Origin of the sequence: Lacticaseibacillus mingshuiensis, from assembly GCF_016861785.1 — a bacterium.
In the GTDB taxonomy this organism is placed as follows: domain Bacteria; phylum Bacillota; class Bacilli; order Lactobacillales; family Lactobacillaceae; genus Lacticaseibacillus; species Lacticaseibacillus mingshuiensis.
This window is the reverse complement of the sequence record NZ_BOLS01000019.1, coordinates 1-47213: the sequence shown is the minus strand read 5'-3', so window position 1 is coordinate 47213 and position 47213 is coordinate 1. Positions and strand designations below refer to the sequence as shown.

Genomic DNA, 47213 nt, shown 5'->3' with positions numbered 1-47213 from the left:
AATACTGGAATGAAGCCATTTAGAAACAGACAAAATTTTATATTATTTCATCTGTCAACTTGACAGGGCCGACCGCATTCGAGGTTGGCTTTTTTGTTTGCAAATTTTCAATGCAGATGATCCGGGCGAAGGCACATCGAACAGAGATTGATGTAGGCAACGAAACGGGCGTTACCGAATGCCTTTGTGTTGTGGCTAAAGACTAGCATCAAAAGCACGCTCATTGGGAAAGAATCACGAGCGCCCATTGAGACACACGTTGCAGTTGTGGCGCAAAGAGTCCTGTTGTCTCCAAGACGGAAACATACCAAATAAAAAGTGCCCTGAATGCTGATAAATCAACATTCGGGGCACTCATGGGGAAATTTCTGCTGCCGGCTAAAGGACTCGAACCTTCGACCCTCGGTTTACGATACCGATGCTCTACCAACTGAGCTAAGCCGGCATTTCGTTGTCGCAACAACAAGAATGATTATACAGGAATCTCAAAATGCTGTAAAGGCCTTTTTGAGGGCGTTTTGCGCGTGTGGGTCAGGCTTTTTGGTTCCATGAGAAAAGCGCCGTTGCCGTGCGAGTGCGCGGGGCTTTTCAGTTGATTTCATTATTAGAAAAGCCCGGTAATACATGGCCGAGTGTCGACGTTGTGATACTATAAAAACGGAAGCCGCCACCTTTTCAGAAACACATCATGAATGCCACAACCTCTGTTGAGGGACGGTGTGCGTGCAAAGCGGTGTGGACCGCATGCGCGTTTTTCGTACGTAGCCGGTCAACCGGTTAAAGAAGCGCCAGTTGAAACGCATTTTTGGCGCAGCCTGCGTAATCTATCAAGCACAGTAGAAAAGCCCAAGGCCAACCTGGGCAGACAAACACGACGCCTGATGTAGGACGTCGTTTCTGGGGGAGAGATCATGGCAAAACGGGGTAAACGGCGGCAGAATTCCATACTTGGGCTGGCAGTTGTCATTATCATGGCACTGGTCGGCGGCGGGGCGCACCTTCTGAATTCGGGTGGGTCGCAAAATGCCGCACCGGCCGGGACAACTGCGACAGTCGGCCAAACGCAAACGCGAAGTGAGAAAGAGGAATACGCCTATCTCGCCAGGCTAGATTATCAAAATAATAGTGAGCCGGTGCTTGAGCTTGCGAAAAACAAAAGTGGCCTTGACGCTGCCACGTGGAATGGCCCCCGCATTGTCTATGGTGATCTGGATCAGTTGAACCGGACGACCACGAATATTGGCTATCTTAACCGCCAGACGCTGATCAAGTCGGCGGGGCGGCCTAGACAGGACTGGCAGCCAACAGGATGGCATAATCGGACCAGTTATGTCGATGGCAAACAGGTCAATCGCCAAAACCGCGGGCATCTGATCGCCTATACGCTATCGGGCAATTTGAACAACGACGGCCAATATGCGCAGGGAAACCTCGGCTCCAGCGATAATCCTAAAAATCTTGCCAGTCAGACCGAATACGCGAACCAGGTCCTGATGCAGCCATTTGAGCAGCAGGCGCGCGACGCGATCGCCAGTGGGGAGAAGCTGATCTATAAGGTCACGACGGTTTTTCGCGGCAGCGAGCTCATGCCGCGTGGGTACTGGCTACGTGCGTTGACCACAGATGGTGACCTGGATTTCAATGTGTATATTTTCAATGTGCAAAATGGTATCCGGTATGACTATGCAACGGGTCGAAGCGTGGTAGACAATAAGGTCGTTGTCAAAGAGGAAGAATAAGCCGGCAGTGGCTGTCAGTGTGATGGCTAGCTACGTGGTGACGGCTTGCACCAATAAAGAATCCAAGTCGTCGCAACACGCAATAAGGACGATTACGCGGCCACCCGCCCAGACGAGCCGGCTTGGTCAAAGCCCGTCTGCCTCATCTAGAAGGTTGCTCCCGTCACCATCCGGGAGCTTTTTTCATTTCCGTGGCCGCCAAAAAAGCGCGCCAGTTGCCTCGACTGGACGCGCGCATCGTCACTTTCGCGTTAGTTTTTGAACCGCAACTTTGGCAGATCGACATGCGGCACATCCTTGAGATGCTGCCAAAAGATCAAGTCGATACTGTGGTCGGGGTAGGTGTAATAGTCGACTTTCATTTCAGTCAGGTCTTTTTGCATCACCGCGAAATACAATGGGCGCGGGGCGTCCTCGAGTCCTGCGGTGATCACGAAGATGTATTTGACCATCTGTTCAAAAAGCGGCTGTGTGAGCCCGACTTCCTGAACGAAAGCCATGTCGACGTAACTGATCTCATCGGTGTCGCGGACGAGCCCGATGTGTGAAACGGGGAAGCCGCCATAATTCCCTTGACGATCGATGTACCACACCAAGTGTTTGACTTGGCGGATGTCAAAGGCGGGTTTATGAAACATGAGGTGCCAAAGCGCCAAAACGAGGTCATCTCCTTTGGTGTATAATCGACTTCATATGAGCGGAGGGATCAAATGCAACAAATAAAACGCGCCGCGCTGGTGCTGACCCTGATCTTAGGATTGGGCGCCTGTAGCGCAAACACGACTCAGCAGTCGGCAGACAGCAGTTCCAGTAGCAGTTCGACGAAGGTGGTCGTCACTAAGAAAAAGTATACCAGAAATGAGCTCGAGCAGCGCTTCGACTCGACGGCGCAAGCGGTGATCGATCCGATCTCCGCGGCGGCAGATGGCAAAGGCGGCCAGCAGGTCAATGACTTGGCGAAAAAAAGCCAGCAGACACTGGCCACGACGCAGGCGCAGCTTGAAGGCAATCAGACTGAGCCTGCGTTGACCAAGACATTGACCGAATATGTCAAACTCAGCAACGACGCCCTGACCAAAATGCAGGGGAAAAGTCAAAGCGCGTATGACAAGGCAATCAAAAAGTTTGTCGATCAGACAAGCGCGATTGCCAAAAAGAATTTCAATAATCGGCTGCCGCAAGCCTTCAAAGATTATTATAAGCAACGCAACGGCAAGTAGCCTCAGAGCCAGCTGGCAGATCACGATGATCACCGGCTGGCTTTTTTGATGAAAAATGAAAAAACGTTTGGTTGAGATTAGAGTTCTCTTTTGATAGCGGTTGTTAAATGGCAATAAAGCTCATGCAAATTGCGGTGCCCGTGAAATGCGGCTATAATTTTAACATGTGTTTTTTAACGAAAATCAGGTGCGACAGCATCTTGGAATGGAGCTTCTCATGTCTAAACAACCGCCAAAAACGTTTATGGGCCATCCACGCGGCCTCTTGACCTTGTCGTTGACTGAATTCTGGGAACGATTCAGTTACTACGGCATGCGTACCATCTTGATCTATTACATCTACTACGCCGTCAGTGAAGGGGGCCTCGGGTTTGATAAGCCGACCGCCCTGTCGATTATGTCGATCTACGGCTCGCTCGTCTACCTGGCCAGCACGATCGGCGGGTTTGTCTCCGACCGTCTGCTTGGCCCGCGCAAGACGGTCTTTTGGGGCGGCGTGCTGATCATGTTCGGCCACATCGTGCTGGCTTTGCCGCTTGCCGCAACCGGCCTGTTCGTGTCCATCGCGCTGATTGTTCTGGGCACCGGGCTGCTCAAGCCGAACGTCTCGGAAATGGTGGGCGACCTTTACGCGCCGGAAGATATTCGCCGCGATTCGGGCTTTTCCATTTTCGTCATGGGCATCAACTTCGGCTCGCTGTTGGCCCCGCTGATCGTGGCCTGGGTGCAGGACAAGGTCAACTTTCACGCCGGTTTTTCGCTTGCGGCGATCGGCATGTTTATCGGCCTGATCTATTACGTCTGGTCTGGGAAAAAGACGATCAATCCGATCGACAATTTGGCGCCCGACCCGTTGCGGCCAGAAGAGCTGCGGCCACTACTGAAAAAAGTCGGCCTGGGCCTGGCCGCGCTGGTGATCGTCTTAGCGGCGATGGCCGGGCTTCACGGGTTGACCATCGAAAATGTGATTCTGCTGATCACGATCATCGCCGTGGCCGTCCCGGTTGTTTATTTTGTGATGATGCTGACCAGTCCCAAGGTGACAAAAATCGAGCGGTCGCGGGTGTGGGCCTATGTCCCGCTATTCATCGCGGCGGTGATCTTCTGGGCGATCGAAGAGCAGGGCTCGGCGGTCCTCGCCACGTTTGCGAATACCCAGGTGCGCCTGAACATCGGCAGTTTCCACATCTTGCCGGGATGGTTCCAAATGCTCAACCCATTTTTCATTCTGGTGTATGGCCCGCTGTTTGCGCTGCTATGGGTGCGCCTTGGCAAGCGCCAGCCCAGTTCACCGAAGAAATTCGTGTACGGACTGATTTTCACCGCCTTGTCCTATCTGGTGATGGTTGCGCCCGTCGCGCTATTTGGTCCTTATGAAAAAGTCTCCCCACTGTGGCTGGTGCTGTCTTGGGCGATCGTCGAGGTCGCTGAAATGCTGATCTCGCCAGTTGGCCTGTCCGTCACCACGAAGCTCGCGCCTAAAGCCTTTTCCTCGCAAATGATGAGCATGTGGTTCCTCGCCGATGCGGCTGGGCAGGCGGTGAACGCGCAGATCGTACGCTGGTACACGCCGCAAACGGAGATCGCGTATTTTGCCGTGATCGCCATTGTGACGGCCGTCTTCGCCGTTGTGCTGTGGCTCTTGTCGCCGCGCATTGAAAAATTGATGGCCGGCGTCAATTAACATCGCTGGTCGCCGTGCCGCCGCCGTGTTAGAATGACGGTACTTTCAGCAAGGAGGCGGCAGCCATGCGCATTGCGATCAGTGTCGATGATCATCTCGATATCAACAAAGTCGACGAGTCCGAGCTGATTCCGCGCCAGGCGGAACTGCTGGTCAAACAAGGGGTTGACCTGTATCTCAACGCAGGGGATACCTACAACGATTTTGGCAAGACGCTGGCCTATTTTCGCCGGCTACAAGAAGCCCTTGGCACCGCCGCGCAAGTCCGGTTTATCGCGGGCAATCACGACCTGGTGAACGGCATTTCATATGAAGAGGCGCAATCCGCCGCCGATCCGCTGTATCTCCATGAAAAGTCGCTCAGCTTGCCGGGCAGCGAGACCGTCGTGATCGGCAACAATGGGTGGTATGATTATTCCCTTGCCGAACCCCCGCAGCGCAGCGATGCCGCCTATGCCACCTGGAAGCGTGCCTACTGGATCGATGGTCAGATTCCCCAGCCAGTGAGCGACTGCGAGCGCATGGCGCGGGTGCTGTCCACGACTGAGCAGGCGCTGATCGCCGCCCACGGGAAAAAAGTGCTGTATCTCACGCATTTTGTCCCGCACCCCGCGTATATCTATTTCACGGGGCATCGCATGTGGCAAATGGCGACCGCGTTGATGGGGTCCGCCCAGCTTGGGGCCTTGCTTGCCAAATATGGCGTGTGGGCGGCGGCGTTTGGCCATTTGCACAAGCGCGACACGCCTTGGCAGCTCGACGGTGTGACTTATTATCATCAACCGGTCGGCTATGGCATGCGGCGCCGCTTTGAGTGGCAAAGCCATGACTTCTTCACGGAATGGGAAAAGACGCTGGTGATATTGGATGTGTAAGGCGGGTGGTTTGCCGCACAGTCTCTGCGATCTCTATTGATTCTTTCGTGAAATCCCTGTACACTGATTAACGTTGACTTAGGTCACGTTTTGGAGGATTAGCGAAGAGGCTAAACGCGACGGACTGTAAATCCGTTCCTTCGGGTTCCTAGGTTCGAATCCTAGATCCTCCATCGTAGCGAATGCATCTGCATTCGCTTTTTTAATGGTTGAATGTAGTGGGTAGAGTTATCAAAATCGGCGTGTCTCAATATATGCCGCCGAAACTTTACAAGCTTGTTAGAAGATTATGGGTGACTTATAATCTATACATATAACAATTAGAATTGGTGGTGTATTTTTTGGAGATAGTGACTAAGACTAGTGACTTTGACAATCTCGCAACCAATCGTGTGATTATCAACGGCGAAAACAACGTACAGATGACTAATTCATCAATTCAATTCGAAGGATCGGGAAATCGGCTTTTTCTCGATAACAACGCGCGGCTGAACAAAACTCGTTTAAAATTTCATGGGAATAACTCTTGCATCTGCGTTCGAGCAACAAAAAATGGTAAAGTCAGTATCAGTGCAGGTATCTATTCGAACTCAATCTTGTTTTTTGGTGAGGATTGTACATTTAATGGTGTGCTGAATCTTGTGCTCTCTGAACATCACAACGTTGTTATTGGTGCGGATTGTATGTTTTCTTTTAATTGCTGGATTCGAAATGCTGATGCTCACCTCATCTATAACGTAGAGGACCTGGAACGCTCGAATGTAAGCAAGGACATCTTGCTTGGCGATCACGTTTGGATTGGCCAGAATTGCACAATCTTAAAAGGGGCCTACGTCGGCTCAGGGGCAATTCTCGGCCTAGGTTCTATTGTGGCTGGTCGAGTTCCATCAAACACGATACTTGCGGGTAACCCTGGTAAGGTTGTGCGAAGCGGGGTGTTCTGGACGCGTACCCCTACGCACGGATTTGATGTAGAGGCCTCCGATGCTTCAATGGTGTATCAAGGAGACCCCTCAAAGTACTTATTTTCTGGCAATCCCAATGTAGGTCTATTTCAACAGGAACTGGCACAATACTCAGCTTCAGCTCCGCAGTATCAGGAAAACGCACCGGTTGAAAGAATTCTGAAGCGGCTGATTGCTATTGGCCCATTGGTCGTGACAGTAGGCCAGAGACTTTCAAAGATTCACAAGCCACATCGCTTCTTTTGGCAGGGGGCTAGGGCGTAAGGACAAAAGAGCTCTATTCTGCCAAAAACCAGCGATGCATCAAAACTATCGGCTAAAGGTTAAGGGGCACCCTTTGGTCACATACCCTATGGAATACCTGTTGTTGGGTTGCAGTATCTTAATAGCAATCTTCGAAACATTGACCTTCTATCGGGGATGCTATAGAGCTGGTGATTGTCAAGCACTTTACTGGAGGGTAAAAATATGCAAAAAGTTCAACATCACACCAATCCCTTTTGGGGAATGAGCGCTGTTCTTATTTTCTTTCTGATACTGGCATTTGTAACACCCTTAGGAGGAGATGATTGGACGTGGGCTTCTGCACGGGGACTGTTACGTCTTAAAAACCATTTTCAGGGATATAATGGCCGGCTCTTGAGCAATACGATTGAGCTTCTTATCACTCGGAGCACGATCGCCAGAGTTCTAGTAATTGGAGTTACTAATGCGGGGTTGGTCTACCTTACCACCCGATTTGCGGTCGGAAAATCAATTCACTTGTCAGGCTTTTTTCTGTTGACCACTGGCCTGTTCGTGACCATCTCCACCGAAGTATACGCCCAGACCTTTGGGTGGTTTGCCGGGACGGTCAACTATATCTTTAGTTTGCTGCCAGTCTTGGTATATCTTATTTGGGTTAAGGAGGGCAAGGACAACCCGAAGGTTGGTTGGCGATTAACACTCGCATTATTGGCTCTTGGTGTCGTGTCCGCGTTGAACGTCGAAAATATTACATTCTATGGTGTGCTCTTAGCCATTGCCGTTTGTTGGTTTCTCCGACATCGCTCTCTTCGGCGTCGTGCTGGCGCCATTGGCTATTTGGTGGGTATGGGTATCGGCGCCTTTGCTATGTTTGACAACCAAGCCTATATACAGATCTTCACGGGTAATTATGCTGTACGTCAGACCACGCTTGGAGGACACCTGATTTCTGATGCGATAATGTTGTATACTACACAGATGTATAAGTACATATTCCAGCAAAATGGGGTTATTCTTAGCGTACTTGCTGTCAGTCTCGTCTGGTTGATGGCTGCGGATAAGACAGGCCCGGCAATTATACGTTGGGGGTGCTCGCTTGTCTTGGTAGGGTACGCATTCTTTGCGCTGGCGGTCCGGAACCTTTTTCCCAGTACAAATTTCGATACATCGCGTATCGCAGTCGCAGAGAGCCTGATGGCAGTGTTGTTTCTTGTGGCAGTGATTGTCGCAATCTCTGTTAGCATTGCTGATTCAACCGTCCGAAACACGATCTGGTTCTGCATAGTATCAGCCGTCCTTGTGACTGCGCCATTTGTTGCCATTAAGCCATACGGACCCCGTTCTGCATTTTCTACTATCACATTCATATTGATTGCAGCGTTAGTGGCACTTAATTGTGTATTCAAGACAATGCCGAATCTTCCGTTTGCCGTTCTACCTAGTTTTGGAGTGATTACCATGGTATTTATGGTGATTGTAATGAGCGCAAATGGAATAGTCGACCATTCGCGAACTGCGGCTATTCAAAATCAATTAAGCAACTCGCCTGAAACTGTGTATGTGCGGAAATTACCGTTTGAACAATATAATTGGGACACTTCCCCAGCTGTCTATCGCTTTCAGTATTCAATGTATAAGTCGCGGATGGCGATTCCAACAAAGACCAAGCTTGTTTTTGTTCCGTTCTCAAAATGGTATTTGTATGCCAAATTTGCCAAGTAATATGGCCTTGCATTGTCTATCAACGATTGATTTGTACAGGTGTCACAGGTTCTTTTCACCAATAACTTTCTGAGATTTTTTAATGGAAAGCAAATGTCTCTATAGGGGAATCACCCCGACCATTCTGATAGCCTAGGACGGTAATAAAAGGCAATTTCGTGAATCGATTTTGCCAGGCTGAAGAGGTGGTATGCGATGCGGCAACGAAGAACACAGTATTTGTCCAGACACAAACGATTGAGAAGGAGAGGCGTGATACTAGCGGGCCTTCTTGTGGCAATCAACGCCATGGGTATTGTGAAGTTTAGCAGCTCATCCCAAAGACCTTTTGATACGAGAACGTCTGGGCAACGACCAACAATACAAAACTCATCTTTGAGTCAGCCAGAGAATGCTGTTCAGCGGGATCTATCAGAACGACTAACTGGCAGTCATTTCAATGGCTCTGCAGTGATCGTCAAAAACGGCCAGGTCATTGCAAGCTTTGCCCATGGCATCGCCGATGCTAGCACAGATCGACGTATCGATCAGAACTCAACTTTTGAGATTGATTCCGTTCAAAAAAGCTTGACGGCGGTGTTGGTAATGCACCAGATTCGTGCGGGGCAGTTGACTCTCGAAAGTAAACTCGCCCAGTTCTTTCCCGCTATTCCTGGAAGTGGTGAGATCTCAATCAAAAACTTGCTGTCCATGACGAGTGGGCTCAGAATCTCGAAAGCTTATCATCCGACAGCATATATTAACGATGTGGATGAGGGTAATCAATTGGTGCCGTTTTTCAGCTACGATCCGGCAGTAAGGGGGCAATGGCATTACGACGGGTTTAATTATGCGCTCCTTGCGGCAATCATCTCTCAGGTGTCCGGCAAACAATATCCCGAGCTGCTAAGATCAGATATCATGCAGCCATTAGGTATCACAAACTACGCTTTTGCTTATGATGCTGGGAACGGCACGAAGACGACGGGCTATATGCGCGGCCAAGATTATACCATACAGGACTTTTCTCGGCCTGTAGCGGTATCGGCAGCAAAGGCACATTCTGAGCTTGGTACGGGACAATTATTATTGACTGCGCATGATCTCGCTGAAATCGAATGCGCGATCGCGGACGGCCGGCTGCTGTCTCATTCTGAAAAGGGATTACTCTATCAATCACTTGTAACGAGCAAAGTTGCCTATGGTGGGGGCTTGTACCTGTCTGGAAACTTCCGGCGAGCACAAGGCTACGGGGATGGCTATTGTGCCTTTTTGCGAGTTAGTCCAGATGGGCAGGAGGCGGTAGCCCTACTCACAAATATTCAACCTGCCAGTAATCCATGGTTGAAAGTTGCAGATGAGCTAGCCTCACGGTATGTCTACAGCTGATCATCATTTCGTTTAAAGGTCTATTCATCTAAAAGAGGCCATCGCAATCTCGCACACGAATATCGTGGCGATAGCGATGGCCTCTCTTTTTCTATGATTTATTAATCCGCGATCGAGCGTGGTTATTTTTCCGTCGGTGGTGTCTGGCGCAGGCGATCGGCCAACGCCAAAATATAAGCCCGCAACTCGTCTTTGACTTCCGGATGCGTCAGGCCATATTCGATGTTGGTCTCAACATAGCCGGCCTTGTTGCCGACATCAAAGCGCTCGCCTTTGAATACATGGGCAAAAACACGCTGCGTCTGGTTGAGAGTGTCGATGGCATCAGTGAGCTGAATCTCATTGCCTTTGCCCGGTTTGGTGTGTTCCAGTACGTCAAAGATCTCAGGCGTCAGCAGGTACCGCCCAATGATCGCCAGGTCGCTTGGGGCATCCTTGACCGCTGGCTTTTCGACAAACTTGCGCACGTTGTAAAGATCTGGGGCGACTTCACTGCCGGGGTCGATGACACCATAGGAAGACACATCCTTGTGCGGCACCTTTTTGACCGCGAGAATTGAGGCGTGGGTCTTATCGTATTCGTTGATCAACTGCTGGGTCAACGGGACCTCATCGTTCATCAGGTCGTCGCCGAGCATCACGACAAATGGCTCGCCGGCGATGAATGATTTTGCCAGGCGCACCGCGTCGCCTAACCCACGTGGGTAAGGCTGGCGCACGAAAAACATGTTCACACCGATGTCGGTGGTCTCGTGAACGAGTTTGAGCAGGTCAGTTTTCCCTTTGCTTTCAAGATTGGCTTCGAGTTCAGGAGCCGAGTCGAAATGATCCTCGATCGAGCGCTTGGATTTGCCCTCGATGATGAGAATATCCTCGATTCCACTAGCCTTGGCTTCTTCGACGATGAATTGAATCGTTGGCTTGTCAACGATCGGCAGCATTTCCTTCGCGAGCGCTTTGGTGGCGGGCAAGAAACGGGTCCCGAGGCCAGCTGCCGGGATGACGGCTTTCCTAACTTTCATGTGCTCCATCCTTTCTTGATCCTCTTAAGTATACGGTATCATCGGCCGAGATGATAGGCAGACGCATGATTGACACGCCACTGGCCAAAAGATACGCTAACTATAGATTATTCAGGAGGCGATATCGATGAACGTACAAGCAGACGATATCTTCAAAATCAAGACGTTGAGCCAGCCGCAGGGCGACGGGCGGACGATTTTTTATCAAGAGAATTGGATCGATGAGGCGGACAATGCCTATTACTCGCGGCTGCGGAAGCTGGATCGTGCCACGCGCCGTCAAGTGCCATTTGGTCACGACCAGCAACATGACCATGCGCCAAAACTTGATCATGCCCAGACGACGCTTGGGTTCCTCAGCCAGGATAAAGATGGCCAGCCTCAAGTGTTCGTCCAGGCGACTGATGGCGGTTCAGCCCGCCAGTTGACCCATGAAAAAGATGGTGTCGGCGATTTTCTGTGGGCGGCCGATGATGCCTCTATTTTTTACCAGACCCAGACAACGCCGGCAAAGCCAGACCCAAAGCGGCCGGCGGTGAAAACAGTGACCAAGGCGCAGTACAAGCTCAACGGGGCCGGCGTGTTGCCAGAAGGGCTGACGAGTTCACTGAAGCAACAGACCTTGGCAAATAAAACGGGGCAGACGCTGTACACCAACCCAGACGGCTTCGGCTTGGCCGCAGTCTCTCCGGCAGGCGACACGATCGCCTTGGCGCTTGGCCGTGATGAAAAGGATGACAAGAATTTTGGCTCGCAGGTGGGGCTGTTTGATTTGGCCACAGGCAAGGTGACACTGCTGGCGCTTGAGGCCCCGCAAAGCGCGCTGGAGGCATTGACGTTCAGTCCGGATGGCACCCAGCTCCTGTTGTTTGGTAATGAAGGCCGACTGCCGAATGTGCAGCAAAATCATCTCTGGCACGCCGACCTGTCGACTGGCGAGCTGACGGATACGACCGCGGACCTCGATCTGGACATCACCGGGATGATCACCGGCGATAGCCAGCGCGGGCTGTCCGGTCGCGGCGCCGCCTTTGCGACTAGCGATTATTATGTGACGACCGGCTTTGACCATGGCCGCGCGAGCCTTTATGTCGGCGGGCCGGATGAGCCGCTTCACGTGCTTTTGGGCGGCGACCGGCACATCACGGATTGGGCGCTGACCCCGGATGGACACGGCCTAATTTTCACCTGCAGCGACCCCGTTGTCCCAAGCCAATTGCGCTATTTTGACTTGATCACCGAAGACGAGATGCTACTGGTCGACCCGAACACGCGCTATGAAAATTCGCATACGCTGGTGGCCCCTGAGGAGTTCAACTTTGATCGCGGTGAGTTCAACATCGAGGGCTGGTACTATGCACCGGCCACGGCCAGCGCTGAAAAGCATCCCGCGATTCTGTATGTTCATGGCGGCCCGCAGGTGGGGTACGGCGACACGTTCTTTCATGAGATGCAGTTTCTCGCAGGCAAGGGCTACGGTGTGATCTGCCTCAATCCGCGCGGTGGGGCAGGCTATGGGCAGGCGTTCACGGCGGCTGTCATTCAGCATTACGGCGAGGATGATTATCAAGATCTGATGACCGGGGTGGATGAGGCGCTGCGGCTGGATCCGCAGATCGATGCGACTCATGTTTATGTCACCGGCGGCTCCTATGGCGGCTTCATGACGAACTGGATCGTGACGCACACAGACCGGTTCAAGGCGGCGGCGACCCAGCGCTCGATCTCAGACTGGATCAGTTTTTATGGGACCTCAGACATCGGCTATTACTTCACGCCGTGGGAATTGCAGGGCACCTGGTCCGGCGACACGGAAGACGTTCAGACCCTGTGGAACTTTTCCCCGCTGAAGTACATTGCAAACGTCAAGACGCCGACCTTGGTGCTGCACGGCGAAGAGGATCAGCGCTGTCCGATCGGGCAAGGCGAAGAGTTCTACACGGGCTTAAAAATGCATGGCGTTGACACGAAATTCATGCGCTTCCCTGGCTCAAATCACGAGTTATCGCGGTCCGGTATGCCGCATTTGCGCATCGCCCGCCTGAATGCGATCGCGGATTGGTTTGAGGCCCATCGCTAATTTTTTGGCGCATCGCCGTCCCAATCGTGGCCGGTTGCGCGATCTGACAGTGATCAACGGAGGAAAACAATATGAAACTTGGCTTTATCGGCGTGGGCAATATGGCTCAGGCCATCATCGAAGGCTTGCTCAAGGCGCAGGCCCTGACGCCAGGTACCATCCTAGTTCATGGCGGACACGCTGCGCATTTTCAGCCATACGCCGAGGCACATGGGCTGCAGGTCGCGCCGGATAACGCGACGGTGGCTGCCAGCTGTGAGGTCGTGATTCTCGCAGTCAAGCCGACGCTGGCCGCATCGGTCTGTGCCGAGATCGCGGAAGGGGTGCAAGCACATCGCCCACTGGTCGTCTCTCTGATGGCAGGGGTCTCCCTGGAAAAACTCGCCACGCTGTTGGGCGATGCCGCCTTGCCGCTGGTGCGCCTGATGCCAAACCTCAACGTCGCGATCAACGCGGGGATGACGGCCTATGCGCTCAACCAGGTCGCGGCGGCGCAGGCCCAGCAGGTGATCGATCTCTTTTCCCCACTCGGCGGGCTGACCGAGTTGCCAGAAGCGGATTTTGCCACATTTGGCGCGCTGGCAGGCAGTGCCCCGGCCTTCGTCTATCTGTTTATCGACGCGTTGGCCCGCGCCGGCGTCAAGCATGGGTTGACCAAGCAAGCAGCCACCGAGATCGTGGCTCAAATGCTGGCTGGAAGCGGGCAAATGGTGCTGGCAAGCGATGAAAGCCCGTTCGACTTGATCGACAAAGTCTCCAGCCCCGGTGGCACAACGGTGGAAGGAATTTTGGCGATGGAGGCGCATGGTTTTTCCACAGCGACTGTGGCTGGGGTCGATGCGACGATCGCCAAAGACCAGGCGGGTGCTTGAGTGAGTCACAACGGTGCTTGTTTTGTTGGTCTATACCATTTATACTGGACAGGTAATCAGCAGAGCAAGTAGGAAAGGACGAGCGCAGTGGAATCTCCAGTCTATATTCAGATTCATAATCAGATCCGGCAGGACATCGAGGCAGGTAAGTGGCAGATCGGTGATCGTATCCCCTCTGAGCGCGACCTCGCCCAGTCGTTCAGCGTTTCGCGAATGACGCTGCGGCAGGCGATTCAGACCCTGGTGGATGAAGGCATTCTCGAGCGTCGCATCGGCGCTGGGACCTATGTCGCCAACCAGAAGGTGCAAGAGCGGGTGTCCGGGGTCACAAGTTTTACCGACCTCATGCTCGCACAGGGCAAAGTCCCTTCGAGCAAAACGATCTCGTATCATGTCGCCAAGCCGTCTTTGTCCGAAAGTGAGAAGTTGAAGTTGAACGACGGCGATCAGATCTTGCGGATGGAGCGGATTCGCTTTGCCGATGAGGTGCCGATCTGTTTTGAGGTCGCCACGGTGCCGTATGATCTCGTCAAGGATTTCAGTAAAAGTGAAGTGACCAAGTCCTTTTACCACGCCTTGGAGAAAAAAGGCGGCTTCCACATCGGCGGCGCGTCGCAGACCGTTTCCGCCATGCTGGCCAGTGAGCGCATTGCAGAATACCTCGACATCAAACGCGGTGAGGCGATCTTACGCTTGCGCCAGATCTCACTGCTGCAGGATGGCCGGCCGTTTGAATATGTCCGCACCCAGTATGTGGGCGAACGGTTTGAATTTTTCCTGGAACGCTAAAATAATCGACGGTGTCACGACTCACAATTCGGTGAGCCGTGGCACCGTTTTTGCATCCCGATTGGGCGGCGCAGTAAAGTATTCCTAACGCCTTGCAGAAAAGGTGAGCTTGCCCGCTGAATTTGGTATAATATTTCACAAATAGCCCCGTGCGTGGCGGGCGACCAAGGTGGGTGAGGGTGTGAAAAAGATCGAGGTGCTTGGCGTGACGTTTGACGCCGGCACAAAGCAGGCGGTGCTGGCTCAGCTCGCGGGCAGATTGGCGGCGCGGCAAGGGACATTCGTCGTCACCGCCAATCCCGAGATCGTGATGAAGGCGCGGCGTGATTCCGATTTTGCCGCGCTGGTCAAGCAGGCGGATCTGGTCACCGCAGATGGCATCGGGGTCGTGCAAGGCGCCGCGATGCTGGGTCGGCCGCTGCCGGAACGCGTGACCGGCTACGACCTGCTCGTGGACTTGCTGGGGCTGGCCAATGAGAAGCACCTTCGCGTTTTCCTCATCGGCGCCAAGTCCGAGGTGATCGCCCAGACCGCGGCCAAGGTGCAAGCCACGTATCCGCAACTGGTCCTGGCCGGGGCCCGCGATGGGTATTTCGACCTGACCGATACCAGCGTCATTGACGCCGTGGCCTCTGCGCGCCCGGACATGGTCTTTGCCGCGCTGGGGGCGCCAAAACAGGAACAATTTTTGACCCAATTGCGCGCGCAGCTGCCGCATGCCTTGTTGATGGGGGTCGGCGGGAGCTTTGATGTGCTGGCCGGCGTCGCCAAGCGCGCGCCAGGGTGGATGCAGCACGCGCATCTTGAATGGTTGTATCGGCTCATCAAACAACCCAGTCGACTCGGCCGGATGATGGTCCTGCCGCAATTTGTTTTTGCTGTCAGAAAGCAGCGGCGCGCTGAACGCCAAGCTCACAAGTAGCCTAAGGAGAATGATCATGACGACTTATCCAGACGATGGATTAGCGCTTCATACCGATTTTTATGAACTGAATATGATGTGGACTTACTGGAAGCAAGGCATTGCGGAAAAAAATGCCGTGTTTGAATGCTATTTTCGCGATCTTCCATTTGGCAGTGGCTTCGCTGTTTTTGCGGGTTTGGAGCACGTGGTCGATTACCTGACCCACTTGCAATTTTCCGAATCCGATCTGGCTTATTTGCAAACGACCACGACGTATCCGCCGGAATTCATTCAATACCTGCGCGACCTGCGCTTCACGGCCTCGGTGCGCTCGGCGGTGGAAGGTGACCTTGTCTTCAACAATGAGCCGATTTTCCAAGTCGAAGGCCCGCTGGCGCAATGCCAACTGGTCGAAACGGCGATTCTGAACATGATCAATTATCAAACATTGGTGGCCACCAAGGCGGCGCGGATTCGCGCAGTCGTTGGGGATGACGCGCTGATGGAATTTGGCACGCGCCGCGCCCAGGAAACTGAGGCCGCGATGTGGGGCACGCGGGCAGCCTACATTGGCGGCTTCAACGCGACCTCAAACGTCCGCGCTGGCAAAGTCTTCGGGATTCCGATCTCTGGTACCCATGCGCATGCCTTGGTGCAGGCGTATCGCGATGACTACACCGCGTTCAAGGCCTATGCCGAAGCGAACCGCGATGTCACGTTCCTTGTCGATACTTATGACACCTTGCGTTCGGGCGTGCCGGCCGCGATTCGTGTGGCACGCGAAATGGGCGACAAGATCAATTTTCAAGGGGTGCGCATCGATTCGGGCGATATGGCCTATATCTCCAAGCGCGTTCGCCAGCAGCTCGACGAAGCCGGGTTCCCCGATGTGAAGATCATCGCCTCAAACGACCTGGATGAAAACACCATTCAGAACCTCAAGATGCAAGGTGCCAAGATCGATACCTGGGGCGTGGGCACCAAGGTCATCACCGCGTATGATCACCCAGCCCTGGGTGCGGTCTACAAGCTGGTCGCGATCGAGGATGAAAATGGTGAGATGGTGGACACCATCAAGCTGTCCAGCAACGCTGAAAAGGTCTCGACCCCAGGCAAGAAACAAGTCTGGCGCATCACCCGCCACAGCAATGGCAAGTCAGAAGGCGACTGGATCGCCTTGGCGGATGAAGATCCGCGCGAACTCGACTCCCTGTACATGTTCCATCCCAATTATCCCTACATCAACAAGACCGTGACGGATTTTGACGCGCGGCCGGTGCTTCAGCCGATCTTTGATCACGGCAAGCTGGTCTATCAGTTGCCGGCGCTGACCGACATCCGCGAATTTGGGATGCACAGTGTGGATTCGTTGTGGGATGAATACACCCGTGTGCTCAATCCACAAGATTACCCAGTCGATCTATCGCAAAAAGCATGGGACAACAAGATGAATCTGATCAATCAGATTCGTGCGAAGGTCAACAAGCACCGTGCATAAGTGCGGCGTCGCTCATCAATGGAGGCATTTTTTATGAGAGAAAAACAAGCAGAGATCATCGCGGCCTTGCAGGTGCAGCCGACGATCGATCCGCAAACGGAGATTCGTCGCAGTGTCGATTTTCTGAAGGCCTATTTGCGCCGCTATCCTGGATTGAAGACTTATGTGCTGGGCATCTCCGGCGGTCAGGATTCCAGTTTGGCCGGGGCCTTAGCGGAACGTGCGGTGACCGAATTGCGCGCGGAAACGGGCCAGCCGGATCTTCGCTTCATCGCGGTTCGCCTACCATATGGGGAACAGGCGGATGAGGCAGATGCCATGGCGGCCATCGACTTCATGAAGGCCGATGAGACGATGCGCGTCAACATCAAGGCCAGCGTGGATGCGATGACAGCTGCCGTGACGGCCAATGATCTGCAGATCTCCGACTTCAATAAGGGCAACATCAAGGCGCGCGCTCGGATGATCGCCCAGTATGCAATCGCTGGGGCAACCAATGGTGTTGTGATCGGGACAGATCATGCCGCAGAAGCTGTGACGGGTTTTTACACCAAGTTCGGCGATGGCGGCGCGGATGTGACGCCACTGAGTCGGTTGGACAAACGACAAGGCGCCGCGATGTTGCAGGCGCTTGGCGCCCCGGCCCATCTCTATGAAAAAGCGCCGACTGCGGATCTTGAAGAGGATCGGCCGGCGCTTCCTGACGAGGTCGCATTGGGAGTCACGTACCGCCAGATCGATGACTATCTGGAAGGCAAAGACATCGATGTGAAGGCGGCCGAGACAATCGAAGGCTGGTATCAGCGCACGCAGCACAAACGCCACCTGCCGATCACAGTGTTTGATGATTTCTGGAAATAAGCATTTTTGGTTGATGCTTGCTTGGTGTCATTCATCGGATGAGGAGGATCACTTTGGTCAAGCAGAATCTGGACGCTTATACAACCGCGGATGGCTTGCTGGTCATTAAGGCGACAACACCGCTCCCCAACATTCGCGTTATTGGAAAAAAGACAGCCAAGACTGTCTCATTCACTGACTGTGGGGCTAATCGCTACCAACTGACGGCGGCCGAGTTAGATGGCGTGCTTGAGGTGGGAATCAAAGATCGCGCGGATATTCTCTTCGGAGAAGCCGAGCCTGTTTCAACGGATGATTTTACATTTTGCTTGGACGCGCATCCGAACGCTTTGGCGGTGAAAGTGGGCGATGACCTTGTCTCCCTTTACGTTGCGTTTGATGGTAAGTTACGTCTGATTCACAGCCTGTTGCCAAGCATCAAGACCTATCTGACTAGCTGGCAAGCCACGACTTTAGGTGGGGATTCAGATGGCCTACGAATTGGGGTCGAAGTCACGCCACGCTATTTGGCGCTATCATCCGTTCAGTTGCAAGTTCGGGTCCGCGACACAGACCGGGTCTACGAGTCAACAGCCTTTCCGTTGAGCGAGTTGACGGCAAGTGGAAACCAGACGGCGGAGATCTGCTTTTCACCAGAAAGTCTTTTTTCAACGCTGTTTGACAAGCCTGACCAACTCGACAACACCTATGACACCTCGCTGTATGACGTCTTTATCCGTTTCTCGAAAGAAGGCGTTGCGCTTGCTCGGCCCTGGTTGAGGTTATCTGCTCAAGAGGCTGCATTGCCAACTGAGACAACGATCGTCCCTTACAAACCCGGCTTCTCGGCGTCGTTTTATTGGTACCTCACACTGTACGGCAACCTTTCTTTCAGAGAGACTGTCATTCCAGAGGAGGCTGTCAGTTACCTCCAGCAAATGCCCCAAGAAACGGCGGCCTCACAGCGACCCATTGTCCTAGTCTGCGAATATCCTGAAAAAGCGCAAGACAATGGCCTCGCTTTCTTTAAGTATTTACAGAAGCACGAACAGAAGAATTTTGAGAGCTATTACCTGATCAGTCGGGATTCGCCCGATCTCAAGAACTTAGCGGACTATCGGGCCAATGTGGTCTTTTATCGCTCAAAAGAGCATTTCAGCCTTTTCCGCAGAGCCCAATTCCTGTGTCACAGTCACTCTTCAATTTTTGCGCTCCCGATGTGGAGAAATGACTTTTTGACCGAAAAAACTCAGATGCACAAGATCTTTCTTCAGCATGGAATAACGGCCGCCAAGAATGTTAGTTGGGTTTATGGGAAAACTGCCGATCCGAATTTTACTGATATGTTTCTTGTTTGTTCCGAGCGTGAACGGCAACTGGTCATAGACGAAATGGGCTATTTACCAAATGAAGTGGCAATTACAGGGTTTGCGCGTTTTGATAAACTTCTTCGCCACAGAGGTCGCTTATCGGCTTTCCGCTATCGCAACTCGCTACTGGTCATGCCAACATGGCGTCAGAAATTGGTGAAGCTGTCAGATACAGACTTTATGCAAACGGACTTCTATCAGCAGCTTTCACACTTTTTGGCGTCAAAGGAACTGGCGGCGCTCGATTTTACCGTGGACCTGTATCTCCATCACAACTTCCAAAAGTTTTCGCACCTCTTTCACGCGCCTAACGTCAGGGTGATCTCTGAGGACGAGGCTGATGTTCAGCAGCTGTTGCTCACGCATGGCACACTCGTCACTGATTACTCGAGCGTCGGCATCGATTTTGCGCTGCTAGGACGCCCCGTTGTCTACTATCAATTTGCCCCTGAGAATGATCATCTAAAAACAGGGGAGTTATATCTTCCAGGTCCTGCCTATGCCGAGGAAAGTCAGGTCATTGATTATCTGGCGACTAAGCGCCGGCGCAATGTGCTGGACGACCAGTATCGAACCATTGTCGAAAAAAGTTTGTACGAATTCCGGGATACAAAAGCTTGCAAGAGAATCGTCGATGTGATGAAAGCGTTTTGATCTGAGGCGAGACAAAACGGCTCTTGGGTCTCTTGTGCATCCCGTGTCAGTCCGTTATAATGTCCATAACGCATAAGGGAGTAACTAGCGGTCTAACCGCGGCAACGCCACCAACTAGAGAGTTAATCTGGTGTTGTCTTAATTAGTGAGACTTATGTCTGCATGTGCAGGCATGAGTCTCTTTTTTTACCGCTAGGCGGCCCTGATGGCTAGAAAGAACGGTGGCGCAATCAAGTGACCACCCAGAGGAGGAGTTCAATTGACCGATCAACCTGTTTATGCCCAGACCCCAGAGGCCGTGGTGGCGGATGTGTCATCTGACATTGCCCGCGGCCTGACGAAAGGCGAGGCCCAAACGCGCCTGACGACCAACGGCCCTAACCGCTTGGCCCAGGGTAAACGAAAGACCCTCGCCCAGCGCTTTTTGGACCAGTTCAAGGATTTCATGATCATTGTGCTGCTGGCGGCCGCGCTGATCGCGGGGCTGGTGGTGCATGAATGGGCCGATGCCGGTATTATTTTGGCCGTGGTCATCATCAATGCGATCTTCGGTGTTTTCCAGGAAAGCAAAGCTGAAGAGGCAATCGATGCCTTGCAGAAAATGGCGACGCCGAATGCCCACGTGCTGCGAGATGGCGAGGTGCTCACGATTCCGTCCAACGAATTGGTTGTCGGGGATATCGTGTTGCTCGAAGCCGGTGATGTGGTGCCGGCGGATCTGCGCTTGATCGAAAGCGCGAACCTTAAGATCGAGGAGTCCGCTTTGACCGGCGAATCCGTGCCAGTTGAAAAAGACACCGCAGTTATCTCGAAAACTGAGGTCGGCATCGGCGATCGCACCAACATGGCGTTCATGAATTCGAACATCACCTATGGCCGCGGCACCGGCGTCGTTGTGGCGACAGGGATGCAGACCGAGGTCGGCCGCATCGCCGGCATGATCAACTCGGCCAAAGAGACCAGCACCCCGCTCCAGGAAAACCTCAGCCAGTTGGGCAAACAGCTGACGGTGATGATCTTGATCATCGCGGCGATCGTTTTTGCCGTTGGGATGTGGCGCCAGGCGGCCAGCTTGCCGGAAATGTTTTTGACCGCGATCTCCTTGGCGGTGGCTGCGATTCCGGAAGGGCTGCCAGCCATCGTCACGATCATCTTGGCGCTTGGCACGCAGAAAATGGCGAAACGGAACGCCCTGGTTCGTAAGCTGCCGGCGGTCGAGACGCTGGGCTCCACCGATATCATTGCCTCGGATAAAACCGGTACTTTGACCCAAAACAAGATGACGGTTGAAAAGACCTGGTATGATGGCGGGCTGCATGACGCGAAGGCCGGTGTTGAAAGCACCAATCCGCTGATGCAGATCATGAATTTTGCCAACGACACCAAGATTCAAGAAAATGGCAAAATGCTTGGTGACCCGACCGAAACGGCGCTGGTCGCATTTGGCAAGGCGCATGCCTATAACATCGATGCCGAACTGGCTAACATGCCGCGTGTGGCGGAAGTGCCATTCGACTCTGAACGCAAATTGATGTCAACGGTGCATGACCTCGGCGACGGAACCTTCTTCGTGGCCACGAAAGGCGCGCCGGATCAGCTGCTCAAGCGCACCACCCAGATCGTCGACGATACCGCCGTCACCGCACTGACTGAGGACCGTAAGCAGGCGCTGCTGACCGCCAACACCGGCATGGCCAAACAGGCGCTGCGGGTTCTGGGGATGGCTTACAAGATCATCGATGCCATTCCGGACCCGGTGAACTCGGACACCATCGAGCAGGATCTGATCTTCGCCGGCTTGGTCGGCATGATCGATCCGGAACGTCCAGAAGCTGCCCAAGCGGTCGCGGAAGCGAAGGCCGCTGGGATTCGCCCGATGATGATCACAGGCGACCATCAGGATACTGCTGAGGCGATCGCCGGGCGGCTTGGCATCATTGAACCTGGCGATGACGCTGCGGTGATCACCGGAGCCGAACTCGACCAGCAAAGCGATGCCGAATTTGAAAAAAATGTCGTGAAGTATTCCGTGTATGCGCGGGTGGCGCCTGAGCATAAGGTCCGCATCGTCAATGCCTGGCAAAAACGCGGCAAGGTCGTTGCGATGACCGGCGATGGCGTCAACGATGCGCCAGCCCTGAAAGCCGCCGACATCGGCATCGGCATGGGCATCACCGGGACGGAAGTGTCCAAAGGGGCGTCAGACATGGTGCTGGCTGACGATAACTTCAGTACCATTGTGGTCGCGGTGGAGGAAGGGCGCAAAGTCTTTTCCAACATTCAAAAGGCCATTCAGTACCTGTTGTCGGCCAACCTTGGGGAAGTCTTGACGCTGTTCATGATGACGATGCTGGGCTGGGATATCTTGGCACCGGTCCACATTCTTTGGATCAATCTGGTGACCGACACCATTCCGGCGATCGCGCTGGGCGTTGAACCGACCGAACCCGGAATCATGAAGCAAAAACCGCGTGGCCGCGCCTCGAATTTCTTCTCCGGTGGCGTCGGGCCAGCCGTGATCTGGCAGGGGATGCTGGAAGGACTCCTGACCCTGGGTGTCTATTTTGTCGGCATCACATGGCCCGTTCACACGGGCAACGCCGCGATTCACGCAGACGCCTTGACCATGGCGTACGCGACGCTGGGGCTGATCCAGCTGTTCCACGCCTTTAACGTCAAATCTATTCACCAAAGCCTGTTCACAGTCGGCGCCTTCCACAACAAGGCCTTCAACTGGGCGATTCTCGTGTCATTCTTGCTGCTTGCCGTGACCATCCTCGTGCCAGGCTTCAACTCGCTGTTCCATGTGACGAGCCTGGATGGCTTCCAGTGGGCGCTGGTGCTGGGTGCAGGCCTGCTGATGATCATTATTGTCGAGCTGGTCAAATTGGTGGAGCGCCACGTCAAAAAGGCGTAAACTTTTGGCTGGAGGTTTTGTCATGAATAAAAATCAGCTCAAAATGATGCACTATGGCACCACGATCGACAAAGTGATGAAGGACACCGAAGCCCAGCAAGAGGTGCTCAGCCCATTGTTTGAGGCGCTGCGCAGCGCAATCGATGCAGGCACCGAACAGGCTTTTGATGCCGAGACTTACACCGAGACCAAGACAGCCTTCACAGCCGGCACGGCGGTGTATGCGTCGCTCAGCGACAAACTGGCCGCCTTAGCTGCCCCGGCACGCCTGATGGGCAACCATGTGCTGCTGAAAAACACTTACGCGGATTTTGTGGCGGGCTGTCAGGCAATGACGGCCAGCCTCGGGGATGCCCCGGCGGACTTGGATGTCGCGGCCTTCAACAGTGCCGAGGCGGCGCAGGATGAGGCCACCGACAAGCTGATGAAGTACCTGCAGCGCATCTCTGCGTTAGTCTAACGTCTTTGCAGATCCAATCGCTCCGGCCGACCCTGTCACGCGCAGTTTGCGTAGCGCCAGGGTCGGCCGGAGCTTTTTGTAGCGGGGTGGCCGCTTCCGACTTTTTTATGAAAGCGGGGAAGCGGGTCAGCCGTCTTTCGGTTAAGTTTTCGCTAAAGTCTGCGGAAGCAGTAGCGCTGACGGCCGCATTGGGCAAAGATAGGTTAGTTTCATGAAAAGCGCAGAAAGCTGGGAACTGGATGTCACCATTGAAAGTCCTTCTGGCCACGACCGTGAAGGAAAGCTATTTGGGTGTGATGCGCCTGCTGCCGCCGAGCCGGCGTAAGCAAGCGACAATCGTCTATTATATGACGTTTGCGGATAATGATGCGGGGCTGATTCAGAATCTGGCCGGCCAGTTCGGTCAGGACTTTGTGGTGTTTGCCACCCCGAAGGCTGAACCACAAGCCAGCGCGCTGGCGGCAAGCGGTGTTCATGTCGTCTTGCTTGGGCGTTCAAAACTGTTGCTGCAAAACGCGATCAGTTACCTCAAACAAGCGACCGTCGTCATCACCGATGATTATTTTCCCGAATTGGTCCTCGCCAAAAAGGCCCGCGGTGTGATTCTGCTGTGGCATGCCAATGGTGCGATCAAACGCTTCGGCTGGCAGGACCCCGCCAATCGCGAGCGGCCGGCCGGTGATCAGCGCCGCTTCAAGCAGGTCTACAGCCGCTACACAGACATTTTAACGGGTTCGGATACCATGGGGCAGATCTTCCAACAGAGCTTTGCGGTGCCTGCTTCGGTGATTCGGCCAATCGGGTTTCTGCGCTCGGACACGTTGGTCAATGCAAAACCCAGCGATGGGGCACCGATCGATTTTCTCTACGCACCGACGTATCGGGACGCGCCGGGGGAGATGCAGCGTGTACTGCAAATGGCGCTCCATGTTTTTGAACGTGTGAAGCAGCATCATTTTGTCATTAAGCTTCACCCCTCAGTACCTCACGATATTTTGCTTCGCCTGCCGGACAATGTTCAGGTCAGTCAAGAAAGCTTGAACCTGCTATTGGATCGCAGTCGGGTGCTGATCACCGACTATTCCTCAACGTTATTTGACTATCTGCTTGTCCGCCCCCATCCACAGACCATCTTGTTTTGTCCGGATCTGTTGTCCTACCAACAAAAACCTGGCTTGCAGGCGTCGTTTGAGGACGGTCAGATGGGGCCGCTCGTCGTTGACGGGGCGCAGTTGTATGATACAATTGTACGGAGCCGTTTTGGGTCAGATGATACACTGACGGACGCACTCGCCGCTCGATGGAATCAGTACAATGATGGCCATGTTAAAGCACGTGTTACGGCATTAATTCAGCAGTATTTAACAATCAATGAAAAATAGACAGGAGAAGTGGATATCATGAAACGCATTATTACATACGGGACTTTTGACCTTTTGCATTACGGGCATATTGAACTGCTCAAACGCGCAAAGGCGCTCGGCGATTACCTGATTGTTGCCCTTTCGACGGATGAATTCAACTGGGATGACAAGCAAAAGAAGGCTTATTTCCCATACGAAAAGCGGAAGCAATTGCTTGAAGCGATTCGCTACGTCGACCTTGTGATACCAGAAAGCTCCTGGGATCAAAAAGTCAAAGACATGGGCCTTTACCAGGTCGATACCTTTGTCATGGGCGATGACTGGAAAGGCAAGTTTGATTTCTTGCATGAGCAAACTGGCGTCGATGTGATCTATTTGCCGCGGACCCCAGAGATCTCCACGACCAAGATCAAACACGACTTGAATATCCAGTAATGGCTTTGTAGCACGACTTTAGTAGTAATGAAGGGAAACAAAAGACTTGGATGATACAGTTAAGATTCGCGCGCGCTTGATCACAAAAGAGTACGACATGTACAAAACACGCGCGGACAAAGTCAAAGCAATGCTCAGCGTTCATAAGGGCAAAGCCCCAGATTTCTGGGCGTTAAAGGGTGTCTCACTTGAGGTGCACTCCGGTGAAGCGTTGGGTATTATTGGAATCAACGGATCTGGTAAATCGACTTTTTCAAACATTATCAGTGGCATTATCCCGCCAACATCCGGTGATCTTGAGATTCACGGGGATGTCTCGATCATTGCCATTGGGGCTGGCCTGAAAGGTGAATTGACAGGCCTTCAGAACATCCGAGTCAAGGCGCTGATGTCCGGGATGACCAATCAAGAGATCGATGAGATCATCCAGCCCGTCATTGATTTCGCTGATATTGGGGCGTTCATCGATCAGCCGGTCAAAAGCTATTCAAGCGGGATGCGTTCCCGTCTTGGGTTCGCAATCGCTGTTCATCAGCATCCTGATATTCTTGTGGTCGATGAGGCACTGTCTGTCGGCGATTCCACTTTCTATGAAAAGTGTATGGAAAAGATGGATGAGTTTAAGAGCGAAGGCAAGACGATCATCTTTATTAGTCATGCACTGGCTCAGGTCGAACAGTTCTGTGATAAAGTGCTGTGGATGCATTATGGCGATGTTCGTGAATATGGGGACACTGAAGAAGTGCTGACTCATTATCGGACGTTTACCGGCCGCTTCAACAATTTGTCGAAGAAGGAAAAGCGGGCCTATCAAAATGAGGCCAAGCACAAGCAAGCTGTTTTCACGCTCGACGATCTCTATGCGCGGGAGAAGGCGGAATCCTCATTGCCGCGCCCTGTCTCCGACGCCGAACTAAAGCAGCTCTGTGCCCGTAACTCGATTGGGGACCCCATGTCGAAAACAACATGGTTCTTCTTGATCGCGATGATCTTGGCCGCTTTGGCACTGGGAACTGAGATGGTTCGCTCGCCAAAGCCGCTCAAGTCGGCACTCCCTGCACCGACAGCTGTTGTACAAACAATTGCGACGGAAACCCCGTCTAGACCATGGAAGATTTGAGGAAAGTGCTTTGAAATCTGTTTGGATCGTTTTAAAAGAGCAATTTGGCAATCTTGGCATGATCTTTCGTATCTCTCGGTACGATGAACATGCCGAGTATCAGAGCCACTATCTCGGCCTTGCCTGGGAAATTCTGAACCCGATCATTCAAGTTGGGGTTTATTACTTGGTCTTTGGCATGGGACTGCGCGGCAATCGTAGCGTGAACGGGGTGCCGTTCATCGCCTGGATGCTGATCGGGATGTCCGCATGGCTGTTCATGAATACTTCCATGAATCGCAGCTCAAAGAGTATCACGGGCAAGCTCTACGTGATCTCGAAGATGCAATTTCCAGTCAGCACATTGCCGAGTGTCACGATCGTCTCGAATTTAACTGCCTATTGGGCCATGCTCGCCGTCGCAGTTTTCAGTGTGCTGGTCTCGGGCGTACCGATCACGATCTATTGGTTGCAGTTCTTCTACTACTTTATTTGTATGATCGCATTTACTTTTGCCATGGCGATCTTCTCTGCGACCATGACTGTCCTAGTCCGCGACTATCAGTTCATTCTGCAATCGATCTTGCGTGTGATGCTGTATCTCTCTGGTGCGATCTGGAACTTAACGGGTTCTGGCTTACCACCGAAGCTGGTCAAATTTCTGCAATTGAACCCCATTTATTATGTGATCAACGGGTACCGCTCGGCCTTTCTCTCAGATGGCCTCATTTGGGAGAACAAGAAGGCGACATTGCTTTTTTGGCTGATAACCAGTATCATTTTGGTGATCGGATGCCATCTGCATGTGAAATTCCGCGCGCGTTTTGTTGATCTAGCGTAAGACATTCAATGTACGCGGCCGCGAAGGCGGTCGCGTCTTTTGTTATATAATGGGGGAAATCTTTTGAAGAAGGCCATTAAGCAGCTTCTCAGTTATATCTATCGTTTTATCTTTAATGGGATGGCATTGATTCTGCCTGTCAGGCCTCATACCGTGGTATTCGAGAGCTTTGATGGCAAGTTGCCCAGTGACAGCCCATTGGCGATCTATGACCAACTGAAAGCGACGCATCCTGATTGGAACGTGTTTTGGAGCGTCAAGCCAGGGACTTTGGCGGAAGCACAGCAGCTGCATCCAACCGTCCAGTTCGTCAAGCGTTTTTCTGTGCGGTGGCTCTTTCTTTTGCCGCGCGCGCAGTTTTGGGTCGCAAATGCGCGTATGCCATTTTGGCTCCATAAGAATCGCGGGACGACGTACATTCAGACCTGGCATGGGACACCTTTGAAACGGCTTGGGCTCGACATCAGCGACGTGGCGATGCCTGGCACGGACACAAAAAAGTACCACAAGGCGTTCATTACTGAGAGCCATCGCTGGGATTATCTAATCGCCCCAAATCAGTATTCTGAAGATATCTTCAAACACGCATTTGACTTTTCAAACCATTTTCTAGAGACCGGCTACCCCCGCAATGATGTTTTGGTCAATCACCGTTCTGACGACGAATTGATCGCTTCGTTGAAACAGAAGATCGTCGGGCACGCAACGGGTCGTGTGATCGTCTATGCGCCGACTTGGCGTGATGATTACTATGTTGAAGTCGGCAAATATCGCATGAACCTGCCATTTGATCTGGATACGGTGGTCAAGTTGCTGGGCCCAGAGGACACCTTCATCATTCGCCCGCATTACTTGGTCGCGGATAGTCTCACGATCAGAGATTATGAGGGGCGAGTCAAGATCTTGCCTGACACGGATATCAACGAGTTGTACCTGATCGCAGATCTTTTGATCACGGATTATTCCTCGGTGATGTTTGACTATGCGATTCTGGCTCGGCCGATGTTGTTCTATCCTTATGACAGGGCGCATTATCAGCAGGACATCCGAGGATTTTACTTTGACTACGACCTTGTGCCTGGCCCAATTGTCACGGAAGCTGAGGGATTTTATGAACAGCTGAAACGATTTATGCGATCGGGCGGTTGGCCCGAGTATCAGGAGAAGGAAGCACACTTCCGAGATGAGTTCTGCGGGTGGGAACAGGGAACTGCGGCGGAACAGGTTGTTGATCTAATGAGTAAATTGGGGGAGAAGCATGACTAAGGTAGATGTAGTTTTTGAAAATGGTAATTTGGAGATCGACTATCAACAGGCCGACAGCCATGAGGAGCTGAATCTGTCTTTATCAAACGAAGACCATTGTTTTAAATTTACAAAGGTGGTGAGCTCTGATGCTATCACTGAAGGCATGGCCGATTACCATTTTTCGTTGGCTTTGTCGCCGATCCTTGAAAACATTCTCAGGACAGCATCAACCATAGATGATGTTTTAGCTGCGAGACTTACGGTGTATCAGGACTATCAGGTTCAAACCGAGCTGGCCGAGTCGCCAGAAAATGAACAACCATTTGTTCGTGATGTCCATAAGACGCTTACCTTACGAAAAAATACTGATTTTTCATTGAATCATATCGATACATATTGGGATGATGCCCATGAGCATTGCCTGACCCCATACGTGACGCGTAAAGGGGCGTTGGCCTTTTTGGTCGATCGCCCAGTTCGCGGCGTTCAGTATGTCCCATATAAAATGATTCGTAATATGGTGTTTCAAGAAAGTGGCATGCGCGTCACTGGCTGTTTTGATGTGAACTATTTCCAGTTAGCGGATGCCCATCTTGAGATCGTTGAACGCGGCGGGGATCACCGGGTCGAACTGCCGGTCAGTTTTAGCTTCAACGAGCAGCGCAATAGTTACAAGCGGCGGTATGACTACCAGATCGATCTGGAGGTCGAGACGCTTCGGCCGTTTTTGGAGCAGTTTCCTGACGCTGAGGAACAGAGCCTGGATCTCTTTATTGTTGGCGAGCTGGCTGGAACGGATGCGGCGATGTCATTCCGGGTCGGGAACCCGAAGTTTATGGCCAACTATACGATGAAGGGGCAGTTGGCATGTCTCTCGGCTGATCAGACGCATTGGATCTCACTTGTCCCATACCTGACGCTCAAGGCGACCAACCTCTCATTTACGTTCAATGTCTATGAGAAGGAGGCTTATGACTACTTCAGAGCGCATCAGAACAATTGGAAGCAAGTGGCGAAACAGGGCCGCGACCGCAATATCTGGATCATTGGCGAGCGCTCATATAAAGCGCAGGACAATGGGTATCATTTCTTCAAGTATCTGCGTGAGCACCGGCCAGAGGTGGAAGCCTATTATGTGATTCGAAAGAACTCACCTGAGCTGAAAAACGTTGCGCCGCTTGGCAATGTCATCTTTTTCAACTCCCGTGAGCATTTTGAAAAGGTCATGCAGGCCAAATACATCTGCGGGACCCACCATCCGGATTCCCTGTATCCGACGCGGAGCCGCCAATATATCTCGCGTATCACGGCCAAGAAAGTTTTTCTGCAACATGGGGTCTTTGGCACCAAAAATATTGCGCCGATCTATGGCAAATGGGTCAATGAATTTTACACGGATCTGTTTATCACTAGCTCACGGAAAGAGAAACAGATCGCGATCACCGATCTCGGCTATAGCGATCAGGAGGTCGCGGTCACTGGGTTGGCCCGGTTCGACACGCTGTTTGCAAATGATCTGCCAGTCAAGCGCCAGCTCTTGATCATTCCGACTTGGCGGGATTGGATCACCAATGACGAGATCTTTGAGCAGAGCGACTATCTGCAACGATACCGTGAGCTCTTGTTTGACCCACGGCTTAAGGCATTCTCCGAGAAGTTCCATATCGAATTGATCTTCTGCCTGCATCCTAACATGCAGGATTACGTCGAGTATTTCCAAGATGCGCCAGTGACGATCGTTCGTCAGGGCGATGTCAACGTTCAGGACTTGATCAAGGAAAGTATGATCATGCTGACGGATTATTCGAGTGTGGCCTTTGATTTCAGCTTCCTGCACAAACCGGTGATCTATTATCAGTTTGACCGGAGCCGTTTTCTGGGCAAATATCCCTCTCATCTTGATCTGGACAGTGAGCTGCCTGGCCCGATCACTGATCAGCTGGACCAGATCTTCGCGTACCTTGATGCATCGGGCGAGCGTGACTTCCAGATGCGTCCTGAAGATGTGGTGAAGGCAGACCGGTTCATCGATCATCGCGACACCCAGTCCTCTGATCGAATCTATCAGGCAGTCTTGAAGATCCCTGATAAGACGCGCTCGGAAAAACTGCACAGTAACACGCTTTATCTGAAGATCATGTCCAAGTTCCGCCGCACCCGGCGTGTTTATTTTCCGGCCATGCGTGTTGCGTATTGGTGGTGGCGTCATTTTTCACCGATCAAAGAGAATCAGATTCTGTTTGAGAGCTCCTTGGGCAAACGGTATGAGGACTCCCCGCGGATCATTTACGAAGACATGGTCAAAACGCATCCAGATCTTCACTATGTCTGGGTGTCAAGTTCTAACCAGCCATTAAAGGCCAATCCGACCACGAAGATCATCAAGCGCTTGTCGATCGATTATTATCGTGCGCTCGCGACGAGCCGGTACTGGGTCAACAATCAGAACTTCCCTGCCTATATCACCAAGCGCAAGGGGACGGATTACCTGCAGACCTGGCACGGGACGCCGTTGAAGAAGATGCAGCATGACCAGCAAGTCATCGAAGGCCGCACCCCTGGCTATCTAAAGCGTGTGACGCATGCCAAAGATCAATGGTCTGCCCTGGTCTCGCCATCTGACTATGCGACCAAAGCGTTCCGCTCGGCCTTCCAATACGAAGGTCCCGTGATCGAACAAGGTTATCCGCGCAATGATGTCTTCTATGGCCCGCAAGCGCAAGTGATTCGCGACGAAACGCGCAAACGCTTGGGCATTGCCGACGACCAGAAAGTGATCTTATACGCGCCGACCTTCCGGGATTATGAAAACGTGGGCAATAAGTTTGTCATGCGCAATGAGCTGGATTTCGATGCGTTTGAGAAGATATTAGGCGACGACCATGTCCTGTTGATGCGCGAGCATGTGATCGTGGCCAGCAAGCTCCAAATTCCAACGGATTATCGGCATAATATTAAAAATGTCTCCAATTACCCGAGCGTTCAGGAACTGATGCTTGCAAGTGACATGTTGATCACTGACTACAGCTCGATCATGTTTGATTACCTCAATCTCTCTCGCCCGATCTACTTCTTCTGCTACGATCTGGAGCAGTATGTTGCGGAACGCGGGACCTACTTCGACTTTGTTAAAGAGGTGCCGGGGCCGATCGTTAGGACTGCGGATGAGTTGCTTGAATCGATTGCTGATAGCGCCAGTTACTGGCAGCATTATCGCGACGCTTATACCAACTTTCAGAATCGGTTTACGCCACTGGATGGACCGCACACCGCGGCAAAGGTGGTCGATCAATTTTTGGAGATGAGTTCTGAGCACAAGGACTAGTTCATGTGGTAACCATTTCTTGATCTGCCAAGGCTGACGCGAATAAGTCACAGATTTCATTTGGACGTCAATATTTACAAAACCAAAAAAACCCTTGAAATCAAGTGCAGAATGATGGTAGCCTCAATGTACACGTTCACAAAAAAACGGAAGTCGCATTGAAGGGGGCGAATGATCAGAAATGGTTATGATAAACATAAAGCACAGTGGACCTTCTCGGACAACATCGCGGACCACCAAAACACTTTTTGCGCTTGTCCTAGCAAGCGCGGTGTTTGCTGTCAGCGCGCAACACACAGCTCTTGTGAGTGCGACCACTGACGCTAACACTGAACAGTCAACTGCTCAGCAGGTCAAAGTGGTCAATAGTCACAGTAATTTGAATCCTTCTGGGAGCTTTGCTTATCAAACGGAACCAGTCTCGGCTGGTGTGTCGCTTGGGTCGATTCAGGCAACGCCTATCAGTGAGGATCCCGACACGAACACGCTTGTTCAGCCACTGGGGCTGTCTGCGACGGATGCCGCAGTTTGGCTCGCTCAGGCGAAGGCCGTCGCCACAGAAGACCGAGAAGAGACTGGCCGTGTTCAGGAGATCATTCGCTCTGATGCGACTGTTGCCAAGATCAAGATCGGGCAAGCGGGCATTCCGTCGGTCTCTGCAACTGATGTTTCCAGTTACCAGTCCTGGCTGACTGCCAACGACTATAAACTTTTTGTCAAAGCAGGCGTTAAGGGAATCACAGTCAAAGTCACTGAGGCTGATAGCTATACGAGTCCTGTGGCTGCCACTCAGATCTCGCGGGCCAAGGCAGCAGGGATGGCGGTATCCGTCTATCACTATGCCTGGTTCACCACTACGAGCCAGGCTGCTGCTGAGGCGCGCTATACGGCTGCGGCGATGAAGAAACTCGGTCTGCCAAAGAACACTCGTATCTTTGCGGATATGGAAGAGCCAACCGTGATCAATGACAGTGGGGTCAAGGCCAATCTGCAAGCCTATTTCAATGCCTTAGATTCACTCGGCTATCATTCGCATGGGCTCTATACCTCGATGGGTTACGGCTCTACGCCGCAAATGGTCAGTGTTGTTGGCAAGGCAAATTCGTGGCTTGCCGGCTACCCATACAATACGACCAATAAGGATATGTGGAATAGCGATTATGGCGCTTGGCAATTTTCCTCAAACGCCACATTGACAGGGGCTAGTTCCTCTTCAGTTCTTGACGTCTCGCACGACTACACCGGGCTCTTGACTGGCGTGCCGCCAGTCGATGAGCCGATCAATTACGGCAAGTATGTGACGGTTACTCAAAACAGTGGTTCGGCCTGGTCCTCTCTCAGTAATGGGGCCTCGACGCCTTTGACCGGTTTGTACCGAAAGACTTATCTTGCTAAGACAATCACCTACACATCAAACGGGTATGTGTATTACGCACTTTATAGCTCGAATGGCAAGTTTGTTGGCTATGTTAATACTGGTTATGGTACTGAGGCAGACAATGTTGGAGGCGTAGGCTTCTCATACGGCAAGTACGTGACCGTGACCTCAAATTCAGGGAGTGTCTGGCAGAACTTTAGCTGGCAACAAAAATCCACGATCGCGTCACATACGCACAATACGTATCTTGCAAAATATGCTTACCACGCCTACAACGGCTCAACTTATCTGTCGCTTTACGATGCGAAGGGCAACTGGCAGGGATACATCAATGCGGGCAATACCGAGGTCTGTGAGGGCCGGCAGGGAATCGGTTATGGCTATGGCCAGTATGTGACCATAACCGCCAACACGGGGTCGATCTGGGGCGATTTTTCCTGGAACGAACGCGCGAAAGTAGCCGACCATTACCACGAGACGTTCCTCGCCAAATACGCCTATCGCAATTACAACGGCAGTACGTATCTGTCGCTCTATGATAAAGACGGGACGTGGCTGGGCTATCTGAATAGCGGCAATGTCCGCGTGAATGATGGCAAGGCGGGTGCAGCATTTACGATCAACCAGTACGTCACGATCACCGACAAGACCGGCAATATCTTCAGTGATTTTTCATGGACGATCCGTAACAAGACCAGCAAGTATTATCATCAGACCTTGATGGCGCGGTATGTCTACTGCAACTTCAACGGCTTCCAGTATTACTCGCTTTATGATGCGAACAATAAATGGGTCGGCTATATGAATGTCGGTTACGCGAAAGCAGGCGCTGGCAAGCAAGGCGGTGCGATCGCATACGACAAGACGGTGCGAGTCACCGGCAAGACCGGCTCTTTCTGGGGCAGTTTTGACTGGCAGGAACGCAATAAGGTCAGCGCGTACACCGGCCAAAAGATCGTTGTGCCGCTGGTCTATTACCACAGCAATGGCTTTGTCTATCTCTCGGCCTATGATACGAAGGGCCACTGGCTGGGATATCTCAACGCAGGAAATACAGACGCGATTCTTGACCGCTGATCGCATCAAATAGACGACGGGCTTGCACGGGTTGATGAATTTTGAAAAATTCGCCCTTGACACCCCGCAATCCCTCGCGTAAACTCAGGGCATTAAATCAAAGGAGCAATCAACATGACGAACATCACCCTACAGTTGAAGAGCTGGCAAAGCCAACAGTAGGTGGGTCGCAAGACGCGATCTGCCAGATACGCAGGTCGTGTCTATGTTGGCTGCTATTCAGTTGCGTCCGCATAGATACTTGAAGTCATACTTCAGGAGCTATGCGGACGTTTTGTCTTTTCGGGACTTCCGCGACCTGTGCGGGAGTCTTTTTGTTTGTCGCAAGTCAGTTTGGAGGAAAAATAATGAAACGTATGATCGCATTGATCGCGGTCTTGGTCGTGTTTCTCGGCGTCGCGTTCGGCGTTGAGAGTAAACCGGAGCAAGCCGCCAAGACCAGCAGTGTCAAAACCGTGGGAATCTTGCAATTGATGAGTCACCCCGCCCTTGACGCCATTCATAAAGGAATTATTCAGGGATTGAAAAACAAGGGCTACACGGTCGGGAAGAACCTCAAGATCGATTTTCAAAATGCAGAAAACGATCAAAGCAACCTCAAGACCATGTCCCAGCGCTTTGCCAGCGAAAAGGCAGACGCGATGATCGGCATCGCGACACCTTCCGCGCAGGCCTTGGCCAACGTGACCAGCACCACGCCGATCATCTTGGGCGCCATCACCGATCCAAAGGGCGCCAAGCTTGTCAACAACAACACCAAGCCCGGTGGCAACATCACCGGTGTCTCCGACCAGGCTCCAGTCAAGGCGCAGTTGAAGCTGATCCGGCAACTGATGCCAGACGCCAAGACCCTCGGCGTGATCTCCACTTCCAGCGATGACTCGGCGCAGACCCAGGCGCGCCTGGTCACCAAGGAAGCGCCGAACGAGGGCTTTACGGTGAAGAATTACACGATCAGCTCGACCAATGATCTCGCCCAAGTTGGCGGCCAAATGGTCAACCAGGTGGATGCGGTCTTCGTGCCAACGGACAACACGATCGCCAGCGCGATGCAGACGCTGGTCAAGGTCGCCAATGTCAAAAAAGTCCCTGTTTTCCCGACTGTCGACACAATGGTCAAAGACGGTGGGGTCGCCACGATCGGCATCAACCAGTTCCACTTAGGCGTTGTCACCGGCGAAATGACGGCGGACGTTTTATCCGGCAAGTCGAAGCCGGCCACGACACCGATTCACTTTGAAACGACAGGTGAGTTGATCTTGAACACGAAACAGGCGAAGTTGCTGGGCATCAAGTTGCCGGCTAGCTTGCTGAAAGAAGCAGAGAAGAATGGGGAGGTGATCAAATGATCAGCTTAGGGGTTTCCGCAATTGGGCAAGGCTTGATGTATGGCATTTTAGGCGTCGGCCTGTTTCTGACATTCCGCATCTTGAATTTTCCAGATATGACCGTTGAAGGCACGTTCCCGTTTGGCGGGGCGGTCGCTGTGAGCGCCTTGACGCATGGGGTTGATCCACTGATCGCAACATTGCTGGGAATGCTGGCGGGGATGCTCGCCGGGCTGATCACCGGCCTGCTCGCGACAAAGGGGCACATTCCGGTGCTGCTTGCTGGCATTTTGGTCATGACCGGGCTGTTTTCAATCAACTTGCGCGTGATGGGGCGGGCCAATCTGTCGCTGCTGCATCAGCCCAATTTGTTCAACGCCAAGATCTTGAAGGCCCTGCCACCGTATTTTGACAGCGTGGTGGTCGGCTTGATCGTCACCGTGATCGTGGTGGCGTTGGTGATCGTCTTTCTCAACACGCAGATCGGCCAGGGCTTCATTGCGGCCGGCGATAATCCGACGATGGCCCGCTCGCTGGGCATCGACCCGGACAACCAGATGATCTTGGGACTGGTCGTCGGCAACGGCCTGATCGGGCTGGCCGGCGCGCTGCTGGCGCAAAACAACGGCTTCGCGGATGTCAATTCCGGCATCGGCATCATCGTCATCGGGCTGGCCGCGATCATCATCGGCGAAGTGCTGTTCGGCGAGTTGACCTTGAGCCAGCGCCTGATCGCCGTCGTCCTGGGCAGCATCGTCTACCGCTTCGTCCTGTTGTTGGTGCTGGCGCTTGGCTTTGCGCCGGACGATCTGAAGGTCATTTCCGCGATCGTTTTGGCCATCGCCATCATGGTGCCGTCATTTGAAAACAAATTACATATCCGCCGGGTCTTGAAAAATGGGGTGAAGAGCGATGCAACAACCAAATAACGAAGAAGCCGCGCAATTACAATTGAACCAAGTCGCCGTCAACGTGGTCGTTGGCCAAAGCGTGCGGCCGCTGCTCCAAAACATCGACTTGACCGTCCAACCGGGGGAGTTTGTCACGGTGCTCGGCGCAAACGGGGCCGGCAAATCGACCTTGTTCAACGCGATCACCAGCGATGTGCCATTGGCCGGCGGGACGATCACGCTGGCCGGCCATGACATCAGTGCCGCTAAGCGCGAGCGCCGCGCTCATCTGATCGCCCGGGTCTTTCAGGATCCGAAAATGGGGACGGCGCCGCGAATGACAGTCGCGGAGAATTTGGCCTTGGCCTCACGCCGCGGCCAACGCCTGACCCTTGCCTCGCGTCAACTCAAAGCTCAGTTCTCGGCTTTTGAAAAATTGGCCGCGCAAACTGGCAACGGCTTGGAAAAGGCGCTGAATAAGCCCACCGAAGAACTTTCCGGTGGCCAGCGCCAGGCCCTGAGTCTCCTGATGGCGACGATGCGGCGGCCGGAGCTGCTTCTTTTGGACGAGCACACGGCGGCGCTGGATCCGCATACTTCAGAGGCCATCATGACTCTGACCCAGCAGATCGTCGCGCGCGAACAGCTCACGTGCCTGATGATCACCCATCAGCTTGAGGATGCCTTGACCTATGGCTCGCGTTTGATCGTTCTGCAAGCAGGCCACATCGTCGCGGATTACAGCGGCGAGGCTAAGGCGCAGCTGACACGAGCGGATCTGCTTCAATATTTTGGTTAAGTGCCGACTGGCTCTCATTGACTTGAATCGACGTGTCTTCTATAATTTTATAATGTAGTCTGAGTATCTGCGGGTATTCAGAATCTAGTAAAGGCAACTTCTTACAGAGTTGCTTTTTTGATAAAGAATAACGCAAAACAGCTGAGAGAAGGCACCTAATGAATTGGTTAAAACGGGTATGGCAGGATAGTAGATTTCAGGAGACGTTCTGGTATGTTTTTTTCGGAGGTTGGACGACAGTTGTTAATTTTGTTGTCTACTTTCTGTTCAGGAGTGGGTTGGGTTGGGGAGTTCTCTCCAGTAACAGTTTTGCTTGGATAGCCTCAGTGCTGTTCGCATTTTTCACCAATAAGCGCTGGGTTTTTCACTCCAAGACTTCAACCATATACGCCACGCTTCTTGAACTTTTCAAATTTGTGTTCTACCGGTTGGTTTCGTTTGGTATTGATCAGGGCATGATGCTTTTATTCATCGATGGGCTTCATATCGGTGATTTTATTTCAAAGCTTATGACCCAGGTGTTTGTACTGGTTGCCAATTATTTATTTAGCAAGCTGTTGATTTTTAATCGCAGTAAGAAGGAGGACACTGAAGAATGATGAAGCGTATTTTGATATCTATACCAGCGTATAGCGAAGCTGATAACGTGGTTCCGCTCTATAACGCTTTAAAGGAAGGACTAAAGCCTGTATGGGCCAAATATGATTTTGAATTTCTGTACATCAATGATGGTAGCAAGGACGATACTGTGGCACAAGTTCGCTCCTTGATGGAGACCGCTCCCGAAGTCTCATTACTCGATCTGTCCCGTAACTACGGCAAAGAAATTGCAATGACAGCTGGATTTGACTACTTTCACCATGACGCAATGGTAACTATAGATGCTGATCTTCAGATGCCAGTTTCCACAATCGTAGATATGATTAATCTTTGGGAACAAGGGTATGAGGACGTATACGCTAAGCGTAATAAGCGGATGGGGGAGTCTTGGCTAAAAAAGGCTACCTCCCGATGGTTCTATAAAACATTGCAATCTGTCTCACACGCGCCTGTTGTAGCCGACGCTGGCGATTTTCGTTTACTTGATAAGAAAGTGGTTGCTGCTATTTGTCAATTACGAGAGAGTGAGCGATACACTAAGGGACTTTACAGCTGGGTCGGCTTTAAGAAGGCCCAGGTCGAGTTTGATGCGCTTCCTAGGCTGCATGGCCAGACAAAATGGAATTTTCGGAAGCTGTTTGGCTTGGCTATGCAAGGCATCACTTCATATACCACTGCACCTCTCAAGGTATCAACATACTCAGGGTTTGCTATCTCGCTTGCGGCATTTATTTATTTGCTCTATGTGCTTATCAAGACGCTCCTGTATGGCTCTGATACCTCGGGCTTCCCCACGCTAGTGATTCTCATTCTTTTTATCGGTGGCGTGCAGCTAATATCGATTGGTATTCTCGGTGAATATCTTGGCAGAATTTTTAATGAAACCAAGCAGCGCCCGCTATATTTCATAGAGGATATTTATCATCGCTCTCTGGATGATAACTCCGCAGAGGAGGCCTCAAGCCCTAAAGACAATGATCTGTCGAGTAATCACGCCTGATGGTTAACCTGGATGGCAAGAAGGGTGTTACGATCCCGCAGTCAAACTCTGATTTGCAAGCTCTGGTGTCTAGAACCTCACTCCTCTTCTTTAAGCTACCTTTCCAGCATCATGCTGTGTTTAATGCAAGGCTCAGGACGACAGGTGGCCGCTTTCATTTACCAGACGAAAATCTCGATTTTAACCCAACGCTGTTTGCGGCGATCGATGCGGCGGCTCAGATCGGGGTGATCAAGCATGAATTATGCCATTACCATTTGTACCGCGCACATCGCGGATTTCGCCACGGGGATGCCGACTTCAAGCAGCTGCTGGCGGCAGTCGGTGGGAGCCGGTTTGCGCCAGCCTTGCCGAATCGTCAGCCACGCTATCTGTACCGCTGTCAGCAGTGTGGGATGGACTACCCCCGCCAGCGTCGCATCGATACGCGGCGGTATGGTTGCGGTCAGTGCCACGGGAAACTGAAGCTGTTTCCAAGGCGAGATTTTTCAACAAAATAAATTAATTTGGTATTCGACCCCGTACCATGGTCAGCTGTGTCTCAAGAAAGCCCGATGCGCGATAAAAAGCTAGAGCCCCTTTATTTTCTGCCAAGACATCCAGTTGTAAATACTCCAGCTGGCGGTTGTTTCGCCAGTCATCCACTGCATGGAGCAATGCTGTTCCCAGATGTTGACGACGCATATTAGAGTCGACCCAAAGTTCGCTTAACACACACAAACGGTGCGGGACGAAGCTTGGATTATCAGACACAGTAGCCTCAAAGGCTGCTGCAAAGCCGGCTGGACGGAGTTCGGATAGTGCTATGAAATATTGGCGCTGTGGCATAACTAGTGCATCTGCAAGCTCCGCTGTAGCATCTTGCTGGTTGAATCGAATCATGTCAGGCACCAATTTGGCCATTTCGAAATTTAATTTCTTTTGCATCTGGCTGATGATCTTTAGGTCGGATAAAGTGGCTGGGCGTACTGTCATCTTGTTTCTCCTTTCTGATGTGTGAATAGTCTGTAATTTATGTGCAGGATGGAATCCGGGCTGGGACTTTTTGCGAAATCGATTTTGCTCTCGATTATCGTTGACTTTCCTCTAGCTAGATTATATACTATTTTTTGTGCTTATTAGCGCAATGCGGGCGTGGCGGAACTGGTAGACGCGCAAGATTAAGGATCTTGTGGCCACTTAAGGCCGTGAAGGTTCAAGTCCTTTCGCCCGCATTTTGACCGTCTCTCTTTGAGGGGCGGTTTTTTAAAACATATATTTCAGTCTTGTTAGATTGCTCGTTTCGGATTTCTCCGGAGGTTTCTAATGACGCACAAGTCTAGTTCCGCTTACACCATCAGTATCATCGGCGTGCTCGGTGCGCTACTCATCATGCAGGCGTACATCCCAATGGTCGGCTACATTCGCATCATTCCGGGCCTGCCTGCGATCTCGACCATGCATCTGACGGTGATCATGGCGGGAGTGATCTTGGGCGTGCGCGGCGGGGCAGGGCTCGGTCTGATGTGGGGTGTGATCAGTTTGGTCAAAGCTTACACCGATGCGACGGATCCGCTCACGTTATTACTTTTCCAAAATCCGGTGATCGCGATCATCCCGCGCGTGATGGTGGGCATCGTGGCGGGGGCCATTTTCAATCACATCGCACCGTCTGTTCTGCACGGCGTCGGCGCAACCGTGAAGATGATCGCGGCAGGGGTGGCCGGCGCATTGACGAACACGGCGTTGGTGATCCTGTTCACCTGGCTATTTTTCGCTCATAACGCGACACAGGTGCTTGCCGGTGCCAACGCAGCCAATTTGTGGTGGCTTCTGATGGTGGCCTTTGCAACCAATGCGGCACTTGAGACTCTGATGGCGGGCGTTGTGACGCCTGTGATCGGGCAGGGACTGATGCGGTTTAAACGGTGAATGGTTGATGAGTCAATAAGAAGTGAGACCCGTGCAGCGGTGCTTTAGCTGGCAGGTCGTGCTGGCCCGAGGACAACTCGGGCCATTTGATTCAGCCTGTTTGAGCGTCCTGGTGTTGTGCGTTGGATGTGTGCGACTTCAATTTCATGCCTGATGGCGCTCAACTATGTACTTCCGCCAGGCCGGCGCCACGGCTTGGTGGAAGGATTCGCACGTGATGCGACTGTGGCGCCAGTCGAATCAGATGTGAATAAAGTGCTCTTTGAAAACTTTTGTGGCATCCGTGTCGCCGCCATATCGATTGCTGGTGCAGTAAGCTTAGGTCATGTAGGCTTAGAATTTCGGTGACCTTCCCGCTTCCGAAGAAGAAGGCGTCGTTCTCAAGATGGGCCGCATACCCGGTGCTGCAAACAAAGGTGGGCTGCACGACATTTGTGTGGATACCGGTGGAACTATTCAGCTTTCAAAGAGCGTGACGTGGCGTTGCCGCCGGGGACAGAGCAACAATTATGACCCGCCAAAGCGAGTCGTTCGTCTTTCATCTCGGGTGGACCTTTGAGTCGCCGCCATATCGGACGCTGGTGCAAGTTGGGTGACATATAGGCTTAGAATTTCGGTGACCTTCCCGCTTTCGAAGAAGAAGGTGTCGTTCTCAAGATGGGCCGCATTCAGCTCCTGCAAACGAAGGTGGGCTGCACGACAGTTTGATGAAAGACTAGTGGGAGTCCGGACTCCCATGGTGCGTGTGCTGAACGCGGCTGATCAGGCGCGCGCTCTGTAGGTGTGGTTGTTTCTCGTCAGCCCAGTCAGATAGGGGAATGCGCAGACGGCACTATCTGGATGCCGCCATGCCTCCCAGAGGGTCGGTAAGGCCACCACCTTCTCAGGCCTTACACTAGTAAAGCGTTTGCAAAGGGGTCAAATGTGAAGTGATTCTCGTAAATGTTTTGTAAAAGATTCTGGATGCCGAGATGACGGGCTTTAGGACGGATCAATTCGGCCAAAATCTTTTCAAATTTTAATTCTACGGATTAGACCACGCTCCTTCTCGTCGGATCATTTCAGCTGTCAGCGATCCGCTATGTACCCCCGATCCAGTCGGGCCTTTGACCGGACCAGGGGCCACACAAGTTGCGAACGGCAGGCCCTCGCCAGTCGCAACTTGTGTGATTGCATTGCTCTTTGAAAAACTTTTGTGGCATCCGTGCCGCCGCCATATCGATCGCTTGTGCAGTCAGCATAGGAAATCTTGGCTTAGAATTTCGTTGACCTTCCCTTATCCGAAGACTCGGGCGTCCATCTCAAGATGGGCCGCATTCCAGGTCCTGCAAACAAAGGTGGGCTGCACGACATTTGTGTGGATGCCGGTAGTGCTATTCAGTTGTCAAAGAGCGTGACTTGGCTTTTCAGCCAGTGACGTCGCATTTGTAGCGACCTGCCGAGGTAGGCCACACGCCTATCATCTTGGTTGAATCTTTGGGTCGCCGCCATATCGGACGCTGGTGCAAGTTGGGTGACATATAGGCTTAGAATTTCGGTGACCTTCCCTCCTCCGAAGAGTAGGGTGTCGTTCTTAAGATGGGCCGCATTCAGCTCCTGCAAACGAAGGTGGGCTGCACGACAGTTTGATGAAAGACTAGTGGGAGTCCGGACTCCCATGGTACGTGTGCTGAACGCCTGCTGTACATTTAGGTGTTCTGTTGGTGTGCTGTTTCCCTCGACCGCCCATGGAGTCGAATGAATATGCATGCGACAGTCTCCACTTGGGGCATGCTCATTCGGGTGTCGGTAAGAGCCCACCTTCCTGACCCTTACATAATATAAAGCGAACGGGAGCCGGAAAATGTGATCGGAAATTTTAAAACGTTGATGTACTGCGGGTTCCGGCAATCGCTGAAAATCCGCGAATAGTTCATGCTTTATACTGAAATTAGTGGTCATGGAGGCACACAAGATAGAATAAACGATGCAAATTTAACCGGTCTAAACTCGACGGCGATTTCGAGTGCTACGCATCATGGGCGTGCGGCATAAACTTTTGTGATGGCGTCACACGGCACCGTTCCTGGATTCTTCGCCAGCGTCAACCTTCTCACAACAAAAAAGCCAAGGAAGCGGAGAACCGCACCTTGGCTGTGAAAGATATTCTTGAATATAATCAGCGAATGGTGACCGCTGCTTGCAAAAGCTTCATGGCATCCGTGCCCGACGCTGTATACAGAGCTGTACCCTTGCGCCAAGTGATCACGTTCATCAAGTCCGAAGACTTCGCCACATAAAGCTGAACCGTTGCTTGACCATCAGGCGCTGGTAGGGCGTAGCGATTGAAATAGGCCGCCGCCTGTTTTGCTAATGGCAGACCATCTTCACCTTGGACATTCGATGAGACCACGGTGATGGACCAGTTACCTTCGTGCCAAGTGGTGTACGAGGACCCTGCCGCACCTTCTTGCGTCGCCGTCATCCCATAGCCCAGCGAGACTGTTGGCAAGCCTTTTTGAATCTGCTGATAATTGATCTGCGATTGTGCGGCGGCAGCTGTTGAATAAGTCTTCTTTGTGAGCTCCAAAATTGGGGCCACAGAAGCGACGTTCAGCGCAACTTCTTGACTGCCTTCACTATAGTTGACCGTATATGCCTCGTTGGTGCCTGAAATGGCCGCATTCAGCACTTTGCCGGTCGCGGTTGAAACGGTGGTTGGCAATTTAGCGACCGTCAGTTTGGCATGAATCTGCTGATTAAGCTCGGTAATACGAGAAATGGTTGGCTTCTTTGTTGATGAACTGGTTGACTCAGTGTCGGAAAATGTCGACGCACTGCTACTTTCATCACTGCTACTTGAAGTGTCACTGCTTGATGAATCGCTTGATGCCTCAGTCTTTTTTGAAGACGATTTTGTTGAAATTTTTTCGGAACTGTTTGACTTCGATTGGCTAGTACTCTGATTGCCACATCCGGCGGCAATGCCGACAATTAGCAAAACGACCGGGATCATCCATCCTGTTTTTTTCATTGCTTATTTCCTCCTCACAGCGGGGAAGTCCCCACGCAACTAGGATAAGTATAACGTGCTTAATGACTGACTGCATTAAAAAGGACACAATGGCACCAATCTTAATGACTTCTGAAGACAAAAAAGACCGCCGGCTCATCGCGGCGGTCGAAGGCACGAACTTATTTCATTTGCTTAAGTGCGGTTTGAAGTGCTTCAACTTCACCGGTCATTGTGGCGTAGTTGGCCACGATGATCTCGGCTTGTTGACTCAGGGAGCTGCCAAACTGATTAACGCGTCCGAGCGCTTCATCAACCAACGCATGATCGCCATTGGCAGCCGTGACGTCGCTGAAAAAGGTCGTCTCGGCTTTTTGCATCTCTTTGTAGTATTCGTCGAAGGTCTTGAAATCCAGAAGGGCTAACTTGAGACTGCTGAGCACAGATTTCAGTTGCGCGCTGGGTAGATCGCCGTGATCTTGCGTACTGAGCTTGTTCAACCCGGTTGTGGCTTTTTGCAGATCGCTTTGCGCATTGGACAACTTCTGATAGGCAGCGCTGCGTCGATCGATCAGCGCTGCAACGTCTGCATCGTGTTTGAGATTGCCGGTAGGGTCGTCTTTGAACGCACTTTCGAACGTTGAAGGAAACGCTGAGGTGGTATCATCAATGACCTGCATCTGCTGGGTCTCAGTCTTCAGGCTGGCCAGTACGACCTTGGTTTGGTGATCTAGCTGCGCCTTTTGGTCAAATGCCGGGCCACATGCTGTCAGTAGTAGCACAAGACTGACAATGAGAAAAATGAGTCGCTTCAATCCGTTCAGCTCCCTTCGCTAAGTCAATCGTAGCGTATCTTTCTATAGATTACTAGGAAAAATGAGACCGGTCGTTTTGGCCCTAGAGAAAACGTTCCCTGTTGCTGGTGTTCGTGATAAATAATAATGAAAATGCTGATTGATTGAACGAGTCAAGCAGCGGTGTTAGACTGTACATATGCTTTTTGACGGGGCGGGGCCTGATCGTTCTTCGAGCGTTCTCTCGTTTGCACCGAACAGAAATGCAATTATTATTTTGTTACGCTTCGGCGTAAGGAGGATGTTCAAAAATGGAACACGGTACAGTTAAATGGTTCAACGCTGATAAAGGGTATGGTTTCATCACACGTGAGGATGGCAGCGATGTTTTCGTTCATTTCTCAGCGATTCAAGGCGACGGTTACAAGACGCTTGATGAAGGCCAATCTGTGACCTTCGAAGTTGAGCAAGGCGACCGCGGCGCTCAGGCAACGAACGTTAACAAGGACTAAAAGTCGTTGTGTTCAGGCACACGCTGAATTCGGGGATCCTCGATCTGAGGGTCCCTTTTTGTATACAGCATAGACGATCGAGTAGCAGAAAAACGGATCGTGTTGGGTCTATTCTCGAGTGAGGCTCGACACAAGAGGCCACAAGCCAATTATTGTATTGGTTAGGCTAACCGCCACTCTCATAAGCAGTTTGGTTACAGGAAGGCCGCTGGATTGGGGTATAATGAGGATAACCAGACACTAACAAACAAGGGGGTCTTGTTGAGTGAAGAAAAGGGATGTTATTGCAATAGGGCTGACGATAGCCTTCTGGATGGGCTGTTTTGCCAGGCCATTTTCAGCGGAGCCTGTGTTGGCAGCTGACATCGAGACCACAGACACCCACACGTCTTCGGCTCAGCCTGAAGATGATAACCAAATTTCGCAGGGCAAAACAAGTCCTAAAGAAACGGGTGAAAGTACTGATCAACCAGATCTGCACAGTTTACAATATCAAGAATCTGTGCCGGCGTCAGCGATAAGCAACTCAAACGATATGCCAGATACCGAAGAGAAACCCGCTGATTCTAACAATTCCAGAGTTTCAGAGGGTGGGAATGCTTTATCCCAGGGCAGTGTTGGGACTAAAGATATTGTGGCCGGGCAAGAGTCTGCTAAAACCGAATCAGTATCTTTATATGCAACAATTTTAAATGCGGGATACAGTCATTATCCTGATCTGAAAGGCTCCGCTCCACTCAGCACAACAGCGTATTATCGCCAAACACTTAAAGTGATTAGCAGGACTACGTTGCCCAGTGGGTGGATTTACTACAAGCTTGTTGATCGAACCGGTAAAGTGATTGGATTTATCAACGCAAAAGCACTTGCGTTGGGAAATGTCCCACAGGGTAAAGCAATAGCAGTTGACACCTATAAATCGGTTGTGGACGCTCAGCAAGCCAGCTTTTCAAACTTCAATGGGACAGTTCGCAAAGCCGCTGGGGCGTACTATAAACAGACTTTGCGCGTTCGCATTATCTATAACACTTTTGATGGCCGTGAAATAGACTCTGTTTATGATTCGGACAATCACTGGATAGGCTATTTCCCAGCTACCTCTCTGAAGGAGGGCGTCGGTAAAGTTGGGGTCAGCTTTGGCTCAAGTGGGTTTGCTACAATTGTAAAGCAGAATTGGCAAATCTATCGTGCCTTTGGTCAACCTGCGACTGCTTCCTCTACTCAGTACTTTCATCAGACCCTACGCATAAAGAGCTTGAACTATGGGTTTGATGGATTTGTCTATGCCGGCCTTTGGGATAACAGAGGCATGTTCGTTGGCTATTTGAACTTAAACGCAATCAAACGGGCTGTCGGTGAGCAGGGGGGAGCGGTTAAATATGTTGAAAAGGTGCGAATCACCAGTAAAAATTCTTCGATTTGGGCGGATTTTGCGGGACATAAAAAAGCAACCACCTCGCAATATTATGATCAAACAGTGACAGCTCGCATTGCATACTATCAATTTGGGGGGTATGCATACCTCTCGCTGTACACAAATGCAGGTAAGTGGATTGGGTATTTAAATAGCAACGCAACTCGAACGGCTTCACGCTCATATATAAAGATGTCTCGGGTACCCAATTATAAGCAATTCGCGTGGGGCATTCCTGTTGGGTGTGAAGGGGTTGCGCTACTTCAAGCCCTCAAGGCAAAGGGATATGCGCAGCGTGAGACCCCTACCACATTTTTAAAAAAGATACCGAAGGCGTCATCGCCTTATAACGGTTTTGTAGGTAGTCCGTTTGTTGCCAACAACTCATTATATACTGCAATTTTTGCCGCACCTCTGGCCAAATGGGGTAACCAATATGGAACCGTTAGAAATATTTCTGGAGCCTCCGTTTCCAGCTTATTAAGCCAGGTCCTGGACGGGAACCCCGTGGTAGCATTTGTCACGGTTCACTTTGCTCCATTGGACTGGGCGAAATGGCCATTTGGACGCGTACCCAATAACAACCATGCTGTGACTGTTGCTGGGTACGATAAGACTAAACAGATGGTCTATATCTCCGATCCAATTGATGGCCTATATTGGATGACAGTAAAGAAATTTTCTGACATCTATACTTCAAGGAAAATGGCAGTGGTCGTTATCTAGATATATGCAAGAGGTCAGTAGAATGTACTAGCGGAAGAGTCAGACTCAATTGTATGCCCGGTATAACTGTAAGAACACAAGCTTTTGAACACGGGCCCATATTCGATCATGAGAAAATTTTGTATTTTTATAGGCTATTGGTCTGAAATTTCGGTATACTTGGTTAAATAAGGTTTAGAAGGAGGGCCTCATGCCCCAACTCATCGATTTCATTTTGCACATCGACGAACACCTGATCACCATCATCAACAGTTT

General features: G+C 51.8%; 37 protein-coding genes and 3 tRNA genes. 34 read left to right on the top strand and 6 right to left on the bottom strand.

Translation table 11 applies throughout. The annotated features are described in order from the left end of the window. Positions 1-372 precede the first annotated feature (372 nt). Positions 373-445 (bottom strand) — tRNA-Thr (locus JUE67_RS10930). A 466-nt stretch (positions 446-911) separates the two neighbouring features. Here JUE67_RS10930 and JUE67_RS10925 point away from each other — a divergent pair. Continuing rightward, positions 912-1739, top strand: coding sequence for a DNA/RNA non-specific endonuclease (locus JUE67_RS10925; protein WP_203637157.1), 828 nt, complete (start codon positions 912-914; stop codon positions 1737-1739). 251 nt (positions 1740-1990) lie between these two features. Here the strand turns inward: JUE67_RS10925 and JUE67_RS10920 are convergent, their stop codons facing one another. Next, positions 1991-2377, bottom strand: a complete 387-nt coding sequence (locus JUE67_RS10920; RefSeq protein ID WP_225423263.1) for a hypothetical protein — start codon at positions 2375-2377, stop codon at positions 1991-1993. Between the two features lie 72 nt (positions 2378-2449). Here JUE67_RS10920 and JUE67_RS10915 point away from each other — a divergent pair, with 72 nt between their 5' ends. The 7 genes from JUE67_RS10915 (at position 2450) to JUE67_RS10885 (ending at position 9819) form a co-directional block, all read left to right on the top strand. After that, the gene (locus JUE67_RS10915) at positions 2450-2959 is read left to right on the top strand and encodes a hypothetical protein (RefSeq protein WP_203628374.1); all 510 of its coding nucleotides are present in this window, start codon (positions 2450-2452) and stop codon (positions 2957-2959) included. Positions 2960-3176: 217 nt separating this feature from the next. Then, positions 3177-4643: a peptide MFS transporter gene (locus JUE67_RS10910; RefSeq protein ID WP_203628373.1), complete on the top strand. Its 1467-nt coding sequence runs from the start codon at positions 3177-3179 to the stop codon at positions 4641-4643. A gap of 65 nt (positions 4644-4708) precedes the next feature. Next, positions 4709-5518, top strand: coding sequence for a metallophosphoesterase (locus JUE67_RS10905; protein ID WP_203637156.1), 810 nt, complete (start codon positions 4709-4711; stop codon positions 5516-5518). Between the two features lie 92 nt (positions 5519-5610). After that, a tRNA-Tyr gene (locus JUE67_RS10900) sits at positions 5611-5691 on the top strand. 153 nt (positions 5692-5844) lie between these two features. After that, positions 5845-6747, top strand: a complete 903-nt coding sequence (locus JUE67_RS10895; RefSeq protein WP_203637155.1) for an acyltransferase — start codon at positions 5845-5847, stop codon at positions 6745-6747. Between the two features lie 204 nt (positions 6748-6951). Further along, positions 6952-8451, top strand: a complete 1500-nt coding sequence (locus tag JUE67_RS10890) for a DUF6056 family protein (RefSeq protein ID WP_203628370.1) — start codon at positions 6952-6954, stop codon at positions 8449-8451. Positions 8452-8724: 273 nt separating this feature from the next. Next, entirely contained in the window at positions 8725-9819 is a 1095-nt protein-coding gene (locus JUE67_RS10885; RefSeq protein ID WP_203628369.1) for a serine hydrolase domain-containing protein, read from the top strand. A 122-nt stretch (positions 9820-9941) separates the two neighbouring features. Here the strand turns inward: JUE67_RS10885 and galU are convergent, their stop codons facing one another. After that, entirely contained in the window at positions 9942-10841 is a 900-nt protein-coding gene (galU, locus tag JUE67_RS10880) for a UTP--glucose-1-phosphate uridylyltransferase GalU (RefSeq protein ID WP_203628368.1), read from the bottom strand. 127 nt (positions 10842-10968) lie between these two features. On the opposite strand from galU, the gene JUE67_RS10875 reads away from it, so the two are divergent. The 22 genes from JUE67_RS10875 (at position 10969) to JUE67_RS10770 (ending at position 39109) form a co-directional block, all read left to right on the top strand. Continuing rightward, the gene (locus tag JUE67_RS10875; RefSeq protein ID WP_203628367.1) at positions 10969-12921 is read left to right on the top strand and encodes an alpha/beta hydrolase family protein; all 1953 of its coding nucleotides are present in this window, start codon (positions 10969-10971) and stop codon (positions 12919-12921) included. 71 nt (positions 12922-12992) lie between these two features. Continuing rightward, positions 12993-13793, top strand: coding sequence for a pyrroline-5-carboxylate reductase (gene proC / locus JUE67_RS10870; protein ID WP_203628366.1), 801 nt, complete (start codon positions 12993-12995; stop codon positions 13791-13793). 87 nt (positions 13794-13880) lie between these two features. Beyond that, positions 13881-14582 carry a GntR family transcriptional regulator gene (locus JUE67_RS10865; RefSeq protein ID WP_125697539.1) on the top strand — a complete coding sequence of 234 codons (702 nt, stop codon included), beginning with the start codon at positions 13881-13883 and terminating at the stop codon, positions 14580-14582. A 181-nt stretch (positions 14583-14763) separates the two neighbouring features. Continuing rightward, positions 14764-15504, top strand: a complete 741-nt coding sequence (locus JUE67_RS10860; RefSeq protein WP_225877953.1) for a WecB/TagA/CpsF family glycosyltransferase — start codon at positions 14764-14766, stop codon at positions 15502-15504. A gap of 16 nt (positions 15505-15520) precedes the next feature. Further along, positions 15521-16984, top strand: coding sequence for a nicotinate phosphoribosyltransferase (locus JUE67_RS10855; RefSeq protein WP_203628364.1), 1464 nt, complete (start codon positions 15521-15523; stop codon positions 16982-16984). A gap of 33 nt (positions 16985-17017) precedes the next feature. Beyond that, positions 17018-17845: an NAD(+) synthase gene (nadE, locus tag JUE67_RS10850; RefSeq protein ID WP_203628363.1), complete on the top strand. Its 828-nt coding sequence runs from the start codon at positions 17018-17020 to the stop codon at positions 17843-17845. A 53-nt stretch (positions 17846-17898) separates the two neighbouring features. Beyond that, positions 17899-19848 (top strand): CDP-glycerol glycerophosphotransferase family protein, encoded by a 1950-nt coding sequence (locus JUE67_RS10845; RefSeq protein WP_203628362.1) that lies wholly within the window; start codon positions 17899-17901, stop codon positions 19846-19848. Between the two features lie 259 nt (positions 19849-20107). After that, positions 20108-22765: a cation-translocating P-type ATPase gene (locus JUE67_RS10840; protein ID WP_203628361.1), complete on the top strand. Its 2658-nt coding sequence runs from the start codon at positions 20108-20110 to the stop codon at positions 22763-22765. 22 nt (positions 22766-22787) lie between these two features. Further along, positions 22788-23225, top strand: coding sequence for a hypothetical protein (locus tag JUE67_RS10835; protein ID WP_203628360.1), 438 nt, complete (start codon positions 22788-22790; stop codon positions 23223-23225). Positions 23226-23464: 239 nt separating this feature from the next. Continuing rightward, a complete protein-coding gene (locus JUE67_RS10830) occupies positions 23465-24607 on the top strand; it encodes a CDP-glycerol glycerophosphotransferase family protein (RefSeq protein WP_203628359.1) in 1143 nt (380 codons plus the stop codon). Between the two features lie 18 nt (positions 24608-24625). Then, positions 24626-25024: a glycerol-3-phosphate cytidylyltransferase gene (gene tagD, locus JUE67_RS10825; RefSeq protein WP_203628358.1), complete on the top strand. Its 399-nt coding sequence runs from the start codon at positions 24626-24628 to the stop codon at positions 25022-25024. 46 nt (positions 25025-25070) lie between these two features. Next, positions 25071-26144, top strand: a complete 1074-nt coding sequence (locus tag JUE67_RS10820) for an ABC transporter ATP-binding protein (RefSeq protein WP_203628357.1) — start codon at positions 25071-25073, stop codon at positions 26142-26144. A 10-nt stretch (positions 26145-26154) separates the two neighbouring features. Then, positions 26155-26964, top strand: a complete 810-nt coding sequence (locus tag JUE67_RS10815; RefSeq protein ID WP_203628356.1) for an ABC transporter permease — start codon at positions 26155-26157, stop codon at positions 26962-26964. A gap of 120 nt (positions 26965-27084) precedes the next feature. Then, complete coding sequence (locus JUE67_RS10810) at positions 27085-28230, top strand: CDP-glycerol glycerophosphotransferase family protein (RefSeq protein ID WP_203628377.1); 1146 nt, start codon at positions 27085-27087, stop codon at positions 28228-28230. Beyond that, positions 28223-31537, top strand: a complete 3315-nt coding sequence (locus JUE67_RS10805; RefSeq protein WP_203628355.1) for a CDP-glycerol glycerophosphotransferase family protein — start codon at positions 28223-28225, stop codon at positions 31535-31537. Before JUE67_RS10810 ends, JUE67_RS10805 begins: the two co-directional genes overlap by 8 nt. 304 nt (positions 31538-31841) lie before the next feature. Next, complete coding sequence (locus tag JUE67_RS10800; protein WP_203637154.1) at positions 31842-33992, top strand: GH25 family lysozyme; 2151 nt, start codon at positions 31842-31844, stop codon at positions 33990-33992. Between the two features lie 347 nt (positions 33993-34339). Further along, complete coding sequence (trpX, locus tag JUE67_RS10795; protein ID WP_203628353.1) at positions 34340-35341, top strand: tryptophan ABC transporter substrate-binding protein; 1002 nt, start codon at positions 34340-34342, stop codon at positions 35339-35341. Further along, on the top strand, positions 35341-36249 hold the full coding sequence (locus JUE67_RS10790; RefSeq protein WP_203628376.1) for an ABC transporter permease: 909 nt from the start codon (positions 35341-35343) through the stop codon (positions 36247-36249). Before trpX ends, JUE67_RS10790 begins: the two co-directional genes overlap by 1 nt. Continuing rightward, the gene (locus JUE67_RS10785; RefSeq protein WP_203628352.1) at positions 36233-37009 is read left to right on the top strand and encodes an ABC transporter ATP-binding protein; all 777 of its coding nucleotides are present in this window, start codon (positions 36233-36235) and stop codon (positions 37007-37009) included. The genes JUE67_RS10790 and JUE67_RS10785 overlap by 17 nt, the downstream gene beginning before the upstream one ends. Before the next feature lie 158 nt (positions 37010-37167). After that, the gene (locus JUE67_RS10780; protein ID WP_203628351.1) at positions 37168-37608 is read left to right on the top strand and encodes a GtrA family protein; all 441 of its coding nucleotides are present in this window, start codon (positions 37168-37170) and stop codon (positions 37606-37608) included. Continuing rightward, on the top strand, positions 37605-38609 hold the full coding sequence (locus JUE67_RS10775; RefSeq protein ID WP_203628350.1) for a glycosyltransferase family 2 protein: 1005 nt from the start codon (positions 37605-37607) through the stop codon (positions 38607-38609). The genes JUE67_RS10780 and JUE67_RS10775 overlap by 4 nt, the downstream gene beginning before the upstream one ends. After that, positions 38609-39109: a SprT family protein gene (locus JUE67_RS10770; RefSeq protein ID WP_203628349.1), complete on the top strand. Its 501-nt coding sequence runs from the start codon at positions 38609-38611 to the stop codon at positions 39107-39109. The genes JUE67_RS10775 and JUE67_RS10770 overlap by 1 nt, the downstream gene beginning before the upstream one ends. Position 39110: 1 nt before the next feature. On the opposite strand, the gene JUE67_RS10765 is transcribed toward JUE67_RS10770, so the two are convergent. Further along, the gene (locus tag JUE67_RS10765; RefSeq protein ID WP_203628348.1) at positions 39111-39584 is read right to left on the bottom strand and encodes a GNAT family N-acetyltransferase; all 474 of its coding nucleotides are present in this window, start codon (positions 39582-39584) and stop codon (positions 39111-39113) included. 153 nt (positions 39585-39737) lie between these two features. Between JUE67_RS10765 and JUE67_RS10760 the strand changes: the two genes are divergently transcribed. Both JUE67_RS10760 and JUE67_RS10755 read left to right on the top strand, forming a co-directional pair. After that, a tRNA-Leu gene (locus JUE67_RS10760) sits at positions 39738-39823 on the top strand. A 91-nt stretch (positions 39824-39914) separates the two neighbouring features. Next, on the top strand, positions 39915-40520 hold the full coding sequence (locus JUE67_RS10755) for an ECF transporter S component (RefSeq protein ID WP_203628347.1): 606 nt from the start codon (positions 39915-39917) through the stop codon (positions 40518-40520). A gap of 2158 nt (positions 40521-42678) precedes the next feature. Here the strand turns inward: JUE67_RS10755 and JUE67_RS10750 are convergent. Continuing rightward, positions 42679-43533 (bottom strand): hypothetical protein, encoded by an 855-nt coding sequence (locus JUE67_RS10750; protein WP_203628346.1) that lies wholly within the window; start codon positions 43531-43533, stop codon positions 42679-42681. A gap of 161 nt (positions 43534-43694) precedes the next feature. Then, complete coding sequence (locus JUE67_RS10745) at positions 43695-44327, bottom strand: hypothetical protein (protein WP_203628345.1); 633 nt, start codon at positions 44325-44327, stop codon at positions 43695-43697. A gap of 290 nt (positions 44328-44617) precedes the next feature. On the opposite strand from JUE67_RS10745, the gene JUE67_RS10740 reads away from it, so the two are divergent. Together JUE67_RS10740 and JUE67_RS10735 are read left to right on the top strand one after the other, a co-directional pair. Further along, positions 44618-44818 (top strand): cold-shock protein, encoded by a 201-nt coding sequence (locus JUE67_RS10740; protein ID WP_203628344.1) that lies wholly within the window; start codon positions 44618-44620, stop codon positions 44816-44818. Positions 44819-45083: 265 nt separating this feature from the next. Beyond that, on the top strand, positions 45084-46958 hold the full coding sequence (locus JUE67_RS10735; protein WP_203628343.1) for a C39 family peptidase: 1875 nt from the start codon (positions 45084-45086) through the stop codon (positions 46956-46958). Positions 46959-47213: the final 255 nt, after the last annotated feature.

Bases quoted from the DNA above. Each gene is read 5' to 3' on its own strand.
- JUE67_RS10810 (WP_203628377.1), top strand. From the start codon at position 27,085: ATGGCATTGATTCTGCCTGTCAGGCCTCATACCGTGGTATTCGAGAGC.
- JUE67_RS10750 (WP_203628346.1), bottom strand. From the start codon at position 43,533: ATGAAAAAAACAGGATGGATGATCCCGGTCGTTTTGCTAATTGTCGGC.
- JUE67_RS10835 (WP_203628360.1), top strand. From the start codon at position 22,788: ATGAATAAAAATCAGCTCAAAATGATGCACTATGGCACCACGATCGAC.
- tagD (WP_203628358.1), top strand. From the start codon at position 24,626: ATGAAACGCATTATTACATACGGGACTTTTGACCTTTTGCATTACGGG.
- JUE67_RS10905 (WP_203637156.1), top strand. From the start codon at position 4,709: ATGCGCATTGCGATCAGTGTCGATGATCATCTCGATATCAACAAAGTC.
- galU (WP_203628368.1), bottom strand. From the start codon at position 10,841: ATGAAAGTTAGGAAAGCCGTCATCCCGGCAGCTGGCCTCGGGACCCGT.
- JUE67_RS10770 (WP_203628349.1), top strand. From the start codon at position 38,609: ATGGTTAACCTGGATGGCAAGAAGGGTGTTACGATCCCGCAGTCAAAC.
- JUE67_RS10755 (WP_203628347.1), top strand. From the start codon at position 39,915: ATGACGCACAAGTCTAGTTCCGCTTACACCATCAGTATCATCGGCGTG.
- JUE67_RS10775 (WP_203628350.1), top strand. From the start codon at position 37,605: ATGATGAAGCGTATTTTGATATCTATACCAGCGTATAGCGAAGCTGAT.
- JUE67_RS10910 (WP_203628373.1), top strand. From the start codon at position 3,177: ATGTCTAAACAACCGCCAAAAACGTTTATGGGCCATCCACGCGGCCTC.
- JUE67_RS10740 (WP_203628344.1), top strand. From the start codon at position 44,618: ATGGAACACGGTACAGTTAAATGGTTCAACGCTGATAAAGGGTATGGT.
- JUE67_RS10780 (WP_203628351.1), top strand. From the start codon at position 37,168: ATGAATTGGTTAAAACGGGTATGGCAGGATAGTAGATTTCAGGAGACG.
- JUE67_RS10890 (WP_203628370.1), top strand. From the start codon at position 6,952: ATGCAAAAAGTTCAACATCACACCAATCCCTTTTGGGGAATGAGCGCT.
- trpX (WP_203628353.1), top strand. From the start codon at position 34,340: ATGAAACGTATGATCGCATTGATCGCGGTCTTGGTCGTGTTTCTCGGC.
- JUE67_RS10785 (WP_203628352.1), top strand. From the start codon at position 36,233: ATGCAACAACCAAATAACGAAGAAGCCGCGCAATTACAATTGAACCAA.
- JUE67_RS10915 (WP_203628374.1), top strand. From the start codon at position 2,450: ATGCAACAAATAAAACGCGCCGCGCTGGTGCTGACCCTGATCTTAGGA.
- nadE (WP_203628363.1), top strand. From the start codon at position 17,018: ATGAGAGAAAAACAAGCAGAGATCATCGCGGCCTTGCAGGTGCAGCCG.
- JUE67_RS10830 (WP_203628359.1), top strand. From the start codon at position 23,465: ATGTCACCATTGAAAGTCCTTCTGGCCACGACCGTGAAGGAAAGCTAT.
- proC (WP_203628366.1), top strand. From the start codon at position 12,993: ATGAAACTTGGCTTTATCGGCGTGGGCAATATGGCTCAGGCCATCATC.
- JUE67_RS10765 (WP_203628348.1), bottom strand. From the start codon at position 39,584: ATGACAGTACGCCCAGCCACTTTATCCGACCTAAAGATCATCAGCCAG.
- JUE67_RS10920 (WP_225423263.1), bottom strand. From the start codon at position 2,377: ATGTTTCATAAACCCGCCTTTGACATCCGCCAAGTCAAACACTTGGTG.
- JUE67_RS10875 (WP_203628367.1), top strand. From the start codon at position 10,969: ATGAACGTACAAGCAGACGATATCTTCAAAATCAAGACGTTGAGCCAG.
- JUE67_RS10805 (WP_203628355.1), top strand. From the start codon at position 28,223: ATGACTAAGGTAGATGTAGTTTTTGAAAATGGTAATTTGGAGATCGAC.
- JUE67_RS10855 (WP_203628364.1), top strand. From the start codon at position 15,521: ATGACGACTTATCCAGACGATGGATTAGCGCTTCATACCGATTTTTAT.
- JUE67_RS10925 (WP_203637157.1), top strand. From the start codon at position 912: ATGGCAAAACGGGGTAAACGGCGGCAGAATTCCATACTTGGGCTGGCA.